Source organism: Pelagimonas phthalicica (assembly GCF_004364805.1).
GTDB lineage: Bacteria > Pseudomonadota > Alphaproteobacteria > Rhodobacterales > Rhodobacteraceae > Pelagimonas > Pelagimonas phthalicica.
This window is the reverse complement of the sequence record NZ_SOAP01000003.1, coordinates 452,405-505,433: the sequence shown is the minus strand read 5'-3', so window position 1 is coordinate 505,433 and position 53,029 is coordinate 452,405. Positions and strand designations below refer to the sequence as shown.

Genomic DNA, 53,029 nt, shown 5'->3' with positions numbered 1-53,029 from the left:
CTGATCCAATGGGCCCCCGGCCTGCCCAAAACCCGCTCCGGCAAAATCATGCGCCGCATCCTGCGCAAAATCGCCGAAAACGACTACGGCAGCCTAGGCGACACATCCACACTCGCTGACCCGAGTGTCGTGGATGAATTGATCGAGAACCGAATGAACCGCTAACAGGCGGCTGAGAGAACCAGAAAAGGCGGGGCTTTCCCCGCCTTTTTTGATCGCGCCCGCAAAACGTGTATTCTGAGATGGATTTTATGATTCATTAGAGTTTTGCCATGGGTGCGATCCAGGACATTTTGTCTGTCGGAGAAAAGCTGCGCGACGCGGCGCGCGAGGGGGAGGCCGAACAGGAACGTCTTGAATTTCAAGACAAGGTCAAGCTTGCAATCCGTGAAGTTTTTGACGACCCGGACTATCCAAAGCGGCGACGTTCATTTGGAGCGATCCGCAAGAAACTGTTTATCTTCGATGACAGTTCCGAGGATTTTTCCCATGCCCGCCTGCGCCAAATCCTTTTTTCGATGGAGGTGGAACATCTCAGAGGCGAAGGGGACGCTGCCTATTTCTACCTACCTCCGCTGACACAGCCTCAAAAAGCGAAAGATGTTGCTGTAGGAACCAATATCCGGGCACCGAGGCGCCCGTCAAAACTCTGGCTCTGGTTTCTGCTGATCGTCCTTTTGGTGCTTTTGGCCCTTTGGCTCTGGCCGGTTATAAGCCAGGTGGCAGGCCTGTTCCCATCCGGTACAACGTCATTTCAAGACTGCATTTCAAGCGGGGAGGACACCCCGGAAAGGTGGGCATTATGCTATTCAAAACATCCGGATTGATCATTGCCTTGACCCTTGGGGGCGGCGCATTGGCGGCTCAGGAAACGGTTACAATGGCCGATTGTGACAAGCTGAGCCCGAATAAGGGGTCGGACCTGCGCAAAGCCATGGCATGCGTTGGTTTGTACAAAAACAAATTGGACGATATCGAAGCACGACTAAAAACCATTGAACAGAATGCGTCTGTAAATGGTGCCTCTCTTGTCGTGGCCTCAATGATACCGTGCAACGAGTTGACTGGAAACTGGGTGGAGTTTTTGCCCGCGCGGGGTCGTTTTTTGGCAGGTGCCGGAGACACAGGCAACCCAGAGCTTCGCTCCTACACCCCGTTCGCCTCTCGAACACTAGAAGGATGGCGAGCCTTCGAAGGTGGCAACGAGAGTTTTCTCATCAGCGAAGGAAACCTGCCCAAACACAAGCATGAGGTCGTTTGGAACGATCATCATTCAATCAGCCTGAATGCAGACACGAAAGACGTAGATGGCGACAACCAATATCTTCTGGAGTGGCATGGCGCATACAACCGCGGGCGTGCGAACAACAATATGGACACCACAACTTTTGGCGAAGACGTTCCAAAGGAAATAGAACTGATCCCTCCCTATCTGGCAGTTCATTTTTGCACTGGGGATGGATCGCCGCCGTTAACCACTCAGTAGGAAAATACTTCCAATTTGCGCCATCTGGCTGCGATATTGGTCATAATATGATAACTTAATCCGGTGGGGGCGTGCTGGATGGAGTACGACAATGCAACCTACAGGCCCTTCCTTATGGATTGCGCCGCTGGCCACGGGGCACCCCCATGGCCTCCCCGGAGCAAAACGCCCAGAGAAACCGACCACCAAAGTGCAACCGCTGGATCAGGCGCGCAATCCTGATGCGGCACTGACCCGCGGGCAGACGCCCGGCAATTTCTGGAAGGCCGTCAATGGCGAGCCGATCCCCGAAGAGCATATTGCGCCGCCCAGTATCATGCAGCTGAAGATCAGTCAGATCCTGGATGAACAGGCGCAAGAGCTGGAGGCAACCACGCCCGCCATGGCCGAGCGCTTGGAAGCGGAACGCGCCGATACGCGAGAAAAGACGCCGTCAGAGCTGCCCGATTTGCGCCCCACAGGTAAACCTGTCGAATTGGAGACAAGTCAGGGCTTGCCCGTTGCTGAGGGCCCGAGTCATGACCCGGACCCGGCGATGGACACGCCTGCCCCGACCCTGCCAGCCTATGAAGAGGCCGCCAGTTTCTCACGCAGCGAGGTCTTGAGCACTTTGCCGTAATTGTTCTTGGGCAGTTCAGGCACAAACAGATAGGTTTTTGGCCGCTTGAAGCGGGCAATCCGGGCGAGGCAGTGATCATCCAGCGCTGCCTCGTCCACATTGGCGTTTGTGACGACAAAGGCCACGACTTCCTCCCCCCATTCGGGGTGCTGGCGACCGATCACGGCAACCTCAGAAACCAAAGGATGCTCTAACAGGGCCTCTTCGACCTCGCGTGGATAAATGTTGCTGCCGCCCGAGATGAGCATATCGCGTGAACGATCCTTGAGGGTGACAAAGCCCTCGGCGTCCATCATCCCCATATCCCCGGTCCAAAGCCAACCATCGCGCAGGGTCTTGGCGGTTGCCTCGGGGTTTTGCCAATAGCCGGGCATGACCGTGTCACCGCGCACCATGATCTCGCCCACCATTCCGGCGGGCAGGTCATGCCCCGCTTCATCGGCGATCCGCAGCTCGACCGCGGATTGCGCCCGCCCGACCGAGCCCAGACGGTCGCGCCAATGCGGGTGACTGCGATCGCTGACAAAGGCATGGGGCAGCGCGGTGATGCCCATCGGGCATTCGCCCTGCCCGTAAATCTGCGCAAAAACCGGGCCGAAATGGTCCACCGCTTCGATAATATCGGCATTATACATCGGTCCGCCCGCGTAGATAATACTGCGCAGCCCTTGCCCGTCGCGCCCAGCCTCTTTGGCAAAGCGGGTCAGGCGCTGCACCATGGTCGGAGCCATGAACATATGTACGCCACCGAAATGGGCGGCAAGATCCAGCACCTCAGCGGGGTCAAAGCCACCAGAAGGCGGGAAGACATGCCGCGCTCCGGCCCGCACATGCATCATATTATAGATCCCGGCCCCATGGCTGAGCGGCGCGCCATAGATCGCGGCATCTTGCGGCCGGACCCGTTCGATATCGGATTGGTAGCAATCGCTCATCACCATCAGCATACGGTGGGTCATCATCACACCTTTGGGCCGCCCGGTGGTGCCTGAGGTGTAAAAGAGCCAGGCCAGGTCATCCGGCGCGCGAAAGCAGATCTCGGGCGTAGGCGTATATGCCAGCATCTCGTCCCAACCCTCGCCGCCGGTTTCGACCAGGGGCACGGCGGTGAGATCGGACAGACCATCGCTCAGCCCCGGACTGGTGACACAGAGAGACGCGCCGGCGTTTTCCAGGATCCTGGCGGTTTCGCGCGGGTGCAGCTTGGCGTTGATCGGAACCACCGCAGCCCCGGCATACCAGGCCCCGTATTGGGCGATCAGATAGTCGGGCACGTTCTTCATGAACAGCGCAACCCGGTCCCCCGCAGCGATTCCTCGCGCGCTTAACGCCGCTGCAAAACACCGCGCCGCCCGGTCAAACCCGCCATAATCGGCCACGGGCTCTGTTCCCAGATGCAAAGCCGGTTGATCCGGCGCGATTTGCGCCTGCCGCGCCAGCCAATGCGCAATATTCATAACATCCCTCCCCCAAACACTTTGCGATTAAAACCTTGACGCAAAACAAGTGCAATCCCATGTCAGCTTTGCTTTTCACCGCTCAAAGCTTGCCCTATAAGCGGGAAAAAGCGACGTTGCGGCAGATAGTCGTGGCGTTATTCGGGAATGGCGAGGAACGCATGAGTAAGAAAAACCACGACTCGGATGTAGCCTTTATCAAGGCATTGGCGGAACTGTTGCAGGAAAACGACCTGACCGAACTGGAGGTCATGCGTGAATACGGCGAAGATGACAGTCTGAATGTTCGGGTCAGCCGCCAACAAAACGTGACCGTTGCCGCTGCTGCCCCTATGGCCGCGCCTGCTCCGGTTGCTGCGGCCCCTGCACCTGCTGCCGCCCCGGCCGCGGCTGCACCCGCCGCAGATGTGCCAGAAGATCCTGCCAGCCACCCCGGCGCTGTGACCTCGCCCATGGTTGGCACGGTCTATATGCAGGCCGAGCCCGGCGCGCCGTCGTTCATTTCGGTCGGCACTCAAGTCAAAGAAGGCGACACGCTGCTGATCGTCGAAGCCATGAAAACCATGAACCACATCCCCGCGCCGAAAGCGGGCACCGTTAAGCGCATCCTGGTCGAAGACGGTGCTCCGGTGGAATTTGGCGCGCCGCTGGTCATCCTTGAATAAGGGGCCGCGAGATGTTTGACAAAATCCTGATCGCCAACCGGGGCGAAATCGCCCTGCGTGTTGTGCGCGCCTGTCGCGAAATGGGCATTCAATCGGTTGCAGTGCATTCCACTGCAGATGCGGATGCGATGCATGTGCGCATGGCCGATGAAAGCATCTGTATTGGCCCGGCACCGGGCGCGGATAGCTATCTCTCGATCCCCTCGATCATTGCCGCCTGCGAAGTCACCGGCGCGCAAGCGATCCATCCGGGTTATGGTTTTCTGTCGGAAAACCAGCGCTTTGTGCAGATCGTCGAAGACCACGACCTGAAGTTCATTGGTCCGACAGCGCAGCATATTTCGATGATGGGTGACAAAATCACCGCCAAGGACACCATGAAAGAGCTGGGGGTTCCTTGCGTTCCCGGGTCCGAAGGTGGCGTTCCCGATGTCGAGGCAGCGCTGAAAATCGGCGAGGAATTCGGCTATCCAGTGATCGTCAAAGCCACCGCCGGTGGTGGTGGGCGCGGCATGAAGGTTGCGCAGAACGCCGATGAGATGACCATTGCCTTTCAGACCGCTCGGTCCGAGGCCAAGGCCGCCTTTGGCAATGACGAAGTCTATATCGAAAAATACCTGACCACCCCGCGCCATATCGAGATCCAGGTCTTTGGTGACGGTCAGGGCAATGCGGTGCATCTGGGCGAACGTGATTGTTCGCTGCAGCGCCGCCACCAGAAAGTGTTCGAAGAGGCCCCTGGCCCTTGCATCACGCCCGAAGAACGCGCGGCCATTGGCAAAACCTGTGCCGATGCGGTTGCCAAAATGGGCTATGCCGGTGCAGGCACCATCGAGTTCCTTTATGAAAAGGGCGAGTTCTATTTCATCGAAATGAACACCCGCCTGCAGGTGGAACACCCGGTGACCGAAGGCATTTTTGGTGTCGATCTGGTGCGCGAACAGATCCGCGTTGCTGCGGGCCTGCCGCTGTCCTTCAAGCAGGAAGACCTTGAGATCAACGGCCACGCCATCGAAGTGCGCCTGAACGCTGAGCGTCTGCCCAACTTTACCCCCTGCCCCGGTCAGATCACCCAGTATCACGCGCCGGGTGGATTGGGTGTGCGGGTCGATTCCGCGCTTTACGATGGCTACAAGATCCCGCCCTATTACGACAGCTTGATCGGCAAACTGATCGTGCATGGCCGCGACCGGACCGAGGCCTTGGCCCGTCTGAACCGCGCCTTAGGCGAGCTGATCATTGACGGGGTCGAGACCACCGTGCCGCTTTTCCATGCGCTTTTGCAGGAAAAGGACATCCATACCGGGGAATACAATATTCACTGGTTGGAGAAATGGCTGGATGCTGGCGGGTTGGACCAGTAGTCAAAAACTAGGGCCTGTGGACAATCACCATAAATCATCAGCGCGAGACCCATTTTGCCATTGACGAGGCGATTTTCCCGCAGCGATCTGGTTGATCGGTAGAGGAAATCGACGAAGGCAGAGGCAAAATGGGCCGCGCAGCTTTGCTGTTTCGCCAAAATTGCCCATTTCGTCGTTATTTTCGCTCACATTACCCGCTAGTGCTGCGCTCAAATGCCTAAAACTGAGCAATTTTGGACTGAAACTGATGATCTATGCTGATTGTCCACAGGCCCTAGGCGGCGACCTTCGGGTCGCCGTTTTGATTTTCGGGCAATGCAAAAGCGGGTTGCCCTTGGCGCGCGGCTCTGATTGTTTTCCCGGAAAATCCGCGCAACCACAGGCCGCACCATGACCGTCACCGCCGATCTTCTGCTGCATGCCTATCGATCCGGCGTGTTTCCCATGGCAGAACATCGCAACGACCCCGAGCTGTTCTGGGTCGATCCGCGATTGCGTGGCGTGTTGCCTTTGGACGGGTTCCACATCTCGCGCTCATTGGCAAAACGCCTGCGCCGTGATGATTACACTGTGACACTGAACAAGGCTTTTGGCGCGGTTCTGGAAGGCTGCGCAGACCGGCAAGAAACCTGGATCAGCGGCGAGATCCACCGGCTTTATACTGAGCTGCATGACTTGGGCCACGCCCATTCCTTGGAGGTTTGGATGGGCGAGGACTTGGTTGGCGGGGTCTATGGGGTTTGCGTCGGACGTGCCTTTTGCGGTGAATCGATGTTTTCCACCCGCACCGATGCCTCAAAAATCGCACTGGCCTGGCTGGTTGATCTGCTGAACCGCTGCGGGTTCACCCTGTTTGATACGCAGTTTCTGACGCCGCATCTGGCCAGTCTCGGCGGACAAGAGATCGGCCGCGACACCTATCACGCCCGCCTGTCCATCGCCCTGCAAGCAGAGGCCGACATCCTGTCCCAGCCTCTGGCGGCTTGCGGTCAGGATGTGGTGCAGCGCAACACCCAGACGTCATAGCGCGGGTGATCCAGCGGATTCAGCGCCGGGGATGAGGCGACCATCCAGCCGCGAAACACCGGCTCGGCCACCCCGGCCTCGCGGATTGTCAGAAAGGCATAGGCGTCACCCGATGGGTTGCCCTTGGGGTAGCGGCATTCGCGCAAGGACACCTCGATCAGGCCCATGGTCTCGCGTGCGCCGTTGGACAGCGTGATGTCCGAAACCTTGGCGTTCAGCTTGTCCAAGGCGCGCAACACCGCGCCATTGCCGGGATTGACCGCCTCTTGGGCCAATGCGGGCGTCGCCAAAACCGCAAGTGCGCAAAGAAACCGTTTCATTCGCTATCCCCTTCTCCGCCGACATAGCGCAGCAACAGGGTCAACAGGCTGACAGACCCTTGCGTATCCAGGATCTCATCCCCTGGCGCAAAAAAGAAAGGGGAACCGCCGGGGGAAATTTCCACAAAATTGCCGCCCAAGAGCCCCTCGGACGCGATGATGATCGCACTGTCATCGGGGATTTCGATGCCGCCATTGATGGTCACGGTGGTGTCGGCGCGATAGGTCTGGGTGTTCAGCGCAATATCGGACACGGTGCCGATCTTGACCCCGGCCAGACGCACATCAGTGCCAACATTCACCCCCTCAAGCGAGCGGAAAGAGGCCGTCAGATCATAGCCCGAGCTTGCGCCCATGCTGAACCCGGTGCTTTGCACCGTATAGAGGCCAAAAGCCAAAGCGGCGGCCAATACGCCGCCGCCAACCAAAACTTCACTCATTGAATGGCTCATGCCAGGTTCCCTATTCTGGGGATGCTTTATGCGTTTAAGAGCCGCACTTACTCAGGGCTCCAGGCCTCATAATCGCGGCGATCCGCCGGTTCGGCAGCGCGTAGAGACCCGGCAGGCGCATAGGCCAGCGCGGTGCCGGTGACGTTTTCCTGATGCGGCTTTTCCCAGGTCTTGTGCGCCAGCCCCTTGTCGCCCGGACGTTCGTCAAAGGTGTGATGCAGCCAGCCATGCCAATCGGGGCTGATGCGCGAGGCCTCGACCTCACCATTGAAGATCACCCAGCGCTTTTTGCCGTCACGGGATTCGTAGAACACATTGCCCTGCTCATCTTCGCCAACTTTGACGCCTTTGCGACGCGTGTAAAGCACGGTGGTCAGCGTGCCGCCGTTCCACCAGGTCACAACGCGCAGAATCTTGCTGAGAATGCTCATGGACGACTCCTGTTTCTCTAAACGCCTATATGGCGAAATCGCGCCCAAAGGTCCAGTGGTCCGGCTGCCGCAGGGCGCGAAGCTGCTCGAATTTTCGCTGAAAATTCGTCAGACCGAGGGGGCCAGAGCGGTCAATTCGATCTCGATGCGGAATTTCGGGTCGATCAGACCACATTCCACCATGGTCGCCGCGGGCGGGTTATCGCCAAAGGCCGCCGACAGGATGGGCCAGCAAGGTTCGAATTCGTGACGATCCGGCAGGTAGTAATTCACCCGCACCGCGTCGGCGAGGCTGGCACCGGCCTCGGCCAGCGCTTTCTCGATGATCTCCAACGCCGATTTGCACTGCTCCTCAACCGTGTCGCCCTGTCCGACCGTGCCCGCCACATGGACAAAGCCACCGGCCACGACAGCGCGGCAATAGCCGATTTTGGCTTCGAATTCGCCGCCCGAGGAAATGCGTCTGATGCTCATGGTTAACACCCTGTTCGTTTCATAGATCGGGCTTATCCTTGCCTCATTCAGGTGCAGGATGCCATGGTGAATTCACCCCTTAATGAGCGCAATATGTCTGCACCCGTGATCAACAAACCCTTTCGCAAGCCGGATCCAAATGGCGGCTGGTCACGTCAGGTCGAGATCCTACGCAACGCCACTGTGATCCCGCCGAGTGAACGTAGATTTGTGCAAGAGGCGGGGGTTTTGCGGGAAAACGGGTCATTTTGTGCCCAAGGGGCGCATTGGCGCAAGGCGCGACCTTTGACCGTGAAACCGGATGCGCCCGACGGCAAGCTGCCGCGCCTGCCGGGCACTTGGTTGTGGGGCGGGGTGTTGTTTCGTCATTTTGGCCATTTCCTGGTGGAAAGCTCGGGGCGGCTCTGGCCGCTTGGCAATCTGCCGGAACCCATCGAAGGGGTTCTGTTCATTCCCAAAAGCCCCGGCGCTGATTTTGCCCCGGAACCGTTTCATCGTGATTTCTTTGAATTGGCTGGGGTGCATCGTGTCTATCAGGCCGATCGCCCGTTGCGCGTGGACAAGCTGTATGTACCCGGTCAGGGGTTTGGGCTGGGGCAGATCATTGAGGGCACAGATTACGCCCGCACGTTTTTCCAAAGCCGCTTTGCGCAAGATATCGCACCGGATGGGCCGGAAAAGCTTTATATCAGCCGCTCAAAACTGGGGCGCGGGCGCGGGAAATTGCTCTGCGAGGATCATCTGGACGGTCTGTTGGCCGATCAGGGGTACGAGATCTTTCACCCGCAAGCCCATGATCTGAAAACGCAAGTCGCACGGTACAAGGCGGCGCGGCAGGTCATCGCCTCAGAAGGCAGTGCCATCCATCTGTTTGCCATGGTGGCGCGGCCCGTACAGCAACTGGCCGTCGTGGCGCGCCGCGTGTCGCAAGCCACTGGTTTCCTGCTGCGTCACGTGCGCAGCTTTGCCGGGATTGAGCCGGTTCTGGTCAACACGCTGCATCGCAGCTGGGTGCCGGAAAACGAAAGCGTTGCGCGCCTGTGGCTGAGCGAATTGGACTTTGCCGCCGCGCATCACCTGTTGGCGCAGAACGGGTTTGTCGACGGTCCAACTTGGGATGACCCGAGTGCGCAGGCCCTGGAGGAGGCAAAGAAAAAGGCGAGCGATGTGCCGCTCGCCCCTACGGGTTCGATGGAAGAGGAGGAGCTTTAGCTCGCCGCCTCTTCCTTTTCTTTTTCTGCGTGTACCATCAATGGCTTGGCATCGGAGTTCACCGCCTCGTCATTGACGACAACCTCGGCCACATCATCCATGCCCGGCAGTTCAAACATGGTGTCAAGAAGGATGCCTTCGAGGATGGAGCGCAACCCGCGCGCACCGGTCTTACGTTCGATGGCTTTCTTGGCGATGGCCGACAGCGCATCTTCGGTGAATTTCAGCTCGGCTTCTTCCATTTCAAAGAGGCGCTGATACTGTTTCACCAAGGCATTTTTCGGCTTGGTCAGGATGGTGACAAGCGCGTCTTCATCCAGATCCTCGAGCGTTGCCACAACCGGCAAACGGCCGACAAATTCCGGGATCAGCCCGAATTTCAGCAGATCCTCTGGTTCGAGGTCCTGGAAAATCTCGCCAACGCCGCGGGCATCTTCGTCGCGGACATCCGCGCCAAAGCCCATGGCCGAACCTTTGCCGCGCTGCGCGATGATCCGATCCAGACCAGCAAACGCACCGCCACAGATGAACAGGATATTGGTGGTGTCCACCTGCAGGAATTCCTGTTGCGGATGCTTGCGCCCACCTTGCGGCGGCACCGAGGCAACTGTGCCCTCCATCAGTTTCAGCAAGGCCTGCTGAACCCCCTCACCCGAGACGTCGCGGGTGATGGATGGGTTTTCCGATTTACGGGTAATTTTATCAACTTCGTCGATATAGACGATGCCGCGCTGTGCGCGTTCGACATTGTATTCCGACGCCTGAAGCAATTTCAGGATGATGTTTTCCACATCTTCACCGACATAGCCCGCCTCGGTCAGCGTGGTGGCATCCGCCATGGTAAAGGGCACATCCAGAATGCGCGCCAGGGTCTGAGCCAGCAGCGTCTTACCACAGCCGGTTGGGCCGATCAGCAAGATGTTGGATTTCGCCAGTTCAATATCGCTGGATTTCTGCGCATGGTTCAGACGTTTGTAATGATTGTGCACGGCCACCGACAACACGCGCTTGGCCTTGCCCTGACCAATCACGTAATCATCGAGAACATCACAGATTTCCTGCGGTGTTGGCACCCCTTCGGAGGATTTCAGCCCAGCGCCTTTGGTCTCTTCACGGATGATGTCCATGCAGAGTTCGACGCATTCGTCGCAGATGAAAACCGTGGGGCCTGCGATCAGCTTGCGCACCTCATGCTGGCTCTTGCCGCAGAAGCTGCAATAGAGGGTATTCTTGCTGTCGCTGCCAGAATTCGTTGCCATGTCGTACCTTTCCCGGAAAACCCGGTTCATTCACTTTGACGGTGACCCGTTACAGGCACCCCCACATCGTGCCGGTCACCAAGTTCCTGCCAGCTTAGGACAGGCGTTCCGGCTCGACAATCGGAAAATCACCCCGGTTTTATTCCTTTAGGAAATGTGAACCGGGGTGTCCGTTTTTTACTCGTCATCCCCATCTTTGGCGCGGGTGGTTACGATCTCGTCAATAAGACCCCACTCTTTGGCCTCTTCGGGAGACATGAAGTTGTCGCGCTCAAGCCCGGACTCGACCTCTTCATAGGTGCGGCCAGTGTGATGGACATAGATTTCGTTCAGGCGCTTTTTCAGTTTCAGCGTCTCTTCGGCGTGAATCATGATGTCGGTTGCCTGACCTTGATAGCCACCGGAAGGCTGGTGGACCATGACGCGGCTATTGGGCAGCGAGAAACGCATGCCAGCCTCGCCAGCAGTCAACAACAACGAGCCCATCGAGGCCGCCTGACCAATCACCAGGGTGCTGACCTTGGGCTTGATATATTGCATCGTGTCATAGATCGACAGGCCAGAGGTCACGACACCGCCGGGGCTGTTGATATACATCGAGATTTCCTTGGACGGGTTCTCCGCCTCAAGGTGCAGAAGCTGCGCCACGATCAGCGAAGACATGCCGTCATGCACCGGACCGTTGAGGAAAATGATCCGCTCCTTCAACAGGCGCGAGAAGATATCATAGGCGCGCTCACCACGGCTGGTCTGTTCAACCACCATGGGCACGAGAGTGTTCATATATACGTCTAATGGATCTTTCATCGCGGTCCCGCCTGCTAAGTCTCTGGTAACTGCCTAATGCCTAGGTATTGATAGAGTCTTAGTGCCGCCCCTAGGGGGCTGCAAGGGGATGGCGGGAAAAAGCCGGTTCTACCAAGAGATGAACACCTGGCCCGCCGGGATGGGCAGGATCGTGCGCGGACTTGGGGTCAGAGGTTTCGCAACCGGCTTTGGATCGACCGCATTTCTATTTTTTTCGAATTTATTTGAATGATTGTGCTTTCGTGAAATCCAGCGTAAAAATTCCTGACTTCGAAATCAAATCAAAGGTCTCCGGATGTCTTTTTCACCCAAGATACTTATGAATGACGGGCGCTATATCGACCAGCTCGGGTTTGGCATCTGGTCGATCCCTGCGGATCAAACTGCTGCGGCGGTATCTTCGGCGCTTGGGCTAGGATATCGGCTGGTGGATGGGGCGTGGATCTATGGCAATGAGGCCGAACAGGGCGCAGGGCTGAAGGCTTCGGGGGTAGAGCGCAAGGATGTGTTCCTGACCAGCAAAGTCTGGAACGATGCCCATGGCCGCGAGAAAACCCGCGCCTCGGTGGAACGCAGCCTGACCAGCATCGGGGTGGAGCAGTTGGACCTGGTTCTCATTCACTGGCCGGTTCCGATGCAGAACCTCTATGTCGAAACCTGGGAGACACTGATTGAGCTGCAAAAGGAAGGGAAGATCGCGTCGATTGGCGTGTCCAACTTCAATGCGGACCATCTGAAACACATCATTGATGCAACCGGCGTAACCCCGGCGATCAATCAGATCGAGGTCAATCCGCAACTGCAGCAGCCGGAATTGTGCAAGGTGTGCAAAGAGATGGGCGTTTTGGTGCAGGCTTGGACGCCTTTGGGGAATGGGGCCGAATTTGCCAGCAAACCCATCGCTGACGCCGCGGCGCGCACCGGGAAATCCCCGGCGCAAGTGGTGCTGCGCTGGCTGATCCAACGCGAAGTGACGGTGATCACCCGCTCGGTCAATCCTGCACGTCAGGCGGAGAACCTCAATGTGTTCGACTTTGAGCTCACAGATGCGGAAATGGCAGAGATTGCCACGCTGGACAAAGGCCTGCGCACCGGGCCCGACCCGTCGGTTTTCAAATTGATGTAAGAAAAGGGCGCAACCCGCGTTGCGCCCTTTCTTTCATTTCACAATCGCTTAGCCAAACATGTCCGAGGTGATGCCCGCATACCAGCCGACGCTTTCCTCATAGGTGCGTTTGCGCAGGTCCGCGTCTTCGCCGGTGGCTGAGATAAAGCCATCGACCTTGGCGATTTTCTCATCCGTCGCCTCATAGGACGCGCCCACCTTAACCCCGTCATCCGTATCGATCAGCGACCAGCAGGTGTTGGAGAACTTGGCAGGGAAAACCTTGGACCCGGTCAGCGCGCCACGCACGGCCATCGCGGCCACCTTGGCCTGAGAATTGGCCGAGAAGCCGGATTTTGGCATGTCACCCTGGGCCGAGGCATCGCCGAGAATATGGACATTCTCGTCCAAACGGCTTTGCATCGTGTGGCCGGAAACAGGGGCCCAATTGCCCTCGGTAAGGCCAGCGGCCTCGCAGATCAGACCCGCCTTTTGTGCCGGGATAACGTTGCAGACATCAGCCTTGACCACTTCGCCGTCGATATCGACCTCCATCGTGTCCGGGTTGACCGAAACATTATTGCCGCCGAAATCGGGGCCGATGCGTTCGATCATACCATCGTAATGCTTGGCCCAGCCTTCCTCAAACAGCGCCTGTTTGGAGAATTTCGGCTTGGGATCGGCGATGATGATCTTGGCGGTCGGATTGTTGTTCTTGAGGTAATGCGCCACCATCGAGATCCGCTCATACGGCCCGGGCGGGCAACGGAACGGGTTGGGCGGAGCAACCATGACATAGGTGCCGCCCTCGGGCATGGCCATGATCTGACGTTTGAGCAGTTCGCTTTGCGTCCCGGCCTTGTAAGCATGGGGCATTTTTCCCTGTGCCGCCGTGGACCAACCGGGAACCGCGCCGTCGACAAAATCGATGCCGGGGCTGATGACCAAACGGTCATATGGCACCGAGCCACCGCCGGCCAATGCAACCGTCTTGGCATCGCGATCCACGCCTGTCGCCCAATCATGCACAACATTGATGCCGTATTCAGCAGCCAGGTTGCCATAGGTGTGGCCGATTGAGCTCAGCTCGCGGAAACCGCCGATATAGAGGTTGGAAAAGAAGCAGGTGTAATAGGTGCGTGTGGGTTCGATCAGGGTGACATCCACCTCGCCCTTGCTGTCCTTGGCGATATAGCGCGCGGCTGTGGCGCCGCCTGCCCCGCCGCCAATCACCACCGCGCGGGGTTTGCCCATCGCGCGCACCATGGGGGCTGCCAGCGTTGTCGCCGCCGCCGCCGTGCCGATAAAGGCGCGTCTGTTGAGTGTCATATTTGTCTCCTCCTTGTTTTTCGTAACTCACGAACATGAAAAACCCCGCGACCGGTTCGGCCACGGGGTGATGGTTTTAGAAATGATGGGACCGGTCAGCTTGGCAACAAACCAAAGGCAGCGGCCAAAGCCAGCACCGTTCCCAGAACGAGAATGCGGGCTGAAAAGGACATCGTTAAAGGTTCCAATCAAATGCGCCGGGCGGGAGGACCCGGCAGAGACAAAGGGAGACGGGATCGGAAACCCGATCCCTGCCCTCACTCTGAAGCATCTGACTATTTGGAACAATTGCGGAATACCTGACCCTTTCCCCTGTGTGACACTATTCCAGATTGGCGAAATACGCGGCGAGCGCGGCGATTTCTTCGTCGCTCAAACGCCCCGCCATCATCTGCATCACCGGATGCGGACGCAGCTTTTGTTTGTAGGCATGCATGGCGATGACGAAGTCTTCTTCGTACCAATAGGCAATGCCCGGAATGCCATCATCATCCCCGTTGATCTGATGGCAGGTCAGACATTCCGAGGCGAGGTATTCGCCATATTCCGGGTCACCAACAATCGCTAGAATCTCGGGTGTCAGCTCGACATTATATGCCAAGGCCGTGGGTTCGGATTCCGGAATGTCCTGCGGGCTGGCGGAGAAGGTGCGCAGATAGGCCAGCACATCGCGCCGGTCCTGCGGTTTCTTCATACCGCGGTAATCCATATTGGTGCGTGAGACCAGGACCTTGGGGTTTTCCAGATAGGCGTTGAGGTGTTCGATATCCCAGACCATGCCATCCGCAAAGGCGCGCTTCAGCCCGGCAGAGTATTCAAACCCCTCCATGCTGCCTGCACGACGACCAAAGAGGTCGTTCAGGCTGGGCCCTTTGTCATGCTGGGCCCCCTCGCCCACCTGGTGACAGCCGATACAGGCGCGATAGAGCTGTTCGCCACGGGTGGCATCACCCAGCGCTTCAGCCTCTTCCTCGGCGTGCACGGCCCCGAACGGGGCCAATGCGAGAGCACATGCAAAGGCAAACCGGCGCATCACTGGGACACCGATTTCAGATATTCGATCATCGCGGCGATATCGCCTTCTTTTTTCAGACCGTTAAAGGACATTTTGGTGCCTTTCATGAACTTCTTGGGTTTGGCCAGAAAGCCCGCCAGATTGGCGTCATCCCAAGTGCCGCCGAAACCGGCCATGGTCTTGGAATACTTGAACCCTTCGGCCCCGCCAATCGCTGCGCCATAGATACCGTTCAGGATCGGGCCGGTCTTGTGCTTGGCATTGTCGCCAACCTGGTGGCAGGACTTGCATTTCTTAAAGACCTTTTCCCCTTTGGCGACCAACTCCGCATCCAGGGCCGCAACTTCGGGCTCTGGTTCAGGGGCTGCTTCGGGCGCGGGCGCTGGGGAGGCCTTGGCCTCTTCTGCCATGGCGGCGTCCCCATGTTCCTGATCCGGTGTCACGTTCAAGACCGTGGCGCGCATGGTGACTTCGACGCTGTCCTTGCAGTTTTCCATGCAGGGTTCACCGCGCCAATGGGCGTATTCCGTCGCCTCGCGGTCGTCGATGATAAAGCCGCCAGCATTGGGCATCTGCACATCCAGGAAGGTTTCGTTCGACAGTTCGAATTCATCATCGATGAGGTCGTTGGAATAGAGGATATAGGCCACGATGGCATAGACCTCATCCGCGCTGAGCGATTGCGCATTGCCAAAGGGCATAGAGCGGTTGACGTAATCCCAAGTCGTGGAGAGGTAAGGCCAGTAGGAACCGACGGTTTTCAGCGGGTCCTCGTGATCCAGCGTATCCGCGCCACCGGCCAATTTAGGCCAGTTATCAATACCTTCGGCAAAGTCGCCATGGCAGATGGCGCAATGTTCGGCAAAGATCTCTTCGCCGTCAAACGCGTTGCCAGACCCGACCGGCAGGCCTGTGCCATCAGGCTGCACATCCACATCCCAAGCGGCGATTTCTTCGGGCAAAGCCGTGCGGCCAAGGCCATATTTCTCGGCCATGGCCGGAGTGGCGAGGATCAGTGCCGCCGCTGTCAGGTTAAGAAACTTCGACATTTTCCGCCTCCCCATTGGCTTTGACATGCCAGGTCTGGATACAATTGTTGTGATAGATCGAGTTCAGCCCGCGCACTTCGCGCAGTTGGGCTTTGGTCGGCTGGACATAGCCGGTTTCGTCCATGGCACGGCTCTGCAGCAGCATCTCTTCGCCATCCCATGTGGTGTCGAGATAGAAGCGGGTGAGCGCTTTGTTATCGCCCTGAGTGCTGCCCAGACGCGCGGTTTCCCAGGTCTTGCCGCCATCCTTTGAGACATCCACACGGGTGATGCGCCCATGACCGGACCAAGCCATGCCGGTGATGACCAGCGGGCCCTTGCCGTGCTTGATCGGGGCCTGCGGGCTGGGGGAGGTGACCACGGATTTCGCATCCATGACCCAGGTCCATTTGCGCGAGGTGCCGTCCTCCAAAGTATCAGTATACTTGGACGTCTCTTCGCGGCTTTCGACCGGGCCATCCATGACCTCGATGCGGCGCAGCCATTTGATCCACATATTGCCTTCCCAACCGGGAACGACGAGACGCACGGGATAGCCATGCTCTTTGCGCAGGGCCTCGCCATTGGCTTTGAAGGCCACAAGCACGTCATCCAGCGCCTTTTCCATCGGGATGGAGCGGCCATTCGACGAGGCATCGGCCCCTTCGACATAGACCCATTTGTCTTTCAGATCGCCCGCCGCGTCCAATCCGGCCTCTTCCAGCAGAGTGCGCAGGGTGACGCCGGAATATTCCATGTTGTGGATCATGCCATGGGTGAACTGCGCGCCATTCAGCTGCGCGCCGGCCCATTCCATGCCGGTATTCGCCGCGCATTCGCAGAAATAGATGTGGTTCTGGCGCGGGAAACGTTCGAGGTCAGCATAGGTAAAGACCAGCGGATTATCGACCAAGCCGTTGATCATCAAACGATAATCTTCTTTCTTCAACTCAATCGCGCCGGAATGGTGCCGCTCAAAGGCGCAGCCCTGCGGCGTGATCGTGCCGTCAAGCGCATGGATTGGTGTGAAGTTGATCGAGCTGATCGTGTCTGCGGTCAGCCATTCCACATTGCGGCGGATCACATCCCCCTCATGCGAGATCGGCAGGCCATAGGGGGTCGCGTCAACCCCATCGCCAAGGCCGCTGGCCCAGTCCTGTACTTCTGTGATCAGCGGGTCAGGCGTGCCTGCACTGGCCCCACCGGCTACGGCCCCCGCCCCAAGCGCCGCTGCGCTGGTCAGGAACTGGCGGCGGGACGGGCCCGATTTGGTTTCCTCTGCCATCTCATGTCTCCTTTCGGATCATCAAATTCTTCTATGTGAATGGATGGGTCGCAAAACGGCCCGATTTCGGGGTGGTGGGCTTAGGTGCCCACCACAGTGACGGAGTTATTGGGATCAAGCGTCACGGTGCCCTGCTTGCGAATATGGCTTTCGACCACATCCCAAATCTGCGGGCCTTCGGTGCCTTCGTTCACGCTGGCCCAACCGGCAACGATATAGGTCTTGGCCGGGTCAATCGCCTCGCCTGTTTTGAGCAAGGTCATCTCGGTGATGCGTTCGCCCTGCGGCTTGGACACATCGATGCGATAGCCCATGCCCCCGATGCGCACCATGTCGCCGCCCTGTTGATAATAGGGATCGGGGTTAAAGATGTTATCAGCCACGTCCTCAAGGATCACCTTGATGAATTCACCTGTCATTTCAGAGCGATAGGCCTCGCCATAACTCATCGAGGTCACGTTCCAGATGTCTTCGTGGGTGATCGGATCGCCGGGCAGCAGGCTTGGCCCCCAGCGCACGCCGGGCGACATGGCAATGTCAGCCTCGCGCTCGGAGATCAGCGCGTCACAGATCAGATCATCCCAGGAGCCATTGAAATTGCCACGACGATACAGCGTGCTGTCGGTGTGGCCGATGACTTCGGCCAGTTGATCGGCATAAGGCGCACGCTGTTCGTTGATCACCGCGGTCATGGCAGGATCCGGCGCGATCACATCCGAGAAGATCGGGATCAGCTTGTGGCGGAAGCCCATCATGCGGCCATCGCGGATATCCAGATCAACGCGCGACACGAATTTGCCGTTCGATCCAGAGGCGACAATAATAGTCTCGCCGACCAGCACCGGTTCGGGCAACGCGTCATGGGTGTGGCCAGAGAGGATCACGTCGATGCCGGTCACTTTGCCCGCCATCTTTTTATCAACGTCAAAGCCGTTATGGCTGAGGCAGACCACACATTCCGCACCCATGGAGCGGACCTCGTCCACCATGGCCTGCATGTTTTCGTCGCGAATACCAAAGGAGTATTCCGGGAACATCCAGCGCGGATTGGCGATGGGCATATAGGGGAAGGCCTGGCCGATGACAGCGACCTTGACCCCGCCACGCTCAAAGAACTTATAGGGTTTGAACAGCTCCGCCGGTTCGTCCCATTCCGCGTCAAAGATATTCTGACCCAAGGCGGCAAAGGGCAGGCCCTCGACGATCTCGGCCACGCGGTCAGAGCCCAGTGTGAACTCCCAATGGAAGGTCATCGCGTCGGGCTTCAGGTGGTTCATGGCATTGACCATGTCCTGCCCTTCGGTGTGATAGCAGGTGTAAGAGCCGTGCCAGGTATCGCCGCCATCCAGCAGGATCGCATCGGGGCGGTCGGCACGAATGGCGTTCACCACAGTGGACACACGATCAAGCCCGCCAACCTTGCCATAGCCTTTGGCCAGCGATTCAAAATCCCCCGCGCTCAGCGCGTAATGGCTGGGCGAGCCATCTTCGATCCCATAGGCGCGGCGGAAATCGGCTCCGGTGATATGGGGCACCGCGCCCTTGTTGCCCCCAACCCCGATATTGATCGACGGTTCGCGGAAATAGATCGGCATCAGCTGCGCATGGATGTCTGTCACATGGATCAGGGAGACATTGCCAAATGTGTCAAACTGCAACAGCTGGTCCTGCGTCAGGCTTTGCTGCGCCGCCAGACGGGCCCAATTGCCAAAGCCGGATGCGCCATACATGGCAGAGGCCGCCATGGAGACTTGCAGGAAATCGCGACGTGAGATCATGGGGAGTGCTTTCTCTCAGGTGTTATCGCAAACGCATTCACGATCATGAATAAGTTAGGGAGGAAAAACCCCGCGCCAGCCAGACCGACGCGGGGCAATGTGTTTAGTTGCGGACCGACGGGCTTTCGACCGACAGACCATTGCTGCGCGAGGCAACATAAAGCTCAAGCGCGATGAAATCCTCGGAGCCGGGGCTATAGGTTTCAGCGCGGGTGTCGCGGACGCAGCCCTTAAAGCGCGAATGCACACCGTTCAGCTTGGCGTTTTTCAAACGATAGACCGGGAAACCGTTGATCTGGCCCTGCGACAGGTGGTCGGCGCGGATGTAGTTGCCATAATTGTCTTCGTGGCAATTCGCACAGCTCAGCTCTAGCTGACCGGTGCGGGTGTAATACATCTCTTTGCCCTTTTCCCACATGGCTGCGGCTGGGCCGTCAATCGCAACGCTCATCGGCATGCCGCGCGAATGCAGCGAAATCATCGCCTCCATGCTCACAGCCTTGCCCGCATCGTATTTCCAGGCCTCGGCCCCCATACGATTGACGCGGCAATCATTGACCTGCATCTGAACGGTGCGCACTTCGCCCGCTTCCTCGTTCCACTTGGGATAGGTCGCCTTGACGCCGACCATGGTCTCTGCCGGATCATTGTGGCAATCGGCACAGGCCTTGCCCTCGGATCCTTCGGCGGTGTTCCAAACGTCCATCGCCTGATCGACAAAGATCATACCCGGGTTGTCAAAATCGTCCAACTGTAAGGATTGCGTTTCGTCGGAGCGAAAATGCCAACCCGAGATCACTTCGTCCACCGCACCGTCAAGATGCGCCGGAGCTGCAGTTTTTGTCACCATTTCGGTTTCGTCGTTGATGACCATGGTGTCATCATCCGCGCCGCCCGCCATGGCCAGAGGTGCCGAAAGACCTGCCACAAGGGCGATGGCCGTCAGTGCCTTGAATGTCATGTTGTTCCTCCCTGAAAACCTCTGCCCCATCGGTTCGCATCAACGGGGCAAAGGGTGACGCGCATCAGCCGATGGCGATTTTCTTGGTCGTTTCGTAGACGTCGCCGTCATCATCGTACCAGGTGAACTTGAACTCGCCGGCCTCGGGCACGGTGGATTCAAATTCGATATATGGGTTGGTCGAGATGGCCGGTTCCAGCGTCACATCCACAACGTTCTGACCGTTGAAATCGCAAGTAAAGCGATTGATGATCGAACGTGGGATCACGTTGCCGGATTTGTCCTTGCGCTGACCGGATTCCATCTTGTGCGAAATCAGGGTCTTGATGGTGATTGCGTCGCCTGCACCAGCTTTCTTGGGGACTTTGACGCGGGGTTTTACACCAGATGCCATGTTTGTTCTCCTAAATTCCTGGGGGCGGGTTAACCGCCGCAGCCGCCGATGGTGACCTTGACGGTCTGAGAGGCGCGCACAAAGCTGCCATCCGCCATTTTTGCAACGGCGATCACATCTTGTGTCCCGGCGAGACGAATACGGGTCGAGGCATCCTGGCTGGCAGCCAGAGGGCCAAAGTTGAAGGTGGCCACAGGCGGTGTCGGGTTGCCCGCCGCCAGAACCATGATCGAGGCCGCGCCCGGTGCAGAGACCGAGATCGGAACAGTGTTGCCGTTTTCGGCAATCTCAGGCGCGGTCAGGGTCAGACCACCCTCACCCACTTCGGCCCCACCGGTGAACTCGGCAATCAGATCATCCACAGCTGCGTTTGCGCGCAGCGGCAGGATCGTCATAAGCGCGGCACCGGCACCCAATGCCAATGTTTCGCGACGTGTGAAATCCATGCGTCTTACTCCTTGAATGGTCGGATCAGCTTTCCTGCAGCGTCAGCAGGAAGGCGACCACATCTTCGATATCTTGCGCCGACAGAAGGGGCGGCAATTCGTCAGTTTTCGGGGCTTTGCCAGTGTAGGCGTCGCCGGGGCGGATATAGCCCTTGGTCTTGTAGAAAGACGGCATCATCGAGCCTTCAAAGGTCATCTTGGCGTCTGCCACAATGCCGCGCAGTTCTTCGGCGCTGCGATTGTCGCCGGTCCAGCTCAGCTCGGGGCCAACTTCGCCGTGAAAGGGCACGTCCGCCAATTGCGCAACCGCGTGGCAGGACACGCAGTTGCCCTTGGACTTGGTCGCGAAAACATCGCGCCCACGCGCCGCATCGCCGGGCTGACCGGTCAGCGACACCGCTACGGCACCATCTTCGTCAAACTGTACATCTGCGGGGGCAACCGTTTCCGCTGTTGCCATTCCGGCCACCAGCATGGCTGCTGTGATTGTCAAAAGCCTCATGTTTCCTCCCTGGGCTTGCTGACCTTTCGGTCTGGCTTGCTCGCTCCGGTTGCCCGAAGCTCCTCTGAACAGGCCGGTTCGCGTCCTCTGTGTATACCGTAGGGCACTGCCCCCTCAGAACGCAACAACAAATTCACAATTGTGAATGACTTGTCGCATCTGCCGAGGTTTCAGTGGGGGTTCAATCAAAGGATCCGTTGTTGCGTTCCTGTATCATACGTGCGTGGTAACGTTGAAAATCCTCACCGTTATCAAGCAGGTAACGCTTTTCCTGCACCCATGTAAACATATCTTTTGTCGTGCCTTTGCCAAAGGCCCCCGGCATGACCGCCACAGCGACATCCATGGCATTTGCGCCCTCGGGCACCTCTTCGGGCAGGAAAACGATGTTGGGTGTGAACATCACCCGCCACTTGCGCGCCATGTCTTTTTCCGACAGCGATTCCCCGTCGAAATCGACCACTTCAATGTCGCCATAGAGGTTCATCTGCACGACAAAGAAGTTTTCGCCGATATAGTCCGAGATGGCCTGATCCGAGAAAACCTCTTCGTGCATTTTGCGGCAATAGATGCAGCCGCGTTGTTCAAAAAACAGCACAAGGCGTTTGCCCTCAGCATTGGCTTCGTCGAGATCTTCGCGCAGATCCTTGAAGGTGTCGCGCATCCAGGGCTGTTTGTGCAGCCCATCGTCGCCGACCTCGGCGAGTGCAGGTAGCGCCAACAACCCGGCGACCAGCGTCAGAATGAAACGTCTCATGATCTCTCCTCCTCAGACCCAATTCGGATAGATTGCCAGCATCCATTCCGCGATCCAACTGACGGAATCGGTGGCGATCAGAATGGCGAACAGGATCAGCATGACGCCCATGACCTTTTCCGTATAGGCCATTTTTGAGCGATGTTTCTGCAACCAGCGCAGGAACGGCTGCGCAAACAGCGCCGCAACCACAAAGGGCGCGGTCATGCCAAGCCCAAATACCGCCAAGAGCAGCGCGCCATGCCAAAGCTCGCCCATGCCCGAGGCAATCGCGAGGATCGTCGCCAGGATCGGCCCAACGCAGGCCGTCCAACCAAAGCCGAACGCCAGCCCCATGACATAAGCGCCAAAGACGGTGGACGGATCTGTTTTGCTTTCAAGCCGCGCTTCGCGATAGAGAAAGCCGATCTTGATCACCCCAAGGAAATGCAGACCAAAGGCAAAGATCACTGCCGCCGCCACATAGGCCAGCACGTCTTTCCAATCGGCAAAGGCCTGCCCCAGCGCCGTCGCCCCAAGGCCCAGCAGCATAAAGATCGTCGTCACGCCAAGCGCAAACATAATGGCCGAGATCGTCAGCCGTCGCTGCGCGCCGGGCGCGATGCCGCTTTCATCGCTCAACTCCGCCATGGACAGGCCCGCCATGTAAGACAGGTAAAAGGGCACCATAGGCAGAATACAGGGGGTGAAGAACGCCCCCAAACCCGCTACAAGCGCACCCGCATAAGAGATGTCGAACATGGGGAATCCTTGATCTATTCACATATTCAGATTATGTTGTTCGACACAAATTGGTCAATTGGTGATCCATGTTGAAACAGATAACCCTCGCGGCGTCCATGGTTTTGGCCGGGGCGCAGATGGCATTGGCGGAGATGCAGCTGGTCATGGTCGAACAGCCCGGCTGTGCCTATTGCGCCGCCTGGAATGACGAGATCGCGCCCGCCTATCCCAACACCGCCGAAGGCCGGTTTGCGCCGCTGGTGCGGGCGGATTTGCATATTGGGCCGCCCAAAGGCGTTGAATATGCCCGGCGGGTCAACTTTACCCCGACATTTATTCTGATAGATAACGGGGCCGAGGTGGCCCGGATCGAAGGATATCCCGGCGAGGATTTCTTTTGGCCCATCTTCGCAAAGCTGCTACAGGACCACAGCGGTTTTGAACCGGTAGGAAATTGAGACGGAACTGACATGGCACTGCCCGTACTGACAGACGACATGAGCGAAGCGGAACTGGATCGGATCGTCGACAAGGCGACCACGGCCTCGGCTTTTCTCAAGGCGATCAGCCATGAGGGCCGCTTGATGATCCTGTGCCATCTGGTGACCGGCGAAAAATCGGTGACCGAACTGGAAGAGCTGCTGTCAGCGCGCCAGGCGGCGGTGTCTCAGCAATTGTCGCGTCTGCGCCTTGAAGGGCTGGTTGTGCCGCGCCGCGAAGGCAAAGCGATCTATTATCGCCTCGCGGATGATCGGCCCAAAAAGATGCTGGAAACGGTTTACGAACTGTTCTGCGCGGATGACGACTGACGCTTAAGATTGACTTTGGCCGTTAAAAATGCGGCCATGTCCTCCTAACAAAAATGCGAGTTGCTGTGCGACGGTCAGGAGGAGGGCCCAAGCATGCGTGAATTCCTGTCTGACTATCAAATGGTTGCCCTGATCGGGCTGGTTGGTGGTGTCATGCTGGGGCTGGCGGCGCGGCTGGGTCGTTTCTGCACTTTGGGCGCGATCGAAGACGCGCTTTATGGCGGCTCCACCCTACGGATGCGCATGTGGGGCGTGGCCATTGGGCTGGGCATTGTCGGCAGTTTTACCTTGATGGCGGCCGGTCTGTTTCAAAGCGAAGCCAGCTATTACCTGTCAATCCGCTGGATGCCGGTGGCTTCGATTCTGGGCGGGCTGATCTTTGGCTATGGCATGGCCCTATCGGGCAATTGCGGCTATGGCGCGGTGGCGCGGCTGGGCGGCGGCGATCTGCGCAGCTTTGTCATTGTTCTGGTCATGGGCGTTTCCACCTATGTGGCGCTGTCCGGCCCACTGGCCCCGCTGCGCAATGCGCTGTTTGAGCAAGTGGACGTGACCAGCGCAGAAATCCCGCCGGGCATTGCCCATCATCTTAGCGCAGTCACTGGCGTGCCGTTGACGGTGATCGGAATTGCCATTGGGGCGGTGATTCTGGCGGGCTCGCTCTTGTCCAAGGATCTTTGGGCGAAACCATCGCAAATCTTCTGGGCCCTGGTTGTCGGGGTTGCGATCATCACCGGATGGGCGGGCACGGCTTGGATTGCCGAAAGCGGGTTTGAACCCTTGCCCGTCGTGTCACACAGCTTTGCCGCCCCGATGGGGGAAAGCATTTTGTGGTTCATGACCGGATCGGTGCGCCCGCTAAGCTTTGCCGTTGGCTCGGTGGCCGGGATCTGGGTTGGGGCCTTTGTCGGGTCGATGATCAAAGGGCATTTCCGTTGGGAAGCCTGTGAAGACCCGCGCGAATTGAAACGCCAGATCTTTGGCGCAGGCCTGATGGGGATCGGGGCGGTTTTGGCCTTGGGCTGTTCGGTCGGGCAAGGCCTGTCGGCCTTTTCGGTGCTGGCCCTGTCAGCGCCTGTCACCTTTGCGGCGATCTTTGCCGGTGCGGCACTTGGCTTGCGCCAGTTGATTGTCGGCTTTCAACCGGCTGAGTAGCGGGTGATTTGAGGTGGGATGGGGCGCTGCCCCGCCCCGAGCAAGCTCGGGACTCCCCGGGATATTTTTGGCCCAAAGAAACCTGGGGCGTTTCGCGTTTCCAGCTCATGTTGAAACCGCTTTCGCGGCCTTTCGCCAACGGCTCAAACGTAGAAAGCTGATGCTTTGCTTCAACAAAAACTGGAAGTGCTTTTGATCAGCTCATTTCCTGAAGGCGGGCCACGTAGCGGGCCAGTGTGTCGATCTCTAGATTGACCTTGTCACCCACTTTGGCCACGCCCCAGGTGGTGACCTTTTGGGTATGCGGGATGATGTTGATGCCAAAACGGGTGCCATCGACCTCGTTCACGGTCAGCGAGGTGCCGTTCAGCGCGACGGAGCCTTTTGGCGCAATATAGCGGGCGAGCTCCAGCGGGGCGTCAAAGGTCAGGCGCGTGCTGTCGCCTTCATCCTTCATCTCGACAATAGTGGCCAGCCCATCCACATGGCCGGACACGATATGGCCGCCCAGCTCATCACCGACCTTGAGCGCGCGTTCCAGGTTGATCACACGCCCCTCGGACCAATCGCCGAGATTGGTTTTGGAGACGGTTTCGGCGCTGATTTCCATGTCAAACCAGTCATCACCCAGCGCGACAACCGTCAAACACACGCCATCACAGGCGATAGAGGCACCAATCTCGATCGTCGCCGTATCATAGGCGGTCTGAATGCGGGCGCGCAGGTCTCCGCGCTGCTCCAGCTCGGCGATGCGCCCCTGATCGGTAACAATGCCTGTGAACATATGATGCCCTTTCCACGACGCGGTGAACCGGCTGCGGCGCGATGGGGCCTTAATTTTGCCGGGTTCAGTGGTTAATGATCTACTCAGGCTTAGGACATAAAACGGCAAAATGAGCAACGCAACCGGCCAAAAACGAGTCTTCCTGTTTCTACAGGGGCCGCATGGACCTTTCTTTCACCGCCTTGGCGCGATGCTGCGCAAGACGGGGGCGGATGTCTGGCGGGTGGGCTTTAATGCCGGGGACCGGGCGTTTTGGTTTCATTCTGCGAGTTACATCCCGTTTCGCGACACGCAGGACAAATGGGCGGACGTGTTTACCCGGCTAATTGCGGAAAAGCAGGTCACTGACATTGTTCTTTATGGCGATGTGCGCGGCATTCACGCTGAGGCGGTCAAGATTGCCGAAGGTCGGGGCCTTTGTGTGCATGTCTTCGAAGAGGGTTATATGCGCCCCTATTGGGTGACCTATGAGCGTGGCGGCTCAAACGGGCATTCGCGACTGATGGAAACATCCGTGGCGGAGATGCAAAAGGCGCTGGCCCAGTCGGATATGGAGGCCCCCCTGCCCCCGGGACATTGGGGGGATATGCGCCAGCATATGTTTTACGGCGCGCTTTATCATTGGTTTGTGATGTTTCGGAATGGCCAATACCGCAATTTCAAACCCCATCGATCGCTGACGGTTGTGCAGGAATTTGCGCTTTATTTGCGGCGGCTGCTTTTGATGCCCGCCACATGGGTGGATCGCGTGGTTTCAACGGCGCGCATTCGTCTGGGCGGGTTTCCCTATCATCTGGCGCTGTTGCAGTTGGAACATGACAGCAGCTTTCAGAAACATTCGCCGTTTGAGACCATGCCGGATTTCCTGCGCGAGGTGATGGCGGGTTTTGCCAAGGGCGCGCCGGGGCATCATCATCTGGTGTTCAAGGCGCATCCGCTTGAGGATGGTCGCGTCAATATGCGCCGCACCGTGCGCCGTCTGGCGCGGGAGTTTGGCGTTGAAGACCGGGTACATTATGTGCGCGGGGGCAAGCTTGCACGGCTTTTAAACGATGCGCGCACGGCTGTGACCGTCAATTCCACCGCCGGGCAACAGGTGCTCTGGCGCGGCATTCCGCTCAAAGTGTTTGGCGCGGCGGTCTATGCCAAGCCTGAATTTGTTTCGGAACAACCGCTGGAACAGTTCTTTGCCCAGCCATCGCGCCCGGACAACAAGGCCTACAAGGACTATCGCCGCTATCTGCTGGAAACCTCGCAGATCCCCGGTGGGTTCTATTCCGCGCGTGGGCGTCGGCAGTTGCTGCGTCAGGTGGTCGACATGATGTTGTCGCCCGAAGACCCCTATGAGGCATTCAAATCCGGCACCGCCGCCCCGAGGCAACAGTTGCGGGTGGTGCGATAGGCAAACACAACCTCTTGTGTCTGCGCCGCGAAAATGACGCCTCTTTTCCATCTGAAACCAAGCATTTCAACGCGTTAGGTGATGCATTTTTGTGTCAAAAACCGTGTGAAACGCCAGAGCGCTAGCGTTTTGCGGAAAAAACCGCTACGCTGACAAAAAAACTGAGGCAGAACATAGGTCGAGGAGACCGAGCAGTGAAACACTCCCCTTCCCGGTGGGCGCGGTCTATCGCCCTGCTGGCCGCGGTGTCGATTCTGGCATCTTGCGGTCTTCCCCGCGTGGGTCCCAACAAGAAAGAGATTTTTGCCGGATCGGTTCAGCGCGAAGGCGATGCCTTTATCGTGTCGATCAATGACCGCGTGACGCGCGCCACGGCTGTTGTGCCTGCGCTTGGTTTCTCCAAAGAGTTCATCAACGCCAGCGCTTTGGGGTCGGATACAATCCGCCCTGGCGACACTCTGGGCCTGACGATTTGGGAAAACGTCGATGATGGTCTTTTGGCGGCAGAAACCGCCAATGCCACGATCCTGGAAGAGGTTCAGGTTGACGGCTCAGGCTTTATCTTTGTGCCCTATGCCGGGCGCATCAAGGCCGCTGGCAACACGCCAGAACGCATTCGCCAAATCATCACCGCCCGCCTCGAAGACCAAACCCCAGACCCGCAGGTCGAAGTGCGCCGTGCCGCTGGGGACGGATCAACTGTCAGCCTGATCGGTGCGGTCGGTGGGCAAGGTGTCTATGCCATCGAGCGTCCGACCCGTACGCTGACAACCATGCTGGCCCGCGCCGGTGGTGTGACCATCGAGCCGGAGATCGCGCAGGTCACCGTGCTGCGTGGCGGCCAAACCGGCAAGATCTGGTTCCAGGATCTCTATAAACATCCCGAATTCGACATCGCCCTGCGCGGTGGTGACCGCATTCTGGTTGAGGAAGACACCCGTGCCTTTACCGCGCTGGGTGCAACCGGCACCCAGGCCCGTGTTCCCTTTGAAAGCCAAAGCCTGAGCGCGGTTGAAGCGATTGCGCAGGTCGGTGGGCTTCTGTCCTCGGCGGCGGACCCGACCGGTGTCTTTGTCTTCCGCAACGAACCGGCGGAAATTGCCAATCAGGTTCTGGGCCGCAACGATCTGGTTGGGGCGCAGCGCTTGGTCTATGTGCTGAACCTGACCGAGCCAAACGGCATGTTCATGGCGCGTGACTTTGTTATCCGCGACCAGGACACGCTTTATGTGACCGAAGCGCCGTTCACCCAGTGGAACAAAACAATCTCTGCCCTGACAGGCACGCTGACCGCGGTTGGCACCGTCACCACGACGGCGACCACCTTGTCCGGGGGCTAAGCGCTTTGGCGCATATGGAAAATCAAGGCGCCGGGCAGACATCTCCCCGGCGTCTTTTCGTCTATAATGGCGGGTTTCTGACCCAATCCCGGGTTCGGCGCATGTTGCGCGGGGCGGGGTTTCGTCTGTCCTTGGGCCTGCCCAAAAGCGGCGATTTGGTGGGCGTTTGGGGGCAATCCCCGACTGCGCATCGTGGCGAAGCGATTGCCGCGCGGTATGATTGCCCGATCCTTCGCATCGAAGACGCTTTCTTGCGCTCGCTGCATCCCGGCCGCGCGGGTGAGCCGCCATTGGGGCTGATGATTGACGAGACGGGTTTGCATTTTGATCCCTCGCGCCCTTCCGATCTGGAAACTTTGCTCAAGACGCATCCGCTGGATGACGGGGCGCTGATGGCGCGGGCGCGCGCGGGCATGGCGCGGATGCAAAGTGCGCATCTGTCCAAATACAGCGCGCAAGACTTGGATGTGCCCGCCCCCAAGCCCGGCTATGTGCTGGTGGTCGATCAGACCGAAGGCGACGCCTCTGTCACCGCAAGCCAAGGGGATCGCGCACGCTTTCTGGAAATGCTCTTTGTCGCGCAAGAGGAAAACCCCGGTGCGCGCATTGTGATCAAGACCCACCCCGAGACACAGGCGGGCTTTCGCGGCGGCCATTACCGCAGCGCGGACGCCACCGGGTTGATCGAGATTTGCGACACACCGCTTTCACCCTGGCAACTGCTGGAAGGCGCAACGCGAGTCTATACGCTGAGTTCTCAAATGGGGTTCGAGGCGATCATTGCCGGGCATAAGCCGCGCGTGTTTGGCGGGCCGTTCTATGCTGGTTGGGGGCTGAGCGATGACGAAGAGGTCTTTGCCCGCCGCCGTCGCCCGCTATCGCGCGCACAATTGTTCGCGGCGGCGATGATCCTCTATCCGACCTGGTTCAACCCCTATTCCGGTGAAAACGGTCTGTTCGAAGACGCGCTTGGCGCGCTTGAGGCCACAACGCGCGCCTGGCGCGAAGATCACAAGGGCTGGGTTGCCAGCGGCATGCGGCTGTGGAAACGGCGCCCGTTGCAGAAATTCTTTGGCGCTCACCGCCCCGTTTTGTTTGAAGATGATCCCGCAAAGGTCGAAACCCTCACGCAAAAATCCGGTCACCGCGCCATGTGCTGGGCCAACAAGGCTGAGGGAGATGTCACGCGGGTCGAGGATGGTTTCCTGCGTTCGCGCGGATTGGGGGCGGAGTTGGTTCCACCTCTGTCTTTGGTGCTGGATGACGCCGGGATTTATTATAATCCAACAAAACCCTCGCAATTGGAGACCCTGATCCAGACCGCCGCCAAAGGGCTGCGACCTGACCAAATCGAACGATCCGAGCGGTTAATCCACAGGCTTACCGACAAAGGCTTGTCCAAATACAACCTATCCGGAGACATGCCCACATTGCCGCCCGGTCATCGCATTCTTGTCCCTGGGCAGGTTGAGGACGATGCGTCGATCCTGACCGGAAGCCCTGGGTTTCAAAGCAATGAAGAGTTGTTGAAACGCACGCGGGCGGCCAATCCTGATGCGGTGATCCTGTGGAAACCGCACCCGGATGTGCAGGCCGGGTTGCGCAAGGGGCAAGTAAACGCCCCCTTAACCTGGGCGGATAAGGTTTTGGAAAACTGCGATATTTCCGAAGTACTGCAATCGGTTGATGAGGTCTGGACGATGACCTCCTTGACCGGTTTCGAAGCGCTGCTGAGGAAATGCCGCGTTGTCACCTTTGGCGCGCCGTTTTACGCGGGCTGGGGCCTGACACGGGATCTGGGCAAGGTTCCCGCGCGCCGTTTGCAAGGGCCACGGCCAGACCTGACCGCCTTGGCGCACGCCGTTTTGATCGATTATCCGCGCTATTTCGACCCGGTCACCGGGCAGGCCTGCCCTGTTGAAACCGTGGTCGACAGGCTGGCCAACGGGCCTTTGCCCTCCCCCGGAGTGATCAACCGCAGCTTGTCAAAGCTGCAAGGACGACTGGCAAGCCATGCCAATCTATGGCGGCGTTAATGTAGTGTTAAAGCTTTCACAGCTACTGCCTGACAAGCTTTGATTTTTCCAAGTTTTCCACAGGTCAAATCAACCGGATCTGAATAGGTCAAACCCCGGACCTAACCCTAGGGAAATATACACCTTTTCAGATTGCTGCGTTGCGGCGCCACACGTGGCGCACATCCCGTCCATCCACCGTGACATCCACAAGCTCAAATCGCGGCGCATCGGCCAGTCGATCAACCCCCAAGGCCCCCAAACCGGGCTGCCCTTCGGCCCCCAAAGCCATGCCTGCGGAAAAGACCTGAAGCTCATCAACGAGGTCCGCCACGAGAAGAGACGCGGCCAACTGCCCGCCACCTTCGCAGAAAACGCGGGTCAAACCCGCCTGCCCCAAGGCCTGCAAGACCGAATGCGGATCAACGCGCCCCTGTGATAGGTGGCACGGGAACAGCTTGGCCCCAAGCCCCGTCCAGGCATCCCGCGTCTCTGGGCGCAAATCGGGGCCGTGACAGAGCCAAACGGGCACTTCTTTGGCCGTCTGGGCCAGATTTGACATCAGAGGCATATCGAGACGACGGGACACAACAACGCGGACCGGTTGCTGGACCGCCCCCATGTCGCGCACCGTCAAGGCCGGATTATCAGCGCGGGCGGTTCCACCGCCAACCATCACCGCGTCATGGCTGTTGCGCAGCGCATGCACGGCGCGACGTGCGGCTGGTCCGGTGATCCACTGACTTTCACCCGTTGCCGTGGCAATGCGCCCGTCCAGGCTCATTGCCAGTTTCAACGTCACCCAAGGTCGCCCCTGTTCGACCTTGAGAAAGAAACCCGCTAGATCATGCATCGCCTCTTGGGCCAGAATGCCGGTTGTGACCTCAACCCCGTTTTGGCGCAGCCGTTCAAACCCCTGCCCTGACACCCGAGGGTCGCTGTCAGCCAAAGCCGCCACAACGCGCGCGACCCCGGCTTCGATCAAGGCGTCACAACAAGGTGGTGTTTTTCCGTAATGGGAACAGGGCTCTAGCGTGACATAAGCCATGGCCCCCTTGGCCAGAGGGCCCGCCATGGCCAGGGCCTGAGGTTCCGCATGAGGCCGCCCCCCCGGCGCGGTCACACCACGCCCAACGATGCGGCCGTCTTTGACGATCACACAGCCAACAGATGGATTGGGCCAACACTTGCCCATCCCGCGACGGCCCAGGCTCAGCGCATGGGCCATGTGGCGTTGATCTTCATCGATCACTTACGGTCTCACTTGTCTCCGGGGACTTCGGGGCGCAGCTCAGACACGAACTTGTCGAAATCATCCGCCGCTTGGAAGTTCTTGTAAACGCTCGCAAAACGGACATATGCAACTGTGTCGATCCGCGCCAGCGTCTCCATGACAATTTCGCCAATCTGGGTCGAGGGAATGTCAGTCTCGCCCATGCTTTCCAGCCGCCTGACAATGCCCGAGATCATCTGATCAATGCGATCCGGCTCGATCGGGCGTTTTTGCAGCGAGATACGGATCGAGCGTTCCAGCTTGTCCCGATCAAAATCTTCGCGCCGGCCATTGGATTTGATCACAACCAGGTCGCGCAACTGCACGCGTTCATAAGTGGTAAAGCGCCCCCCGCAGGCCGGGCAATAGCGCCGACGCCGGATTGAGACGTGATCCTCGGCAGGCCGGGAATCTTTCACTTGCGTATCGATATTTCCACAAAATGGGCAGCGCATGGCGTCCCCCTCGTTCTTCTCTGCCTCAGGGTGCTTGCCCGCACCCCCTTTTCTTTTTTGATCGCGCGCCCGGCTGAAAAAGCCGCGAAACTGCTACACCGCGCTGTTTGGCATGGGGTTTGCCCCACTTATCCACAGCCACTATAGGCCAGCCTCCACAATTTGGGTAGGGGGGAAATGCAGCCGCTAGATGATGAGGACGAAAAAACGGGGAAAAGCCGTGAAATTTCCCCCTGACAACCGATTAGGTGCCGAGATGGGCAATAATTTCGCGGTGATGCGGGGCGTTCCGATGCTCAAACAGATAAATCCCCTGCCAGGTCCCAAGCGCCAGCGCGCCGTTGGTGACCGGGATCGACAAAGACACCGGCATCATGGCCGCCTTGATATGGGCGGGCATGTCATCAGGACCTTCATAGGTATGGGTCAGGTAAGACATCGACGGGTCGGTTGTCGGTGGTACGAGGCGATGAAAGAAGTTTTGCAGGTCTGTCTGCACTTCGGGATCGGCATTTTCCTGGATCAACAGGCTGGCCGAGGTGTGCCTGACAAAGAGCGTGAGCAAACCCGTTCCAGATACCCAAGACGTCACCTGATCGGTGAATTCATACAGTCCGGGTCCGTGAGTGGTGACCGTGAAACGGGTTTGCATGGGCGGGCTCCTGAAAATGGCCCGCCTATCTTGCTTGCGCTCTGGTTAAGCGCAAGGCGTTTAACTGCCTGCGGTCAGAACCGGCTTTGCGACCGGGGTCGTCTGGCTCAGCGCCGGGGCCGGGCTGGGCTGTGGCACCGCAAAGGAGACAGGTGTCGCCCCCAGCAGGTCAGCGGTTGTCAGATCCGGCCCGTGATGCGCCTGTGCGGCCAGGGGAGCGGTGAGGAGGAGAGTGGTAAGGATCAAGTGTTTCATGGAAGGGCTCCGTTTATGAACAACAGATGGGAGCCGCTTTGCAAACAACAATGCGCACGCGCGCAGAGGTGATGTGCGCCTAGTTCAGCTTCAAAGTCTCGTGAACGATATCAAAGAGGGTGACGGTTTCGGTTTGATGTTCAGGGGCTGCGATTTGGTTGTCAGATTGCGTCACAACCCAAACGTAGATCCCGGCGGCAGCCATGATGAGCACAGCCAAAACATAACTGATGACCCGTTGGTGAAGTAGCTTCCTGTCACGACAATACCCGCATCGCCCCCCGAACAGGCGCATATGGTGGCCGCAACTTTTGCAATGAAAGACGCGAATGGACATAATTGCCCCGAAATCTAAAACGTTTCCAGTTTACGTTGGAAACGCTGTGGAGGTCTGAAAAGTATATTTTGAGTAAATCTACTCTACATCGCGCGACTTTATGAGGGTGCGCCGATTGAATTAATCAAAAATTCACAAATCAAGCCACGCCGCGCTTACTATTTCATCGCGTCGCAAAAAGACCCACTCAAAAATTAAACAGGTTCTTGCCCATCTGGTCGATCATCTGCTGAGCCTTGCGGATCGAGGCCTCTTTGCATTCATCCAGATCGCGGATCATGTCGGCGCGGATCAGATCATGGGTCTTGGTTTCGCCATCCACATCCAGCTCGATCCGCGCGCCAATACGATATTGGCCGCCCTCATTGACTGGCGTCGGTGTGATGCGAAAGCCGTTATAGTCGATGGTTTCGACGGCGGGTTCAGGTTTTGAACCGCCGCCAAAGAGTTTTGAAAGCCAAGACATGGCTTACTGATCCAGGAAGCTGCGCAGCTTGCGCGAGCGCGATGGGTGCTTGAGCTTGCGCAGCGCCTTCGCCTCGATCTGACGGATCCGTTCGCGGGTCACGCTGAACTGCTGGCCGACCTCTTCCAGCGTGTGGTCGGTGTTCATGCCGATGCCGAAACGCATCCGCAAAACACGTTCCTCACGCGGGGTGAGCGAGGACAGCACGCGGGTCGTGGTTTCTTTGAGGTTTTCCTGAATAGCGCTGTCCAAAGGCAGCACGGCATTCTTGTCCTCGATGAAATCGCCCAGTTGGCTGTCTTCTTCGTCGCCAATCGGGGTTTCCAGCGAAATCGGTTCCTTGGCGATTTTCATCACCTTGCGGACCTTTTCCAGCGGCATTTGCAGCTTTTCTGCCAATTCCTCTGGCGTCGGTTCGCGACCAATCTCGTGCAGCATCTGACGACCGGTGCGCACCAACTTGTTGATCGTTTCGATCATATGCACCGGAATACGGATGGTACGCGCCTGATCGGCAATCGAGCGGGTGATCGCCTGACGGATCCACCAGGTCGCATAGGTCGAGAATTTGTAGCCGCGGCGATATTCGAACTTATCAACCGCCTTCATCAGACCAATGTTGCCTTCCTGAATGAGGTCCAGGAATTGCAAGCCGCGGTTGGTGTATTTCTTGGCGATCGAGATAACCAGACGCAGGTTCGCCTCGACCATTTCTTTCTTGGCCTGACGGGCTTCTTTTTCGCCTTTCTGAACCTGCTGCACGATGCGGCGGAATTCAGAGATGTCCAGACCAACATATTGACCGACCTGGGCCATATCGTTGCGCAGACCTTCGACCTTGTCGGTCGAGCGTTCGATGAACATCTGCCAGCCACGACCGGGCTTTTCGGCCATACGCTCCATCCAGTTCGGATCAAGCTCGTGCCCACGGTATTCTTCGACGAATTCACGGCGGTTGATGCGCGCCTGATCCGCCAGTTTCACCATGGCACTGTCGATGGACATGATGCGCTTGTTGATGCCGTAAAGCTGGTCAATCAGCGCCTCGATACGGTTGTTATGCAGGTGAAGCTCGTTCACCAGTTCAACAATCTCGGAACGCAGCTTTTGGTAACGGGCCTCATCAGCGGCACCAAAGCTGTCATCCTCGTTCAGGGTCGCCGAAATCCGGCTGTCCTGCATTTCGGCCAGTTCTTCGTAATCCTGCGCGATGCGGTCCAGCGTCTCGAGCACGGTCGGCTTGAGCGCGGTTTCCATCGCGGCCAAGGACATGTTGGCCTGTTCGTCATCGTCATCATCGTCGTCGTCTTTGGCAATCGGGTTGCCATCAGCGTCGAGCTCTTGTGTCTCTTCTTTGGGCTTGGGAGCCTCACCACCCGCTGCCGGGGCCACCACCGGTTCGTCAATCTCGCCATCTTCGTTCATCTGGCCAGAAAAGGTGGTTTCAAGATCGATCACATCGCGCAGCAGAATATCTTCGGACAGAAGTTCCTCGCGCCAGATGGTGATCGCCTGAAAGGTCAGCGGGCTTTCGCAGAGCCCGGCAATCATGGTGTTGCGACCGGCCTCGATACGTTTAGCAATCGCAATCTCACCCTCGCGGCTGAGCAGTTCAACACTGCCCATTTCGCGCAGATACATGCGCACCGGATCGTCGGTACGATCCAATTTTTCCTGCGTGCCTGAGGCCAGCGTGACTTCGCCGGGCTTTTTGGTTTCGACCAGATCGGTCGATCCCTTATCCTCTTCTTCCGGCTCTTCGTCGTCTTCGGTGACCTGGATGCCCATTTCGGACAGCATAGACATCACATCTTCGATCTGGTCCGAACTAACCTGATCGGGCGGCAGCACCTGGTTGAGCTGGTCATAGGTGATGTAACCACGCTCGCGCGCTTCTGCGATCATCTTCTTGACCGCAGCCTGGCTCATGTCGAGGCTGACATCCTCTTCATTGCGCTCGGATTTGGCGTCTTCGTTGTCCTTGGCGGCCATGAACGTCTCCTGATCGGAAGGGCTGGCGATTCGTTTAGCGCGAATCAATAGCGCGTTAAAGCGATTCGCACACCCGTCTACCCCTATTTCTTTACTGTTTCCTCACCAAAGACAACTCAGCCCCGCCCTTTATCGAATCGAATGGTCGATAGCAGCGAATCAAGCGCACTGCGTTCTTCCTTGTCGATCGGAGCGCCATTGGGGCCAACATCGTAATCGGCACTGTTCTCTTCACCTTGTTTTCCGGCTTGCGCACGTACTTTAGCTGCTTCGGCAAGTCGCCAGGTCAAGGCCTCATCAGCCTGATCCACCAGATCTTCTTGCGCTTCGGCCAATTCTGCGTGCCATCCGTGCAACGCGTCCAGCTTTGCCAGTTCTTCGGCCACCGTCTGTCGGGCCATATCGGGGTTTCCGGGGCTGCGGATGCAAGGCACAACTGCCACATGGCGCGCCTTTAGCAAGGTTTCAAGGGCCTCAGGCCCGATTGCCCCCTCAACCCGATCCCGCAGGACAGATTCATTGCCGATATTGCGCAGAATTACATCCCGGATCAGGGCGTGATCGGGATCGCGGCAGGTCATCATCTCCAGCTGCGTATCAAACTCTTCGGCGATTTCGGGCGCTGTGACGATGGCCGCCAGAATGACGGTTTCGCGCAAAGACGCCTCGATATCCTCCTGCGCCGCCGCCAAGAGCGAGGCCTTGGCGCCCGGTGTGGGCGGTGGCGGGGCTTTCCAATCGCGCCGGGGTGACCAGTTTGACCGGCTTTTGCCGCCTTGTGGGGCCTCACCTCGGCCTCCGCGCCCAGCTCGGAACAGATCATAGCGCAGGTCTTTGATCTCATCGCCATAATGGCGGCGCAGATCCGGGTCCTGGATCTTGGAAATCCGAGCGCGCAATTGCTTGTCCAGCGCCGCCTTGCGCTCGGGACTGTCAAAGACCTTGCCCTCGGTCTCATTCTGCCACAGCAGCCGCACCATCGGCATAGCCTCGTCCAGAACCTTTTGCACCGCCTCCGGCCCGCCAGAGCGCACCAGGTCATCCGGGTCCTTGCCCTCGGGCATGATGGCAAAGCGCAGCCCTTTGCCCGCCTCAAGCAGCGGCAGGGCCAGGTCGATCACCCGGTAGGCAGCGCGCAGACCCGCTTTATCCCCGTCCAGCGCAATCAACGGCTCGGGCGACATGCGCCACATAAGGTGCATTTGCGGCTCGGTTACAGCGGTGCCAAGCGGGGCCACCGCCGCGCCAAAACCAGCCTCGGACAGGGCGATCACATCCATATAGCCCTCTGCCACCACCAAGGGCTGGCCGCGCCCCGCCGCCTCGCGCGCGGCGCGCATATTGTAAAGATTGCGCGACTTATCAAACAGTTCCGTCTCGGGGCTGTTCAGGTATTTGGCGTGATCATCCGGGTCCATCGCCCGCCCGCCAAAGGCAATCGCCTTGCCGCGTGCATCGCGGATCGGGAACATGATGCGGTTGCGAAACACATCATAAGGCGCGCGCCCCTTGTCGGATTTCTTGACCAGCCCGCAAGCCAGCATCAGGTCCTCGCCAATCCCCTTGGCCTTGAGATGTTCGCGCAGATTTTCCCAGCCCGCCGGGGCAAAGCCAATCTCAAACCGGTCCAAAGCGTCCTGGCTCAGCCCGCGCTTGTTCAAATAACCCCGCGCCTCGCCCCCGGCCCCGGCCTTCAGCTGCAGGCGGAAAAACTGCACCGCCTGCTCCATCACATCGCTCAGGATCGTGCGGCGGTCGGCCTTTTCCTTGGCGCGCGGATCGGCTTTGGGCATCTCCATCCCGGCCTCGGTCGCCAGAATTTCGATCGCCTCCATAAAGCTCACATTCTCGGTTTCCCGCACAAAGGAAATCGCATCCCCCTTGGCGTGACAGCCAAAGCAGTAATAATACCCTTTACGGTCATCCACATGAAAAGACGCTGTTTTTTCATGGTGAAAGGGGCACGGAGCCCAAAGGTCACCCTTGCCCTGATTGGACTTGCGCTGATCCCACATCAGTTTGCGCCCTGCCACCTGGGCAAGGCTGGTGCGATTGCGCAATTCGTCGAGAAATCCGGGGGGCAGGCTCATTACGCGTTTGTATCGCGATTCCAAACCCCGCCACAAGGGCCGCCGTTCACGTGACGCACTCCCTCGCAACGCGCGCCAGCCCGAGCCCATCTGCCAGGGCAGATGGGCGAGACATCAAGCGTGCCGTCAGGCACATAATGTAACAGCGGGTCCCTGACAGGGATGCCTTACATCGCTTCACATTGCGCTTTGTAAGCCTTGCCAACCTCATCGGTCAGTTGTTCTTCGGGCAGGCTATAAACCCAATCCGCCAGCATTTCGCCTGCGGTTTTATCCAGCGATTTGACCAGCTCACGCCGCGCTTTGCCCTTGCGTACCCCGTCAACACGGCCATTCACGACCTCCATCACCAAGGCCGCCTGCGCCGCGCAATCCGGTTTTGCCGCGCTATCGGCCTGCGCCATCGGGGCAAAACACACACATCCCATCAGAAAAACTCGCAACATCTCAGGCCCTTTCGCGTTTTGTCCGGCCAAGGATTAAGGCAAAGCCGCCCGCGCGGCAACCAGCTCTGCCGCCGCCGTCACCTCATGCCACAGGCTCGCCGCCATGGAGCGGAACGCCATGATCTCAAACCCATCCGCCGCCACGCGCGTCAGAGACACGTTGATATGCCCCAAGGGGCAACGCGCTGTGTGCCCAACCGGAAAGGCCCTGAGATGCAGATCAACCGGGCAAAGCCGCGCCAAAACATCCTCTGCCGCCGCCCCGACCGCCGACACAGAACACCAAGCATCGCTTTGATCTGTGATCAAAGCCAACTCAGCCAGAGTTTCATCCGGGGTCGCAGCGATCAGCAATGCCTGACGATGGCCAAACCAGACACAGCGCGCCTGGCCCTTTTGCAAAACCTGCCCCGGTTCTGGAAACCCAAACCCATAGGCGAGCTCCATCGCCTCGGACAGCTTTGCATCCACCCCCGCAAAAGGCGCAATCGCACTCAGCTTGCTGCCCTCGACCTCTTGCAATCGCACGGCCCCGATCTGCACCGCGCTTTGCCCACCCAAGGCGGATTTCGCTTTAAGTTCAACCACGCAGCCGCCCTCCTTCAGGATCAAACGCCACCGGATCGGTTACTTCACAGCGCATATCAACACCGCGCAGATGGTCGACCAGACGCAACACCTCACCATGACGCGCACGCCCATTCCTGACCAAGGCCAGCGCCCGAACCTCGCCCAAAGTTGGCGAAAAACAGGTTGAGGTGACATAGCCCTGATCATTCTCGCGCACCGGTTCGGCCCCATCGTCAAACAGATGCGCCCCGGCGGGCATTTCCTTGATCGCGCTCACGGGTCGCAGCCCGACCAATTGCTGGCGTCCCTCACCGACAAGGCCGGGACGCGCCGCCATCACCTTGCCAATGCAGTCCTTTTTCGGCGAGATCATGCGGCCATAGCCCAGATCAAACGCCGTCGCCGTACCGTTGATTTCCGCATGGGTGACAAAGCCTTTTTCGATGCGCAGCACATTCAGCGCTTCCATCCCATAGGCCCCGCCGCCGCGCTCCTCTGCAAGTGCCACCAAGTGGTCAAACAGGCTAGCCCCGTAACGCGCCGGAACCGCGATTTCATAGGCATGTTCACCCGAGAACGAGATCCGGAACAGCCGCGCGGCAATGCCGCCGACCGTCACCGACACACAGCCCATATAAGGCAGGCTGGCATCATCGATGGGCGCATCCAAAAGCGCATTCAAAAGATCGCGCGATTTTGGCCCGGCCACGGCAAATTGCGCCCATTGCTCGGTTGCCGAGACAAAGCGCATTTGCAATTTGTTGCAGAAAGCCTGCTGCGCCCAATCCAGATGGGTCATCACCTGCCCCGCCGCTGCGGTGGTGGTGGTCATCAGCCAGGTGTTATCATCCAGACGCGCGCAGGTGCCATCATCCATGACAGTGCCATCCTCGCGCAGCATCAGGCCATAGCGCACCTTGCCCGGTTTCAGACTGCTGAACCCGTTCACATAGATAAAATCCAGGAATTGCCCGACATCCGGCCCCTGCAGCTCGATCTTGCCCAGGGTCGAGACATCGCAGATCCCCACATGCTCGCGCACCATCGCAACCTCGCGATCACAGCTTTGCCGCCAGGTCTTTTCGCCGTCTCGCGGCACATAGCTGGGGCGATACCATAGCCCGGCTTCGATCATCGGCGCTTTGGCCGAGACGCTGGCATCATGCGAGGTTGTGAACCGTTCAGGCGCATAGCCCTTGCCTTCGGCCCCTGCCCCAATGGCTGCGATGGAAACCGGAACAAAGGGCGGGCGGTAGGTTGTGGTGCCGGTTTCCGGAATGTCGCGCCCGGTGGCATCCGCCAGAACCGCCAAGGCCCCGATATTGGAGTTCTTACCCTGATCCGGAGCCATGCCTTGGGTCGTGTAGCGCTTCATGTGCTCGACCGAGCGGAAATTTTCCTGCGCAGCCTGCGTCACATCTTTGACCGTCACATCGTTCTGGAAATCCAGCCAAGCCCGCCCTTTACCCGGCACTGTCCAGAGCCGACGCAGGCGATAAGGCGCATCTTCAGCCTCCGGCACCTGAGGCACCTCCGCGACAAAGCCCAGCGCGCTGGCCGCCACCTGACCGGCCTCGGCCCCGTCTTGCAGGCAGGCCGCTGTTGAAAACCGCCCGCGCGCAGCACCGGCGACAGACATGCCGGGAACGGCATCTTTGCCGGGCACAAAAGCGGCGATCCCGTCATCCCACACCGGCCGCGTGTTCATATGGCAGCTGAGATGCACCGAGGGGTTCCATCCACCCGACACGCCCAACCCCTGCACCTGCAAACGTTCAACCTTACCATTCGGCAAACGGATCTGGATCGCCTCCAACCCCTGCCGCCCAAAAGCGCGCGACACCTGCGCCCCGGCATAGTAGGGCACGTCGCCCGCCAGATTGGGGGCGTCGGCGCGGCTGTCGATCAGGGCGGCCACATGCACTCCGGCCTCTTGCAAATCACGCGCTGTTCGATGGGCGTTGTCATTATTTCCGAACACGGCCAAGGCTTTGCCCGGAACCACGCCCCACCTGTTGAGATAGGCGCGCATGGCACCCGCCATCATCACGCCGGGGCGGTCATTGTCGCGAAATGCAATCGGGCGCTCCAACGCTCCGGCGCAAAGCACCGCGCGTTTGGCATGAATGCGCCAGAAGCATTCCACGGGCGCACCCTTGGGGTCGCCCACGTGATGCGCGACCCGCTCCAACGCACCATAGGTGCCCTGATCATAGGCCCCGGTGACGCTGCACCGGGTCATGACGCGGACATTCTCCATGTCACGCAGCTGCTGTTCCAGCGCCGCCGCCCAATCCGCGCCGGGCTGCCCATCGACCTCTTCGACCTCAGCCAAGAGCCGACCGCCACAGGCGCGATCCTCTTCACACAGGATCACCTGCGCCCCGGAACGCGCCGCTGCAAGCGCCGCCATCAGGCCCGCAGCCCCGCCACCGATCACCAAGACGTCACAAAAGGCAAAGGCCTTTTCGTGTTTGTCCCCAGGTGCTTCCCCAGACAGCGCACCAATCCCGGCGGCGCGGCGGATCACCGGTTCGTACAGCTTTTCCCAAAACGCCTTGGGCCACATGAAGGTCTTGTAATAAAATCCAGCCCCCAGAAACGGCGCGGCTAGGTCGTTGATCCCCATCACGTCAAACCCGAGCGACGGCCAGCGGTTCTGGCTGCGCGCCTCTAACCCGTCATAAAGCTCTTGCGTGGTGGCGCGGATATTCGGGTCTTGCCGCGCGCCACTGCCGATGGTGACCAGCGCGTTGGGTTCCTCGGACCCGGCGGTCGTCACGCCGCGCGGGCGGTGATATTTGAAACTGCGCCCCATCAGGCGCACCCCGTCCGCCATCAGGGCCGAGGCAAGCGTATCGCCCTCAAACCCGGTATGCGTATGCCCATCAAAGGTAAAACGTAGCGGCGCGCCGCGATCAATCCGCCCCTTGCCCTCAACCCGCATCGCGTGCCTCCACCAATTCGACTGCGTGAACGGCGTGTGTCACCGTATCGCGTGTCACAACCAACCAAGCCCCACAGCCGCAGCCGTGATGCCACAGATCGCGGGTCACTCCCGCCGGGTTATCGCGCAAATGCAGATAGGCATGCCACGCCTCTGGCCCGGCTTCGGGATCAGGACGATCCAGCATCGAGGCCGCGCCCTGATAGGTGAATTCCCGGATATCACGCTCACCGCAATTGGGGCAGGTCAGTCTCATGTCACCTCACATTCCACGACAATTTGCATCCGGTACCCGGTTCAGCCGGTAGCTGACCCATTGACCCTGAATTTCCGCCAGATCCACGTATCCGCCGCAGGATTGCGCATCGCCCACCATCAGATAGCGGGTGCGGAAGGTCATGGAGCTGTTGCTTTGCTTGATCACCTGAAGCGAGCCGCTGTCACATTCCGCCTGACACCGATCCCAGCTGTCTTCGGTGCCGCAGAACAGAAACTGCGCCATGGTGCGCCCGGCCGCCCCTGTACCGCGTACCTGCCCTTGGTTGGCAAAGGTCGCCTCAAGCCGGGTGTCGCGTGACACATTGGTGATCCATTCGCCAACTTTCATGCGGATCGCCGCCACGTGCTGATCGGGATGCGAGGCGAGATGGCTTTGGGAATAAATCCGTTCATAGCAGCCCGGGCGAATATCATTCGCCGCCGCAAAGGAACCGCAAGCGGCCAAAGCCGCAGACAAGGTTACCAATTTGAAAATACGCATCTTTCCACTCCTAATGCAGGTTGTGTTGCGCGCCCGTTCCTTCTTCGTCCAACAATCCGTAGCCGGTTTCAAACCGGTCCAATCGCAGCTTTTCCGCACTGGCATGGGGGCGGTCGGTGGCGATCAGATGTGCCAGGGCAAAGCCCGAGGCCGGCACCGCCTTGAACCCGCCATAACACCAGCCCGTGTTCAGATAGAGCCCACCGATATGGGTGTGATCAATGATCGGAGAGCCGTCTGGCGACATATCCATGATCCCGCCCCAACTGCGCAGCACCCGCGCCTTGCCAATGGCAGGCATCAAGGTCATCGCAGCCTCCATCACCTGTTCCTTGCCCGGCAGATTGCCGCGCGCCGCGTAAGAGGCGTAGAAATCCAGATCACCGCCAAACACCAGCCCGCCCTTGTCGGATTGCGAAATGTAGAAATGGCTCATCCCGAAGGTGACCACATGGTCGATGAACGGTTTGAGCCCTTCGGTCACGTAGGCCTGCAAGATATGGCTTTCGATGGGCAGGCGCATACCTGCCATTTCAGCCACTTGGCTGGATCGGCCTGCCGCCACCATCGCCACCTTTTTGGCACGAATAGCCCCGCGCGTGGTTTGCACCCCGGTGACTTGGCCATTGGAAATATCGATCCCGGTGACTTCGCAATTCTGGATCAAATCAACGCCGCGCTCATCCGCCCCGCGCGCATAGCCCCAGGCCACCGCGTCATGGCGTGCTGTGCCGCCGCGCGGATGATAGAGCCCGCCATAGATCGGAAAGCGCGCCGTGTCGAAATCAAGGTAAGGCAGCATCTTGCGCAGCTCGTCACGCCCCAGAAGATGCGCATCATCCCCCTGATTACGCATGGCATTTCCGCGTCGCACCGCTGCGTCACGCTGGCCGTCAGAGTGAAAGAGATTGATGATCCCACGCTGGGAATGCATCACGTTATAGTTCAGCTCTTGCTCCAAGCCTTCCCATAATTTCATGGAATGGCTGTAGAATTCGGAATTGCCCGGCAGATAGTAATTGGCGCGTACAATGGTCGTGTTACGACCAACATTGCCACCGCCCAGATAGCCCTTTTCCAGCACAGCCACATTCGTCAGCCCATGCTCTTTGGCCAGGTAAAACGCCGTGGCCAGCCCATGACCACCGCCGCCAATGATCACGATGTCATATTCGGTTTTGGGATCAGGGTTGCGCCAATGCGGGGACCAGCCTTTGTTGCCGGTCAACCCCTCTTTGAGCACACGCCATCCCGAAAACCGCATCCTGATCTCCCACGAAAAAGCAGGGCCAATCAATCAGCCCTGCCTTGCAGTATCAATGCGGTTTATCGTCCAACCCTTGCTTTTTGCGACAATGTTTGTCGCTATCAGCCATTGCTCCAGACGATTTTCGGGGCAAAGCGCGGGCGGGTGAAACCGTAATTGTAGAACAGGCTTTCCTCGTTCAGACCGGGCACCTCAAAGGGTGGCACATAATCTGTTGCGGTTTCCACAACGATCACGCGTTCATTGTGCAGCAGAGTCGGAAGACGTTCTTCCATTGACCGCAGTTGCCAAGTCTTCAACCGATCAAAGTCGCCGCGTGTCTTGGACCATTCCGAGATGTATTTGCTTTTCTTCGCATTGTAACGCACCAGCGTCACACGCAAGGAATACGGCCCCTCGGAACGGGTCAGGTATTCGAGCAGCTCCACCATGCCATCAAGATACGCATTATCGATCGGATCCGTCTCGCGCGAGATCGCGTCAGAGATCGTGTAGGCGGCCTTGACGTTCAGGCTTTTGTAGCGAAACGCATCATGGAATGAGAACGTCGCGGCCAGAACAGTCAGCATCAGCGGCAGGAACAGCACGGTTTCGATGGCAACGTTGCCCTGTTCGTCTGCGGCAAAAGCCTTGAGGCGGTTTTTCAGCATCTTCAACATGGCTCTTACCTCGGTTCCTGGACAAAGGCGGATGTCACGATGAGCTGTGCATAGCCGTAGTCGTCCAAATTAAGTTCCTTGCCAATCGCGGTGGTCGGCATCATCGGCTTGTATTTCAGGCAGGCACGGATCAGCATCAGCTGGTTGTCCTGGCCGTGAACAAAGTTGCGTACCGGGCGTGGGTCTTCGGCGGCGTTCTGACAATCGGTGTCATTGGGGGCCGTCGCGTTAAAGTCACGCGGATCAACTTGCACCATTTCCAAACGAAGGTTGCTTTCGCAGGCGTCCAGAACGGTGGCCTCTTCGCAGATCTTGGTGCGCACTTCGGAGTAATCCGGGATATGCCCTGTTGCCAGGCGGATCTCGCGGGTTGCTAAGTCGACACCTCGTTCCAACATCGCATGGCGCAGGTTGATATAGGCAATCTCAACCGCTGCGGCGAGGATCAGGAAGAATACTGTAAAGTAGACAGCGAATTCGACTGTTGCGTTACCATCTTCTTCCTTCTGGAAGCGCCGGGTGAGCTGTTTGATAGAACACATCATTGGATCAACCTCAGGCTATTGATTTGGCGGGCAATGGCGTGGAAGGTTTCGGTGATTTCAACACCTTCAACGTCAAAGTAGTGGGAGTCCGAGGACGCGCAGTCTTGCATCGCGGCCTGGCCACCTGCTGGGGCCTCAAAGCCGATGGCAAAGACAACAATGCCCTTTTGTTTCGCGGCGTGGCAGATATCAGCCAGACGTTCATCCGCGGAGGAGCCATTCACGATTGCCTCATAGGCATAGTAAACATCCCAGTAGGTTCCGTTGGACACCCAGCCATCATAGTACGGCTTTTCGTACATCTTCTTGGCGACGGCCTTGGTGCCAAAGCGGGCAAACAATTCGGCATTGGTCATGCGGCGTGCGTTGCTGCCACCATCCGGGGTGCTGCGATAACGGTAGTTCCAGCTATAGTCCTTGTAGCGATGCCAGAAATACTTGTCGTTACTGGTGCCGGAATGATCCTGCACGATCAGCGAAAAGCGGTCATCACTGGTGCTAGAGGTGCCACGGTCATCAATCCAGACATCGGACATGCCGTATTTGTGGTGGTATTTCAGATCATACTGAGTGGTGTTTTCACCATCCGTCATAACCACGACAAACTTGATCGCTTCGGGATCTTCGTATGGGGCCGGACGGTTGGATGCCGCGTCAGCAACCAGTCCATCAGTCGCCATGGCGGCCACGGCAGGCTGGCTGGCCGGGTCAAGCAGCGCCACGCCCCATTTTACCCCAAGGTCAATCGCCGTATTGCCACCCGCGCTCAAGGCATTGATGTGGTTTTTCAGCGTGGTGCGATCAGAGCTGTGCACCATCATCGCCCCTTGATCACCGGTTTTACACCAAGGGCTGGAAATCGACGACGTGGATTGGCTGGACGAATAGGGATCAAAGTGACCCAAACGCTCGATAGCGACACTCGGGTTGATCGCAACCGTGTCAAAGGCGTTCGCGGGGAACGTCCCGCAGTTCGAATAGGTGTGCAGGCTATCCAGCGTCCAGTAATTCGCCAGGGTGGACCCCAGGTTCACCGTCGCATTGTAAGGCACAACCGAGATTGTGGTCAGGCCGGTATCGGTCACCTCGTCCTGAATCACGGTGTCGACAAACTCTTTCGCGGCAGACCGCATGTTTTCGATACGGGTCCCGCCCATAGAGCCGGAAATATCAAGAACCATTGAGATTTCAACGTTCGAGATTTTCTCTTCGGCAACCGAATGGCCAGGCGCTGTCAGCGTGTCAAAGCCAGACATGTGCAGGAAGATCGTGTCCAGATCCACAGAGCCAGAGGCCGTAACCGTTCGATAGTTCATCCCCTGATCGACTTGGACATCTGCCAGGACCTCTGCCAGACCTGCCTTGGCCATATAGTCATTCACGACTGCCACGGGGTCTTGTTCCTGATCCAGGTCGGCCGCAGCCAGCACGGCGCGGTCAAGCGTGCCCTGCATTTTGGCACGGGTCGCTTCGAAACGCATGATGTCCACAGATGCCCCTGTGATCGTCAGGATCAGCACCAACATGAACACCGAAAAGATGGTGACGTTACCATCTTCCTGCTTTGCGAAGCGGTTTGTGATCGCATATGTGCTAGACATGGCGTTCTCTCCTTCACTGGCCACGGATTTCTTCCGGGGTGTGAACAAATGGTTAATTAGGCATTCGGACAGAAATGGGGCGCGTTCCTGACGAAAGCGGACCCATTTCGCGAAGGTTTCCCCTAAAAAGGGTGTAAAACTGCCTTGTTTCGCGCTTTTTGCCCCGCGCTTTACATCACCTTGGATATTTTCATGGGCAGGGTTTGGCGCTTGCGGAACAACCGGATCGGCCGAAAAAAACATCACATCGCCGCCGGCAAATGCCAGTTTCGCCCCGCGATTTTGGCCAGAATGCCCGGGCTCTCGGCCCGTGTGCTGCGCCCACGACTCGCAGCTCTGGCCGCAGAAACACCCTGCGGATTTTAACAACGTCACTGAATAAGTCGGTTTGAGCCGGTCTGTGCCCCCTGCTATGACCTGCGCCCTGTGACTTGTCTCAGGTAGCATTTTCCTATTCCCTAGTTCCAAGAGCCTTGCTGTGGCTCCTGATTGCAGGGGTTAGGATTAGTTAGGCATTTGGTTACCAACGGGATCGAAATGTGGCGGGAAAGCGGCCTCTATCGTTAATTGGATAAAAACCTTATTCGAATGAGACGCACCCGGCCCCGGTGACGGGCCATCCATCACGTCATATGCGCCCAGGGCCGGAAATTCGTGACTTTCAGGTTTGGATTACCCAGCTCCCAAGCAAGGACCTTTATAGATGGTATAAAAAAAGGGCCCGAAATAAGGCCCTTTTGGAGTTTGGAATGATGCCGGATCAGAGGCCTTTGGCCTGATAGCTCTTGGCGACCTTTTCGATGGCCACGATATAGGCCGCTGTTCGCAGATCGCTGACATCATCGCGTGAATGCCAGACCTCGCGCATGGATTGGTAGGCGATCCGCATGGTGTCATCGAGACCAGAGCGCACCAATTCAAGCTCATCCGCGCCTTGCAGATACTTTTCCTTGAACTTGGGGTTCAAGGTCCAAGCCTCGCCCATCGCCTCGTCTAGGCGTTCCAACTCATCAATGACAAGCTGGTGGCGCGCCTCTTCCTGGCGGCGCTGCATCCGGCCAAAACGAATATGGCTGAGATTTTTGACCCATTCGAAATAGGACACTGTCACACCACCGGCATTGGCATACATATCCGGGATGATCACCACGCCTTTGTCGCGCAGGATTTCATCTGCACCAGCGGTGACCGGACCATTGGCCGCCTCGATGATCAGCTTGGTCTTGATACGATCTGCATTGGACAGGTTGATCACCCCCTCCAGCGCCGCCGGAATAAGAATGTCACAGTCTTCTTCCAGAACAGTGCCGCCATCGGCCGTGTGATTGGCACTTGGGAAGCCGGTCACACCGCCATGTTTGACGATCCATTCGCGGACCTTTTCCACATCCAGACCTTCGGAACTGAACAGCGCGCCGTCATGTTCAATGATACCGGTGATAATTGAGCCGTCTTCCTCCTGAAGAAACTTGGCGGCGTGATACCCCACATTGCCAAGCCCCTGAACGATGACACGCTTGCCTTCAAGGCTTCCGGTCAGACCGGCGGCGGCCTTGTCTTCTTCGTGGCGGAAGAACTCGCGCAGCGCGTATTGCACGCCCCGCCCCGTTGCTTCGACTCGGCCCGCGATGCCACCGGCATTCAGCGGTTTGCCGGTCACACAGGCGCGCGCGTTGATATCGGTGGTGTTCATGCGCGCATATTGATCGGCGATCCAGGCCATCTCGCGTTCGCCCGTGCCCATATCCGGTGCGGGCACGTTCTGGGACGGGTTGATCAGGTCACGTTTGGCCAGTTCATAAGCGAAACGCCGGGTGATCTGTTCCAGCTCATGCTGATCATATTGGCGCGGGTCCAGACACAAGCCGCCCTTTGAACCACCAAACGGTGCCTCAACCAGCGCACATTTATATGTCATCAGCGCTGCCAGCGCCTCAACCTCATCCTGATCCACCGCCGAGGCAAAGCGAATGCCGCCTTTGACAGGCTCCATATGTTCGGAATGCACGGACCGATAACCGGTAAAGGTTTGGATCTGACCACGCAGGCGCACGCCAAAGCGCACCATATAGGTCGCGTTGCAGACGCGGATCTTCTCCTCAAGACCCGGCGGCAGATCCATCAACGCCACAGCGCGGTTATACATTAGGTCTACGGATTCCCGAAACGTCGGTTCGTTAGCAGGTATTACTGACAAGGCACCCTCCCTCCTCTTAGGCGGACCAACCCGAAATTTTTGAACTTCGCGTCATCCTAGAAATGAGTGAATGAGAATCACGTTAACGCCACAATGTTTTTTCGCCACCTCTTTTTCGACAGATTCTCAACAGGAAAACTGTACCGAAGAGGTGGGATTGTCCGCCCACCGGAAACAAAGCCATCAAAATACCGGTTAATGTTTTGATAACTATGTAAAAATCGAGGAAATTGCAGTTCAAAACGCCCAAATTTGGCCATCTTGAAACGTCATAAACGATCCAACGAAACGCGTATTGCATGAGTGTATTCCCGGCTGCCCCGGAAGGAAGGTACGAAATGCGGATCAAGACAAAACTGAAATCTGCGACTTGCGGCATGATGAGCCGCTTTCGTCAGGATCAAGACGGCGCGATGTCCTATGTCGCTGTCGCTGGTGCCCTGGTGATGATGGTGTTTGGCGGTATCGGGATCGACATGATCCATGCCGAACTGAAACGCAACAAGGTGCAAAACACCCTGGACCGCGCTGTTCTGGCCGCTGCAAGCATCGATAACACGCTGGATCCGGAATTTGTCGTTCAAGAGTATTTTCGCGCGATGAACATGTCAGACGCTTTGGGCACGGTCGCTGTTGACCAAAGCCTGAATTACAAGCGCGTCACCGCCGATGGTTCCATGTCCATGCCCTCGAACTTTATGAGCCTTTTGGGCGTCAACACGCTTGAGGTTGAAGGGTTGGCCACTGCCGAACACGGGCTGACCAAAATCGAAATTTCCCTGGTTCTTGACGTCTCCGGCTCCATGGGCGGTAACAAGATCGAACAGCTGCGCAGCGCCGCAAAAGAGTTCATTGACCTGATGTTGCCCGCCGAGGATGCCGGCATGGTGTCAATCTCGGTCATTCCTTATAATGCTACGGTGAACTTGGGGGATACAATTGCCCCGTATTTCACGCTGGATGATACGCATGACTATTCCAGCTGTGCGACGTTCAACACCGCCGACTTCAACTCGACCGCGGTGGACCCGAGCACCGAACTGGCTCGCCTCGGGCATTTTGACCCCTACAACTCCAGCACAAGCGGTGGCGAAATCGCCAGCCCTTGGTGCCAGACCGGCACGACCAGTGCGATGATGGTACACAGTTCGGATGCAGCCGCGCTGAAAGCCCATATCGACACGTTCAACGCGGGTGGTAACACAGCGATTGACCTTGGTATGAAATGGGGCGCAGCTTTGCTTGACCCTGCCGCGCGGCCCGCCGTGCAAGCGATGTCGGTTGCAGGCTTGGTCTCAGCCGATCATTCCAGCCGGCCTGCCGCCTATAATGACACCGAGACGCTGAAATTCGTTGTGGTCATGACCGATGGTCAAAACACGACCCAGTTCGACCTGAAATCGCACTATAAATACGGTTTGTCCGAAGCCTGGGTTGATACACGCGGCACCGAAACCCGCAGCGATGACCGCTATTCGATGCGCGTGCAGGACAATGCCGGTGACAATAACGACGTCTTTTATTGGCTGCGTATGAGCGGCAATCCAATTGGCGCACGTTATCACAACAAACCCGATGGCCCTGCCAACCCGAATGGCGATCGTGTGTACCAGATGACAAATGCCGAGCTTTACTCGCGCTTTTCCATCGCCTCGGTTGCATCCAACTTTTACTATCGCCCCTACGCAGACGGTTACCTGCCATATAGCGACTACTATGACGCGTATTATGGCTATGAGGCGACAGTCAGCGGCGGCCAGGCCAATAGCAACCTGTCCACTGTTTGCCAGGCTGCCCGCAATAACGGTGTCGTTGTGTACTCAATCGGTGTGGAAGCGCCCCAGGCTGGCCTGGACGCCATGCAAGACTGCGCCTCGTCACCAGCCCACTACTTTGACGTATCTGGCAGCGACCTAAGCGACACCTTTTCGTCAATTGCCCGTTCCCTCCAAATGCTGAGGTTGACCCAATGACCCGTTTTCTGAGTTCCCACCTGACCCGCTTTCGCAAAGAAGAAGACGGTAATGCCGTTGTCCCCTTTGCCCTTTGGATGCCGGTCTTCCTCGCGCTGATCCTGTCCTCGATCGAATTGGGCACGGTGACCATCCGCCAAACCGCGCTGGAACGCGCCATGGATGACACCGTTCGCGACATCCGTCTTGGCGCTGTCTCGGACCACAATGCGATCAAGCAATCGATCTGTGATGGCGCGGCGGTTCTTCCTGGCTGCATGGATACCTTGCATCTGGAAATGGTGTCTCTGGACATGCGCAACTGGGGCGGAGTGATTAATGCGGCTGATTGCGTTGATACATCCCTGCCCGTGACGCCCAACCGCGCCTTTACCAATGGCGGGTCGAACGAAATGATGTTCCTGCGTGCCTGTTACAAGTACCAGCCGATCACCCCAGCCGGAACAATCAGTTCCAGCCTGGCCAAGGATGCCGAAGGCTTTACCGCCTTGGTTGTAGCTTCTGCCTTTGTGCACGAACCGTCGTAAGGAGTGACACCATGTTCACCAATCTGAACGCCCGCATGCGCCAGTTCCGTCAGGATGACCAAGGCTATATCTCGGTTGAGGCGATGATTGTTTTGCCGGTTCTGCTTTGGGTCTTTGCCGCTGGCTGGGTCTACTTTGACGCCTTCCGTCAGCAAAGCGTCAGCCAAAAGGCCAACTATGTCATCGGCGACATGATTTCGCGCGAAACATCCCCGATCAGCGGAACCTATGTCACCAATGCCCGCAAATTGCTGCGTGAGTTGACCAAAAGCTCGGGCAATGAAAGCGACCTGCGCCTGACCGTTGTGCAATATGACGGCAACACATCCAGCTGGAATGTGGTCTGGTCCAAGAAACGTGGCAATCAGACCGTGCTCAACAATGGTGGCCTGTCGGATTACGCAGATAAACTGCCCACCGCCAATGGTGGCGAGCAGCTCATCATGGTCGAGACATGGGACATGCACGAACCCATTTTCGATGTCGGTCTGAGCGACTTTGAGATCCACACCTACAGCTTCACGCGTCCGCGTTACGCTCCGCAGGTCGTGTTCTCGAACAGCTAGGGTCTGGACCCTAGAATAAGGGCCGCGCTTGGATCCAAGCGCGGCCTTGTTTTATTCTTCGGTGGGTTTGGTGATTTTCATCGTGATGATATCCGCCACCGGTTTGGTTTCCGCCCCCGAGGTCACGCCGCCAACAGCGACCCGTTTGCCCAGACGCCACCACAGCCCCGGATGCCAGGCCTTTGGCATTGGCTCTTTGAGAAAGATGACAAAGCCGTTCGACGGTTTCATCGCAAACGCCCCGCGATCCACCTTGGCAATCTGATCAATCCGCGCCAGCACGTCGCCTTCGCTGTCAATCAACGCCTCGTCGGTCAGGATCAATATGCGCGAGGTCGCCTGCCACAGCATCTGCGAAGTCCAGAGCGCGAACAGCCCGCAAACAATCAAAAAGCCCAGCCAGACCGGATTTTGGGGCGGGGTGGCAAAGGCCAGATACAGCATCAAGGCCCCAAGGGCCAACATCGCCCCGGTGCCGATCACCCGCCTGCCCGAAGAGGCCTTGATCCGTGCCAGTTCCTTGTCGCTCATCGCTATCCCCTCTGCCAGACCAACCTGCCCATCGCAGCGGTCCCGTTCCAAAGGGCAATACGCGCAAACGGGCGCGGGGTGAAGCCTGATCAGGTTGGCACCACCCGGATTTGCAGGGCTTTGGGGCCACGCACGGATAGTCCGGGCTTGTATTCGGGGTCTTGCGCCAGCTCGATCTTGGCAAAACGGCGGTTCAACGTGGAAAAGATCACATCCATATCCAGAGCTGCCAGATGGTTGCCCAGACACAGATGCGCGCCTTTGCCAAAGGCAATATGGCGGTTGGGGCTGCGGGCTATGTCAAACTGATCGGCCTGTTCAAAGGCCTCAGGATCGCGATTGGCCGCACCATAAAGCAAGCCAAAACGCGTGCCCGGCGCAAAACTCTGCCCCGCCACCTCGCAAGGCTCGGTCGCGATGCGATGGAAATAGGGCAGCGGGCTTTCATAGCGAAACATCTCTTGCACGGCAGTGGTGATCAGCTCCGGTTCGGCCCGCAGTTTCTGGTACTGATCGGGAA

General features: G+C 58.1%; 56 protein-coding genes (1 of these 56 only partly in view). 17 read left to right on the top strand and 39 right to left on the bottom strand.

The features are described from left to right. Positions 1–272: 272 nt before the first annotated feature. From CLV87_RS20610 to CLV87_RS20600, 3 genes are all read left to right on the top strand, one after another. Positions 273–827 carry a hypothetical protein gene (locus CLV87_RS20610; RefSeq protein ID WP_099249244.1) on the top strand — a complete coding sequence of 185 codons (555 nt, stop codon included), beginning with the start codon at positions 273–275 and terminating at the stop codon, positions 825–827. Next, on the top strand, positions 803–1,486 hold the full coding sequence (locus tag CLV87_RS20605) for a hypothetical protein (protein ID WP_099249242.1): 684 nt from the start codon (positions 803–805) through the stop codon (positions 1,484–1,486). Before CLV87_RS20610 ends, CLV87_RS20605 begins: the two co-directional genes overlap by 25 nt. 91 nt (positions 1,487–1,577) lie before the next feature. Then, positions 1,578–2,105, top strand: a complete 528-nt coding sequence (locus CLV87_RS20600) for a hypothetical protein (protein ID WP_099249239.1) — start codon at positions 1,578–1,580, stop codon at positions 2,103–2,105. Here CLV87_RS20600 and CLV87_RS20595 read toward each other — a convergent pair. Then, complete coding sequence (locus CLV87_RS20595; RefSeq protein ID WP_099249237.1) at positions 2,051–3,562, bottom strand: class I adenylate-forming enzyme family protein; 1,512 nt, start codon at positions 3,560–3,562, stop codon at positions 2,051–2,053. The genes CLV87_RS20600 and CLV87_RS20595 overlap by 55 nt on opposite strands. 161 nt (positions 3,563–3,723) lie before the next feature. Between CLV87_RS20595 and accB the strand changes: the two genes are divergently transcribed. From accB to aat, 3 genes are all read left to right on the top strand, one after another. Beyond that, positions 3,724–4,227, top strand: coding sequence for an acetyl-CoA carboxylase biotin carboxyl carrier protein (accB, locus tag CLV87_RS20590; protein ID WP_099249406.1), 504 nt, complete (start codon positions 3,724–3,726; stop codon positions 4,225–4,227). Positions 4,228–4,238: 11 nt separating this feature from the next. Next, a complete protein-coding gene (gene accC / locus CLV87_RS20585) occupies positions 4,239–5,591 on the top strand; it encodes an acetyl-CoA carboxylase biotin carboxylase subunit (RefSeq protein WP_099249235.1) in 1,353 nt (450 codons plus the stop codon). Between the two features lie 390 nt (positions 5,592–5,981). Continuing rightward, the gene (gene aat, locus CLV87_RS20580) at positions 5,982–6,617 is read left to right on the top strand and encodes a leucyl/phenylalanyl-tRNA--protein transferase (protein ID WP_099249233.1); all 636 of its coding nucleotides are present in this window, start codon (positions 5,982–5,984) and stop codon (positions 6,615–6,617) included. Here aat and CLV87_RS20575 read toward each other — a convergent pair. The 4 genes from CLV87_RS20575 to CLV87_RS20560 all read right to left on the bottom strand — a co-directional run bounded on the left by CLV87_RS20575 (position 6,581) and on the right by CLV87_RS20560 (position 8,294). Further along, positions 6,581–6,937: a DUF2155 domain-containing protein gene (locus CLV87_RS20575; protein ID WP_099249231.1), complete on the bottom strand. Its 357-nt coding sequence runs from the start codon at positions 6,935–6,937 to the stop codon at positions 6,581–6,583. The two genes, aat and CLV87_RS20575, sit on opposite strands and share 37 nt — an antisense overlap. Further along, the gene (gene mlaD / locus CLV87_RS20570) at positions 6,934–7,389 is read right to left on the bottom strand and encodes an outer membrane lipid asymmetry maintenance protein MlaD (protein ID WP_099249229.1); all 456 of its coding nucleotides are present in this window, start codon (positions 7,387–7,389) and stop codon (positions 6,934–6,936) included. The genes CLV87_RS20575 and mlaD overlap by 4 nt, the downstream gene beginning before the upstream one ends. A 47-nt stretch (positions 7,390–7,436) precedes the next feature. Beyond that, complete coding sequence (locus CLV87_RS20565) at positions 7,437–7,820, bottom strand: NADH:ubiquinone oxidoreductase subunit NDUFA12 (RefSeq protein WP_099249227.1); 384 nt, start codon at positions 7,818–7,820, stop codon at positions 7,437–7,439. 108 nt (positions 7,821–7,928) lie between these two features. Then, the gene (locus tag CLV87_RS20560) at positions 7,929–8,294 is read right to left on the bottom strand and encodes a RidA family protein (protein ID WP_099249225.1); all 366 of its coding nucleotides are present in this window, start codon (positions 8,292–8,294) and stop codon (positions 7,929–7,931) included. A gap of 93 nt (positions 8,295–8,387) precedes the next feature. Between CLV87_RS20560 and CLV87_RS20555 the strand changes: the two genes are divergently transcribed. Next, complete coding sequence (locus CLV87_RS20555) at positions 8,388–9,506, top strand: glycosyltransferase 61 family protein (protein WP_166652811.1); 1,119 nt, start codon at positions 8,388–8,390, stop codon at positions 9,504–9,506. Here the strand turns inward: CLV87_RS20555 and clpX are convergent. Together clpX and CLV87_RS20545 are read right to left on the bottom strand one after the other, a co-directional pair. Beyond that, positions 9,503–10,765 (bottom strand): ATP-dependent Clp protease ATP-binding subunit ClpX, encoded by a 1,263-nt coding sequence (gene clpX / locus CLV87_RS20550; protein WP_099249221.1) that lies wholly within the window; start codon positions 10,763–10,765, stop codon positions 9,503–9,505. The genes CLV87_RS20555 and clpX overlap by 4 nt on opposite strands. Before the next feature lie 177 nt (positions 10,766–10,942). Then, positions 10,943–11,572, bottom strand: a complete 630-nt coding sequence (locus CLV87_RS20545; protein WP_099249219.1) for an ATP-dependent Clp protease proteolytic subunit — start codon at positions 11,570–11,572, stop codon at positions 10,943–10,945. Between the two features lie 295 nt (positions 11,573–11,867). On the opposite strand from CLV87_RS20545, the gene CLV87_RS20540 reads away from it, so the two are divergent. Further along, positions 11,868–12,698: an aldo/keto reductase gene (locus CLV87_RS20540; RefSeq protein WP_099249217.1), complete on the top strand. Its 831-nt coding sequence runs from the start codon at positions 11,868–11,870 to the stop codon at positions 12,696–12,698. A gap of 48 nt (positions 12,699–12,746) precedes the next feature. On the opposite strand, the gene CLV87_RS20535 is transcribed toward CLV87_RS20540, so the two are convergent. The 11 genes from CLV87_RS20535 to CLV87_RS20485 all read right to left on the bottom strand — a co-directional run bounded on the left by CLV87_RS20535 (position 12,747) and on the right by CLV87_RS20485 (position 22,913). Next, positions 12,747–14,006 (bottom strand): NAD(P)/FAD-dependent oxidoreductase, encoded by a 1,260-nt coding sequence (locus CLV87_RS20535; protein WP_099249215.1) that lies wholly within the window; start codon positions 14,004–14,006, stop codon positions 12,747–12,749. 322 nt (positions 14,007–14,328) lie between these two features. Next, complete coding sequence (locus CLV87_RS20530; protein ID WP_099249213.1) at positions 14,329–15,039, bottom strand: c-type cytochrome; 711 nt, start codon at positions 15,037–15,039, stop codon at positions 14,329–14,331. Continuing rightward, positions 15,039–16,070 (bottom strand): c-type cytochrome, encoded by a 1,032-nt coding sequence (locus CLV87_RS20525; protein ID WP_099249211.1) that lies wholly within the window; start codon positions 16,068–16,070, stop codon positions 15,039–15,041. Before CLV87_RS20525 ends, CLV87_RS20530 begins: the two co-directional genes overlap by 1 nt. Further along, the gene (gene soxC / locus CLV87_RS20520) at positions 16,054–17,334 is read right to left on the bottom strand and encodes a sulfite dehydrogenase (protein WP_099249209.1); all 1,281 of its coding nucleotides are present in this window, start codon (positions 17,332–17,334) and stop codon (positions 16,054–16,056) included. Before soxC ends, CLV87_RS20525 begins: the two co-directional genes overlap by 17 nt. 80 nt (positions 17,335–17,414) lie before the next feature. Continuing rightward, positions 17,415–19,112, bottom strand: a complete 1,698-nt coding sequence (soxB, locus tag CLV87_RS20515) for a thiosulfohydrolase SoxB (RefSeq protein ID WP_099249207.1) — start codon at positions 19,110–19,112, stop codon at positions 17,415–17,417. Positions 19,113–19,215: 103 nt separating this feature from the next. Then, positions 19,216–20,073 (bottom strand): sulfur oxidation c-type cytochrome SoxA, encoded by an 858-nt coding sequence (gene soxA / locus CLV87_RS20510; protein ID WP_099249205.1) that lies wholly within the window; start codon positions 20,071–20,073, stop codon positions 19,216–19,218. Between the two features lie 64 nt (positions 20,074–20,137). Continuing rightward, entirely contained in the window at positions 20,138–20,467 is a 330-nt protein-coding gene (gene soxZ / locus CLV87_RS20505; RefSeq protein ID WP_099249204.1) for a thiosulfate oxidation carrier complex protein SoxZ, read from the bottom strand. A 29-nt stretch (positions 20,468–20,496) separates the two neighbouring features. Beyond that, a complete protein-coding gene (gene soxY, locus CLV87_RS20500; protein ID WP_099249203.1) occupies positions 20,497–20,913 on the bottom strand; it encodes a thiosulfate oxidation carrier protein SoxY in 417 nt (138 codons plus the stop codon). Positions 20,914–20,938: 25 nt separating this feature from the next. Beyond that, positions 20,939–21,415, bottom strand: a complete 477-nt coding sequence (gene soxX / locus CLV87_RS20495) for a sulfur oxidation c-type cytochrome SoxX (RefSeq protein ID WP_099249202.1) — start codon at positions 21,413–21,415, stop codon at positions 20,939–20,941. A 181-nt stretch (positions 21,416–21,596) separates the two neighbouring features. Beyond that, a complete protein-coding gene (locus CLV87_RS20490; RefSeq protein WP_099249201.1) occupies positions 21,597–22,172 on the bottom strand; it encodes a SoxW family protein in 576 nt (191 codons plus the stop codon). Positions 22,173–22,184: 12 nt separating this feature from the next. Beyond that, complete coding sequence (locus CLV87_RS20485) at positions 22,185–22,913, bottom strand: cytochrome c biogenesis CcdA family protein (RefSeq protein ID WP_099249200.1); 729 nt, start codon at positions 22,911–22,913, stop codon at positions 22,185–22,187. Positions 22,914–22,981: 68 nt separating this feature from the next. Between CLV87_RS20485 and CLV87_RS20480 the strand changes: the two genes are divergently transcribed. The 3 genes from CLV87_RS20480 (at position 22,982) to CLV87_RS20470 (ending at position 24,859) form a co-directional block, all read left to right on the top strand. Next, the gene (locus CLV87_RS20480; protein WP_099249199.1) at positions 22,982–23,353 is read left to right on the top strand and encodes a thioredoxin fold domain-containing protein; all 372 of its coding nucleotides are present in this window, start codon (positions 22,982–22,984) and stop codon (positions 23,351–23,353) included. Positions 23,354–23,365: 12 nt separating this feature from the next. Then, entirely contained in the window at positions 23,366–23,704 is a 339-nt protein-coding gene (locus CLV87_RS20475) for an ArsR/SmtB family transcription factor (protein WP_099249198.1), read from the top strand. Between the two features lie 93 nt (positions 23,705–23,797). Then, the gene (locus CLV87_RS20470; RefSeq protein ID WP_099249197.1) at positions 23,798–24,859 is read left to right on the top strand and encodes a YeeE/YedE family protein; all 1,062 of its coding nucleotides are present in this window, start codon (positions 23,798–23,800) and stop codon (positions 24,857–24,859) included. Positions 24,860–25,055: 196 nt separating this feature from the next. Here CLV87_RS20470 and CLV87_RS20465 read toward each other — a convergent pair whose 3' ends face one another. Beyond that, positions 25,056–25,643, bottom strand: coding sequence for a riboflavin synthase (locus CLV87_RS20465; protein ID WP_099249196.1), 588 nt, complete (start codon positions 25,641–25,643; stop codon positions 25,056–25,058). Positions 25,644–25,752: 109 nt separating this feature from the next. Here CLV87_RS20465 and CLV87_RS20460 point away from each other — a divergent pair, with 109 nt between their 5' ends. The 3 genes from CLV87_RS20460 to CLV87_RS20450 all read left to right on the top strand — a co-directional run bounded on the left by CLV87_RS20460 (position 25,753) and on the right by CLV87_RS20450 (position 30,421). Next, positions 25,753–27,045 carry a capsule biosynthesis protein gene (locus CLV87_RS20460; RefSeq protein ID WP_099249195.1) on the top strand — a complete coding sequence of 431 codons (1,293 nt, stop codon included), beginning with the start codon at positions 25,753–25,755 and terminating at the stop codon, positions 27,043–27,045. Positions 27,046–27,239: 194 nt separating this feature from the next. Further along, positions 27,240–28,385 (top strand): polysaccharide biosynthesis/export family protein, encoded by a 1,146-nt coding sequence (locus CLV87_RS20455; protein WP_099249193.1) that lies wholly within the window; start codon positions 27,240–27,242, stop codon positions 28,383–28,385. A gap of 14 nt (positions 28,386–28,399) precedes the next feature. After that, positions 28,400–30,421, top strand: coding sequence for a capsular polysaccharide biosynthesis protein (locus CLV87_RS20450; protein ID WP_099249191.1), 2,022 nt, complete (start codon positions 28,400–28,402; stop codon positions 30,419–30,421). Positions 30,422–30,548: 127 nt separating this feature from the next. Here the strand turns inward: CLV87_RS20450 and ribD are convergent, their stop codons facing one another. The 18 genes from ribD to CLV87_RS20365 form a co-directional block, all read right to left on the bottom strand. Next, complete coding sequence (gene ribD, locus CLV87_RS20445) at positions 30,549–31,649, bottom strand: bifunctional diaminohydroxyphosphoribosylaminopyrimidine deaminase/5-amino-6-(5-phosphoribosylamino)uracil reductase RibD (protein ID WP_370739657.1); 1,101 nt, start codon at positions 31,647–31,649, stop codon at positions 30,549–30,551. An 11-nt stretch (positions 31,650–31,660) separates the two neighbouring features. Beyond that, the gene (gene nrdR, locus CLV87_RS20440; RefSeq protein ID WP_099249189.1) at positions 31,661–32,128 is read right to left on the bottom strand and encodes a transcriptional regulator NrdR; all 468 of its coding nucleotides are present in this window, start codon (positions 32,126–32,128) and stop codon (positions 31,661–31,663) included. A gap of 244 nt (positions 32,129–32,372) precedes the next feature. Then, positions 32,373–32,780: a secondary thiamine-phosphate synthase enzyme YjbQ gene (locus tag CLV87_RS20435; protein WP_099249187.1), complete on the bottom strand. Its 408-nt coding sequence runs from the start codon at positions 32,778–32,780 to the stop codon at positions 32,373–32,375. A 60-nt stretch (positions 32,781–32,840) separates the two neighbouring features. After that, positions 32,841–33,035, bottom strand: a complete 195-nt coding sequence (locus tag CLV87_RS20430; protein ID WP_099249185.1) for a hypothetical protein — start codon at positions 33,033–33,035, stop codon at positions 32,841–32,843. A 79-nt stretch (positions 33,036–33,114) separates the two neighbouring features. Further along, the gene (locus CLV87_RS23970; protein ID WP_166652810.1) at positions 33,115–33,255 is read right to left on the bottom strand and encodes a hypothetical protein; all 141 of its coding nucleotides are present in this window, start codon (positions 33,253–33,255) and stop codon (positions 33,115–33,117) included. Positions 33,256–33,559: 304 nt separating this feature from the next. Then, the gene (locus tag CLV87_RS20425; protein ID WP_099249183.1) at positions 33,560–33,838 is read right to left on the bottom strand and encodes an HlyU family transcriptional regulator; all 279 of its coding nucleotides are present in this window, start codon (positions 33,836–33,838) and stop codon (positions 33,560–33,562) included. Between the two features lie 3 nt (positions 33,839–33,841). Beyond that, complete coding sequence (gene rpoD, locus CLV87_RS20420) at positions 33,842–35,830, bottom strand: RNA polymerase sigma factor RpoD (RefSeq protein ID WP_099249181.1); 1,989 nt, start codon at positions 35,828–35,830, stop codon at positions 33,842–33,844. Between the two features lie 116 nt (positions 35,831–35,946). Next, on the bottom strand, positions 35,947–37,920 hold the full coding sequence (dnaG, locus tag CLV87_RS20415) for a DNA primase (RefSeq protein ID WP_099249179.1): 1,974 nt from the start codon (positions 37,918–37,920) through the stop codon (positions 35,947–35,949). A gap of 167 nt (positions 37,921–38,087) precedes the next feature. Beyond that, a complete protein-coding gene (locus tag CLV87_RS20410) occupies positions 38,088–38,366 on the bottom strand; it encodes a hypothetical protein (RefSeq protein ID WP_099249177.1) in 279 nt (92 codons plus the stop codon). A 33-nt stretch (positions 38,367–38,399) separates the two neighbouring features. Then, a complete protein-coding gene (locus CLV87_RS20405; protein WP_133840859.1) occupies positions 38,400–38,954 on the bottom strand; it encodes a sarcosine oxidase subunit gamma in 555 nt (184 codons plus the stop codon). Next, positions 38,947–41,883, bottom strand: a complete 2,937-nt coding sequence (locus tag CLV87_RS20400) for a sarcosine oxidase subunit alpha family protein (RefSeq protein ID WP_099249173.1) — start codon at positions 41,881–41,883, stop codon at positions 38,947–38,949. Before CLV87_RS20400 ends, CLV87_RS20405 begins: the two co-directional genes overlap by 8 nt. After that, positions 41,873–42,139, bottom strand: coding sequence for a sarcosine oxidase subunit delta (locus tag CLV87_RS20395; RefSeq protein WP_099249171.1), 267 nt, complete (start codon positions 42,137–42,139; stop codon positions 41,873–41,875). The genes CLV87_RS20400 and CLV87_RS20395 overlap by 11 nt, the downstream gene beginning before the upstream one ends. Before the next feature lie 6 nt (positions 42,140–42,145). Continuing rightward, positions 42,146–42,643 carry a hypothetical protein gene (locus CLV87_RS20390; protein WP_099249169.1) on the bottom strand — a complete coding sequence of 166 codons (498 nt, stop codon included), beginning with the start codon at positions 42,641–42,643 and terminating at the stop codon, positions 42,146–42,148. Positions 42,644–42,653: 10 nt separating this feature from the next. Continuing rightward, positions 42,654–43,907 carry a sarcosine oxidase subunit beta family protein gene (locus CLV87_RS20385; protein ID WP_099249167.1) on the bottom strand — a complete coding sequence of 418 codons (1,254 nt, stop codon included), beginning with the start codon at positions 43,905–43,907 and terminating at the stop codon, positions 42,654–42,656. Positions 43,908–44,011: 104 nt separating this feature from the next. Continuing rightward, positions 44,012–44,569 (bottom strand): TadE/TadG family type IV pilus assembly protein, encoded by a 558-nt coding sequence (locus tag CLV87_RS20380; protein ID WP_235872006.1) that lies wholly within the window; start codon positions 44,567–44,569, stop codon positions 44,012–44,014. 5 nt (positions 44,570–44,574) lie between these two features. Then, a complete protein-coding gene (locus CLV87_RS20375; RefSeq protein WP_235872005.1) occupies positions 44,575–45,114 on the bottom strand; it encodes a TadE/TadG family type IV pilus assembly protein in 540 nt (179 codons plus the stop codon). Beyond that, positions 45,111–46,715, bottom strand: a complete 1,605-nt coding sequence (locus tag CLV87_RS20370; RefSeq protein WP_166652809.1) for a VWA domain-containing protein — start codon at positions 46,713–46,715, stop codon at positions 45,111–45,113. The genes CLV87_RS20375 and CLV87_RS20370 overlap by 4 nt, the downstream gene beginning before the upstream one ends. Positions 46,716–47,475: 760 nt before the next feature. Then, the gene (locus CLV87_RS20365; RefSeq protein WP_099249161.1) at positions 47,476–48,861 is read right to left on the bottom strand and encodes a Glu/Leu/Phe/Val family dehydrogenase; all 1,386 of its coding nucleotides are present in this window, start codon (positions 48,859–48,861) and stop codon (positions 47,476–47,478) included. A 389-nt stretch (positions 48,862–49,250) separates the two neighbouring features. Between CLV87_RS20365 and CLV87_RS20360 the strand changes: the two genes are divergently transcribed. From CLV87_RS20360 to CLV87_RS20350, 3 genes are read left to right on the top strand one after another with little or no spacing between them, the layout of a single operon-like run. Then, positions 49,251–50,885, top strand: a complete 1,635-nt coding sequence (locus tag CLV87_RS20360) for a TadE/TadG family type IV pilus assembly protein (protein WP_166652808.1) — start codon at positions 49,251–49,253, stop codon at positions 50,883–50,885. Beyond that, entirely contained in the window at positions 50,882–51,412 is a 531-nt protein-coding gene (locus CLV87_RS20355; RefSeq protein ID WP_099249157.1) for a TadE/TadG family type IV pilus assembly protein, read from the top strand. Before CLV87_RS20360 ends, CLV87_RS20355 begins: the two co-directional genes overlap by 4 nt. Before the next feature lie 11 nt (positions 51,413–51,423). After that, positions 51,424–51,978 (top strand): TadE/TadG family type IV pilus assembly protein, encoded by a 555-nt coding sequence (locus tag CLV87_RS20350; RefSeq protein WP_099249155.1) that lies wholly within the window; start codon positions 51,424–51,426, stop codon positions 51,976–51,978. Between the two features lie 51 nt (positions 51,979–52,029). Here CLV87_RS20350 and CLV87_RS20345 read toward each other — a convergent pair whose 3' ends face one another. Both CLV87_RS20345 and CLV87_RS20340 read right to left on the bottom strand, forming a co-directional pair. Next, on the bottom strand, positions 52,030–52,509 hold the full coding sequence (locus CLV87_RS20345) for a hypothetical protein (protein WP_099249400.1): 480 nt from the start codon (positions 52,507–52,509) through the stop codon (positions 52,030–52,032). Positions 52,510–52,598: 89 nt separating this feature from the next. Continuing rightward, on the bottom strand, positions 52,599–53,029 hold the 3' portion of the coding sequence (locus CLV87_RS20340; protein WP_099249153.1) for a cytochrome P450. 796 nt of this gene lie beyond the right edge of the window; only the last 431 of its 1,227 coding nucleotides appear in the window; its start codon lies beyond the right edge, outside the window — the gene reads right to left on this strand; its stop codon occupies positions 52,599–52,601.

Coding starts and splice junctions, on each gene's coding strand:
- CLV87_RS20610 (WP_099249244.1), top strand. CDS start 273: ATGGGTGCGATCCAGGACATTTTGTCTGTCGGAGAAAAGCTGCGCGAC.
- CLV87_RS20605 (WP_099249242.1), top strand. CDS start 803: ATGCTATTCAAAACATCCGGATTGATCATTGCCTTGACCCTTGGGGGC.
- CLV87_RS20600 (WP_099249239.1), top strand. CDS start 1,578: ATGCAACCTACAGGCCCTTCCTTATGGATTGCGCCGCTGGCCACGGGG.
- CLV87_RS20595 (WP_099249237.1), bottom strand. CDS start 3,562: ATGAATATTGCGCATTGGCTGGCGCGGCAGGCGCAAATCGCGCCGGAT.
- accB (WP_099249406.1), top strand. CDS start 3,724: ATGAGTAAGAAAAACCACGACTCGGATGTAGCCTTTATCAAGGCATTG.
- accC (WP_099249235.1), top strand. CDS start 4,239: ATGTTTGACAAAATCCTGATCGCCAACCGGGGCGAAATCGCCCTGCGT.
- aat (WP_099249233.1), top strand. CDS start 5,982: ATGACCGTCACCGCCGATCTTCTGCTGCATGCCTATCGATCCGGCGTG.
- CLV87_RS20575 (WP_099249231.1), bottom strand. CDS start 6,937: ATGAAACGGTTTCTTTGCGCACTTGCGGTTTTGGCGACGCCCGCATTG.
- mlaD (WP_099249229.1), bottom strand. CDS start 7,389: ATGAGCCATTCAATGAGTGAAGTTTTGGTTGGCGGCGGCGTATTGGCC.
- CLV87_RS20565 (WP_099249227.1), bottom strand. CDS start 7,820: ATGAGCATTCTCAGCAAGATTCTGCGCGTTGTGACCTGGTGGAACGGC.
- CLV87_RS20560 (WP_099249225.1), bottom strand. CDS start 8,294: ATGAGCATCAGACGCATTTCCTCGGGCGGCGAATTCGAAGCCAAAATC.
- CLV87_RS20555 (WP_166652811.1), top strand. CDS start 8,388: ATGTCTGCACCCGTGATCAACAAACCCTTTCGCAAGCCGGATCCAAAT.
- clpX (WP_099249221.1), bottom strand. CDS start 10,765: ATGGCAACGAATTCTGGCAGCGACAGCAAGAATACCCTCTATTGCAGC.
- CLV87_RS20545 (WP_099249219.1), bottom strand. CDS start 11,572: ATGAAAGATCCATTAGACGTATATATGAACACTCTCGTGCCCATGGTG.
- CLV87_RS20540 (WP_099249217.1), top strand. CDS start 11,868: ATGTCTTTTTCACCCAAGATACTTATGAATGACGGGCGCTATATCGAC.
- CLV87_RS20535 (WP_099249215.1), bottom strand. CDS start 14,006: ATGACACTCAACAGACGCGCCTTTATCGGCACGGCGGCGGCGGCGACA.
- CLV87_RS20530 (WP_099249213.1), bottom strand. CDS start 15,039: ATGCGCCGGTTTGCCTTTGCATGTGCTCTCGCATTGGCCCCGTTCGGG.
- CLV87_RS20525 (WP_099249211.1), bottom strand. CDS start 16,070: ATGTCGAAGTTTCTTAACCTGACAGCGGCGGCACTGATCCTCGCCACT.
- soxC (WP_099249209.1), bottom strand. CDS start 17,334: ATGGCAGAGGAAACCAAATCGGGCCCGTCCCGCCGCCAGTTCCTGACC.
- soxB (WP_099249207.1), bottom strand. CDS start 19,112: ATGATCTCACGTCGCGATTTCCTGCAAGTCTCCATGGCGGCCTCTGCC.
- soxA (WP_099249205.1), bottom strand. CDS start 20,073: ATGACATTCAAGGCACTGACGGCCATCGCCCTTGTGGCAGGTCTTTCG.
- soxZ (WP_099249204.1), bottom strand. CDS start 20,467: ATGGCATCTGGTGTAAAACCCCGCGTCAAAGTCCCCAAGAAAGCTGGT.
- soxY (WP_099249203.1), bottom strand. CDS start 20,913: ATGGATTTCACACGTCGCGAAACATTGGCATTGGGTGCCGGTGCCGCG.
- soxX (WP_099249202.1), bottom strand. CDS start 21,415: ATGAGGCTTTTGACAATCACAGCAGCCATGCTGGTGGCCGGAATGGCA.
- CLV87_RS20490 (WP_099249201.1), bottom strand. CDS start 22,172: ATGAGACGTTTCATTCTGACGCTGGTCGCCGGGTTGTTGGCGCTACCT.
- CLV87_RS20485 (WP_099249200.1), bottom strand. CDS start 22,913: ATGTTCGACATCTCTTATGCGGGTGCGCTTGTAGCGGGTTTGGGGGCG.
- CLV87_RS20480 (WP_099249199.1), top strand. CDS start 22,982: ATGTTGAAACAGATAACCCTCGCGGCGTCCATGGTTTTGGCCGGGGCG.
- CLV87_RS20475 (WP_099249198.1), top strand. CDS start 23,366: ATGGCACTGCCCGTACTGACAGACGACATGAGCGAAGCGGAACTGGAT.
- CLV87_RS20470 (WP_099249197.1), top strand. CDS start 23,798: ATGCGTGAATTCCTGTCTGACTATCAAATGGTTGCCCTGATCGGGCTG.
- CLV87_RS20465 (WP_099249196.1), bottom strand. CDS start 25,643: ATGTTCACAGGCATTGTTACCGATCAGGGGCGCATCGCCGAGCTGGAG.
- CLV87_RS20460 (WP_099249195.1), top strand. CDS start 25,753: ATGAGCAACGCAACCGGCCAAAAACGAGTCTTCCTGTTTCTACAGGGG.
- CLV87_RS20450 (WP_099249191.1), top strand. CDS start 28,400: ATGGAAAATCAAGGCGCCGGGCAGACATCTCCCCGGCGTCTTTTCGTC.
- nrdR (WP_099249189.1), bottom strand. CDS start 32,128: ATGCGCTGCCCATTTTGTGGAAATATCGATACGCAAGTGAAAGATTCC.
- CLV87_RS20435 (WP_099249187.1), bottom strand. CDS start 32,780: ATGCAAACCCGTTTCACGGTCACCACTCACGGACCCGGACTGTATGAA.
- CLV87_RS20430 (WP_099249185.1), bottom strand. CDS start 33,035: ATGAAACACTTGATCCTTACCACTCTCCTCCTCACCGCTCCCCTGGCC.
- CLV87_RS20425 (WP_099249183.1), bottom strand. CDS start 33,838: ATGTCTTGGCTTTCAAAACTCTTTGGCGGCGGTTCAAAACCTGAACCC.
- rpoD (WP_099249181.1), bottom strand. CDS start 35,830: ATGGCCGCCAAGGACAACGAAGACGCCAAATCCGAGCGCAATGAAGAG.
- dnaG (WP_099249179.1), bottom strand. CDS start 37,920: ATGAGCCTGCCCCCCGGATTTCTCGACGAATTGCGCAATCGCACCAGC.
- CLV87_RS20410 (WP_099249177.1), bottom strand. CDS start 38,366: ATGTTGCGAGTTTTTCTGATGGGATGTGTGTGTTTTGCCCCGATGGCG.
- CLV87_RS20400 (WP_099249173.1), bottom strand. CDS start 41,883: ATGCGGGTTGAGGGCAAGGGGCGGATTGATCGCGGCGCGCCGCTACGT.
- CLV87_RS20395 (WP_099249171.1), bottom strand. CDS start 42,139: ATGAGACTGACCTGCCCCAATTGCGGTGAGCGTGATATCCGGGAATTC.
- CLV87_RS20390 (WP_099249169.1), bottom strand. CDS start 42,643: ATGCGTATTTTCAAATTGGTAACCTTGTCTGCGGCTTTGGCCGCTTGC.
- CLV87_RS20385 (WP_099249167.1), bottom strand. CDS start 43,907: ATGCGGTTTTCGGGATGGCGTGTGCTCAAAGAGGGGTTGACCGGCAAC.
- CLV87_RS20380 (WP_235872006.1), bottom strand. CDS start 44,569: ATGTTGAAGATGCTGAAAAACCGCCTCAAGGCTTTTGCCGCAGACGAA.
- CLV87_RS20375 (WP_235872005.1), bottom strand. CDS start 45,114: ATGATGTGTTCTATCAAACAGCTCACCCGGCGCTTCCAGAAGGAAGAA.
- CLV87_RS20370 (WP_166652809.1), bottom strand. CDS start 46,715: ATGTCTAGCACATATGCGATCACAAACCGCTTCGCAAAGCAGGAAGAT.
- CLV87_RS20365 (WP_099249161.1), bottom strand. CDS start 48,861: ATGTATAACCGCGCTGTGGCGTTGATGGATCTGCCGCCGGGTCTTGAG.
- CLV87_RS20360 (WP_166652808.1), top strand. CDS start 49,251: ATGCGGATCAAGACAAAACTGAAATCTGCGACTTGCGGCATGATGAGC.
- CLV87_RS20355 (WP_099249157.1), top strand. CDS start 50,882: ATGACCCGTTTTCTGAGTTCCCACCTGACCCGCTTTCGCAAAGAAGAA.
- CLV87_RS20350 (WP_099249155.1), top strand. CDS start 51,424: ATGTTCACCAATCTGAACGCCCGCATGCGCCAGTTCCGTCAGGATGAC.
- CLV87_RS20345 (WP_099249400.1), bottom strand. CDS start 52,509: ATGAGCGACAAGGAACTGGCACGGATCAAGGCCTCTTCGGGCAGGCGG.